General features: G+C 62.5%; 43 protein-coding genes (1 of these 43 running past the window's edge). 19 read left to right on the top strand and 24 right to left on the bottom strand.

All coding sequences use genetic code 11. The features are described 5' to 3' along the window. Both K1X71_03200 and K1X71_03195 read right to left on the bottom strand, forming a co-directional pair. On the bottom strand, positions 1-2,187 hold the 5' portion of the coding sequence (locus K1X71_03200) for an efflux RND transporter permease subunit (protein ID MBX7072131.1). Its footprint begins 1,314 nt before the window's first position; the window shows 2,187 of its 3,501 coding nt (coding positions 1-2,187); its start codon is at positions 2,185-2,187; its stop codon lies beyond the left edge, outside the window. An 84-nt stretch (positions 2,188-2,271) separates the two neighbouring features. After that, a complete protein-coding gene (locus K1X71_03195) occupies positions 2,272-3,600 on the bottom strand; it encodes an efflux RND transporter periplasmic adaptor subunit (GenBank protein ID MBX7072130.1) in 1,329 nt (442 codons plus the stop codon). A 415-nt stretch (positions 3,601-4,015) separates the two neighbouring features. Between K1X71_03195 and K1X71_03190 the strand changes: the two genes are divergently transcribed. Continuing rightward, positions 4,016-6,247 (top strand): peptidase domain-containing ABC transporter, encoded by a 2,232-nt coding sequence (locus K1X71_03190; GenBank protein ID MBX7072129.1) that lies wholly within the window; start codon positions 4,016-4,018, stop codon positions 6,245-6,247. Between the two features lie 25 nt (positions 6,248-6,272). Here the strand turns inward: K1X71_03190 and K1X71_03185 are convergent, their stop codons facing one another. Continuing rightward, positions 6,273-7,418 (bottom strand): FAD:protein FMN transferase, encoded by a 1,146-nt coding sequence (locus K1X71_03185; protein ID MBX7072128.1) that lies wholly within the window; start codon positions 7,416-7,418, stop codon positions 6,273-6,275. Between the two features lie 7 nt (positions 7,419-7,425). After that, complete coding sequence (locus tag K1X71_03180; protein ID MBX7072127.1) at positions 7,426-9,090, bottom strand: FAD-dependent oxidoreductase; 1,665 nt, start codon at positions 9,088-9,090, stop codon at positions 7,426-7,428. 86 nt (positions 9,091-9,176) lie between these two features. Here K1X71_03180 and K1X71_03175 point away from each other — a divergent pair, with 86 nt between their 5' ends. Then, a complete protein-coding gene (locus K1X71_03175) occupies positions 9,177-10,121 on the top strand; it encodes a cytochrome c (GenBank protein ID MBX7072126.1) in 945 nt (314 codons plus the stop codon). A 27-nt stretch (positions 10,122-10,148) separates the two neighbouring features. Here the strand turns inward: K1X71_03175 and K1X71_03170 are convergent, their stop codons facing one another. Further along, positions 10,149-10,733, bottom strand: a complete 585-nt coding sequence (locus K1X71_03170) for a hypothetical protein (protein MBX7072125.1) — start codon at positions 10,731-10,733, stop codon at positions 10,149-10,151. Between the two features lie 560 nt (positions 10,734-11,293). Here K1X71_03170 and K1X71_03165 point away from each other — a divergent pair. Continuing rightward, positions 11,294-12,445 (top strand): response regulator, encoded by a 1,152-nt coding sequence (locus K1X71_03165; GenBank protein ID MBX7072124.1) that lies wholly within the window; start codon positions 11,294-11,296, stop codon positions 12,443-12,445. On the opposite strand, the gene K1X71_03160 is transcribed toward K1X71_03165, so the two are convergent. Then, complete coding sequence (locus K1X71_03160; protein ID MBX7072123.1) at positions 12,442-13,170, bottom strand: GDSL family lipase; 729 nt, start codon at positions 13,168-13,170, stop codon at positions 12,442-12,444. The genes K1X71_03165 and K1X71_03160 overlap by 4 nt on opposite strands. Before the next feature lie 199 nt (positions 13,171-13,369). Here K1X71_03160 and K1X71_03155 point away from each other — a divergent pair, with 199 nt between their 5' ends. Further along, complete coding sequence (locus K1X71_03155) at positions 13,370-14,539, top strand: ATP-dependent 6-phosphofructokinase (GenBank protein MBX7072122.1); 1,170 nt, start codon at positions 13,370-13,372, stop codon at positions 14,537-14,539. Positions 14,540-14,543: 4 nt separating this feature from the next. Here K1X71_03155 and K1X71_03150 read toward each other — a convergent pair whose 3' ends face one another. The 5 genes from K1X71_03150 to K1X71_03130 all read right to left on the bottom strand — a co-directional run bounded on the left by K1X71_03150 (position 14,544) and on the right by K1X71_03130 (position 19,828). Next, the gene (locus K1X71_03150) at positions 14,544-14,780 is read right to left on the bottom strand and encodes a hypothetical protein (GenBank protein MBX7072121.1); all 237 of its coding nucleotides are present in this window, start codon (positions 14,778-14,780) and stop codon (positions 14,544-14,546) included. 4 nt (positions 14,781-14,784) lie between these two features. Then, complete coding sequence (locus K1X71_03145; protein ID MBX7072120.1) at positions 14,785-15,771, bottom strand: FAD binding domain-containing protein; 987 nt, start codon at positions 15,769-15,771, stop codon at positions 14,785-14,787. A 33-nt stretch (positions 15,772-15,804) separates the two neighbouring features. After that, positions 15,805-18,048: a xanthine dehydrogenase family protein molybdopterin-binding subunit gene (locus K1X71_03140; protein MBX7072119.1), complete on the bottom strand. Its 2,244-nt coding sequence runs from the start codon at positions 18,046-18,048 to the stop codon at positions 15,805-15,807. After that, complete coding sequence (locus tag K1X71_03135; protein ID MBX7072118.1) at positions 18,041-18,661, bottom strand: (2Fe-2S)-binding protein; 621 nt, start codon at positions 18,659-18,661, stop codon at positions 18,041-18,043. The genes K1X71_03140 and K1X71_03135 overlap by 8 nt, the downstream gene beginning before the upstream one ends. A gap of 468 nt (positions 18,662-19,129) precedes the next feature. Beyond that, positions 19,130-19,828, bottom strand: coding sequence for a PEP-CTERM sorting domain-containing protein (locus tag K1X71_03130; GenBank protein ID MBX7072117.1), 699 nt, complete (start codon positions 19,826-19,828; stop codon positions 19,130-19,132). Between the two features lie 966 nt (positions 19,829-20,794). Between K1X71_03130 and K1X71_03125 the strand changes: the two genes are divergently transcribed. From K1X71_03125 to K1X71_03115, 3 genes are all read left to right on the top strand, one after another. Further along, on the top strand, positions 20,795-22,843 hold the full coding sequence (locus K1X71_03125) for a tetratricopeptide repeat protein (GenBank protein MBX7072116.1): 2,049 nt from the start codon (positions 20,795-20,797) through the stop codon (positions 22,841-22,843). Between the two features lie 40 nt (positions 22,844-22,883). Then, entirely contained in the window at positions 22,884-24,956 is a 2,073-nt protein-coding gene (locus tag K1X71_03120) for a tetratricopeptide repeat protein (protein MBX7072115.1), read from the top strand. Positions 24,957-25,038: 82 nt separating this feature from the next. Beyond that, complete coding sequence (locus K1X71_03115) at positions 25,039-27,126, top strand: tetratricopeptide repeat protein (protein ID MBX7072114.1); 2,088 nt, start codon at positions 25,039-25,041, stop codon at positions 27,124-27,126. Here K1X71_03115 and K1X71_03110 read toward each other — a convergent pair. The 3 genes from K1X71_03110 to fae all read right to left on the bottom strand — a co-directional run bounded on the left by K1X71_03110 (position 27,107) and on the right by fae (position 29,583). After that, positions 27,107-28,111 (bottom strand): molybdopterin-dependent oxidoreductase, encoded by a 1,005-nt coding sequence (locus K1X71_03110; GenBank protein ID MBX7072113.1) that lies wholly within the window; start codon positions 28,109-28,111, stop codon positions 27,107-27,109. The genes K1X71_03115 and K1X71_03110 overlap by 20 nt on opposite strands. 37 nt (positions 28,112-28,148) lie before the next feature. Next, positions 28,149-29,015: a bifunctional NADP-dependent methylenetetrahydromethanopterin dehydrogenase/methylenetetrahydrofolate dehydrogenase gene (locus K1X71_03105; GenBank protein ID MBX7072112.1), complete on the bottom strand. Its 867-nt coding sequence runs from the start codon at positions 29,013-29,015 to the stop codon at positions 28,149-28,151. A gap of 70 nt (positions 29,016-29,085) precedes the next feature. After that, a complete protein-coding gene (gene fae, locus K1X71_03100; GenBank protein ID MBX7072111.1) occupies positions 29,086-29,583 on the bottom strand; it encodes a formaldehyde-activating enzyme in 498 nt (165 codons plus the stop codon). 379 nt (positions 29,584-29,962) lie between these two features. Here fae and K1X71_03095 point away from each other — a divergent pair, with 379 nt between their 5' ends. Next, positions 29,963-30,379, top strand: coding sequence for a CAP domain-containing protein (locus tag K1X71_03095; GenBank protein ID MBX7072110.1), 417 nt, complete (start codon positions 29,963-29,965; stop codon positions 30,377-30,379). 43 nt (positions 30,380-30,422) lie between these two features. After that, positions 30,423-31,754, top strand: a complete 1,332-nt coding sequence (locus tag K1X71_03090; GenBank protein ID MBX7072109.1) for an ATP-grasp domain-containing protein — start codon at positions 30,423-30,425, stop codon at positions 31,752-31,754. On the opposite strand, the gene K1X71_03085 is transcribed toward K1X71_03090, so the two are convergent. From K1X71_03085 to K1X71_03075, 3 genes are all read right to left on the bottom strand, one after another. Next, entirely contained in the window at positions 31,738-32,349 is a 612-nt protein-coding gene (locus tag K1X71_03085) for a DUF1080 domain-containing protein (protein MBX7072108.1), read from the bottom strand. The genes K1X71_03090 and K1X71_03085 overlap by 17 nt on opposite strands. Positions 32,350-32,439: 90 nt before the next feature. Then, the gene (locus tag K1X71_03080) at positions 32,440-33,243 is read right to left on the bottom strand and encodes a 1-acyl-sn-glycerol-3-phosphate acyltransferase (protein ID MBX7072107.1); all 804 of its coding nucleotides are present in this window, start codon (positions 33,241-33,243) and stop codon (positions 32,440-32,442) included. Between the two features lie 250 nt (positions 33,244-33,493). Next, entirely contained in the window at positions 33,494-34,606 is a 1,113-nt protein-coding gene (locus K1X71_03075; protein MBX7072106.1) for an aminopeptidase, read from the bottom strand. A gap of 106 nt (positions 34,607-34,712) precedes the next feature. Between K1X71_03075 and K1X71_03070 the strand changes: the two genes are divergently transcribed. Further along, positions 34,713-35,738, top strand: coding sequence for a Rieske 2Fe-2S domain-containing protein (locus K1X71_03070; protein MBX7072105.1), 1,026 nt, complete (start codon positions 34,713-34,715; stop codon positions 35,736-35,738). A gap of 21 nt (positions 35,739-35,759) precedes the next feature. Here K1X71_03070 and K1X71_03065 read toward each other — a convergent pair whose 3' ends face one another. After that, entirely contained in the window at positions 35,760-38,198 is a 2,439-nt protein-coding gene (locus K1X71_03065; GenBank protein ID MBX7072104.1) for a hypothetical protein, read from the bottom strand. Next, entirely contained in the window at positions 38,195-39,118 is a 924-nt protein-coding gene (locus tag K1X71_03060) for an aminotransferase class IV (protein MBX7072103.1), read from the bottom strand. Before K1X71_03060 ends, K1X71_03065 begins: the two co-directional genes overlap by 4 nt. 485 nt (positions 39,119-39,603) lie before the next feature. Here K1X71_03060 and K1X71_03055 point away from each other — a divergent pair, with 485 nt between their 5' ends. The 3 genes from K1X71_03055 (at position 39,604) to K1X71_03045 (ending at position 45,060) form a co-directional block, all read left to right on the top strand. Then, on the top strand, positions 39,604-41,616 hold the full coding sequence (locus tag K1X71_03055) for an efflux RND transporter periplasmic adaptor subunit (GenBank protein ID MBX7072102.1): 2,013 nt from the start codon (positions 39,604-39,606) through the stop codon (positions 41,614-41,616). A 25-nt stretch (positions 41,617-41,641) separates the two neighbouring features. Continuing rightward, positions 41,642-42,751: an HlyD family efflux transporter periplasmic adaptor subunit gene (locus tag K1X71_03050; GenBank protein MBX7072101.1), complete on the top strand. Its 1,110-nt coding sequence runs from the start codon at positions 41,642-41,644 to the stop codon at positions 42,749-42,751. A gap of 74 nt (positions 42,752-42,825) precedes the next feature. Then, positions 42,826-45,060 (top strand): HlyD family efflux transporter periplasmic adaptor subunit, encoded by a 2,235-nt coding sequence (locus K1X71_03045; protein ID MBX7072100.1) that lies wholly within the window; start codon positions 42,826-42,828, stop codon positions 45,058-45,060. 3 nt (positions 45,061-45,063) lie between these two features. On the opposite strand, the gene K1X71_03040 is transcribed toward K1X71_03045, so the two are convergent. Beyond that, entirely contained in the window at positions 45,064-46,788 is a 1,725-nt protein-coding gene (locus tag K1X71_03040; protein ID MBX7072099.1) for an FHA domain-containing protein, read from the bottom strand. A gap of 304 nt (positions 46,789-47,092) precedes the next feature. Between K1X71_03040 and K1X71_03035 the strand changes: the two genes are divergently transcribed. After that, on the top strand, positions 47,093-49,015 hold the full coding sequence (locus tag K1X71_03035; GenBank protein ID MBX7072098.1) for a M20/M25/M40 family metallo-hydrolase: 1,923 nt from the start codon (positions 47,093-47,095) through the stop codon (positions 49,013-49,015). Between the two features lie 17 nt (positions 49,016-49,032). Here K1X71_03035 and K1X71_03030 read toward each other — a convergent pair whose 3' ends face one another. Further along, complete coding sequence (locus K1X71_03030) at positions 49,033-50,892, bottom strand: WD40 repeat domain-containing protein (protein ID MBX7072097.1); 1,860 nt, start codon at positions 50,890-50,892, stop codon at positions 49,033-49,035. A 399-nt stretch (positions 50,893-51,291) separates the two neighbouring features. After that, positions 51,292-51,624 (bottom strand): hypothetical protein, encoded by a 333-nt coding sequence (locus tag K1X71_03025; GenBank protein MBX7072096.1) that lies wholly within the window; start codon positions 51,622-51,624, stop codon positions 51,292-51,294. A 229-nt stretch (positions 51,625-51,853) separates the two neighbouring features. Between K1X71_03025 and K1X71_03020 the strand changes: the two genes are divergently transcribed. Next, a complete protein-coding gene (locus K1X71_03020) occupies positions 51,854-52,285 on the top strand; it encodes a DUF4157 domain-containing protein (GenBank protein MBX7072095.1) in 432 nt (143 codons plus the stop codon). Between the two features lie 208 nt (positions 52,286-52,493). Next, a complete protein-coding gene (locus K1X71_03015; protein MBX7072094.1) occupies positions 52,494-53,654 on the top strand; it encodes a PEP-CTERM sorting domain-containing protein in 1,161 nt (386 codons plus the stop codon). A gap of 86 nt (positions 53,655-53,740) precedes the next feature. Here the strand turns inward: K1X71_03015 and genX are convergent, their stop codons facing one another. Both genX and efp read right to left on the bottom strand, forming a co-directional pair. Continuing rightward, complete coding sequence (gene genX, locus K1X71_03010; GenBank protein MBX7072093.1) at positions 53,741-54,718, bottom strand: EF-P lysine aminoacylase GenX; 978 nt, start codon at positions 54,716-54,718, stop codon at positions 53,741-53,743. A gap of 63 nt (positions 54,719-54,781) precedes the next feature. Next, positions 54,782-55,351 carry an elongation factor P gene (gene efp / locus K1X71_03005; protein MBX7072092.1) on the bottom strand — a complete coding sequence of 190 codons (570 nt, stop codon included), beginning with the start codon at positions 55,349-55,351 and terminating at the stop codon, positions 54,782-54,784. Between the two features lie 167 nt (positions 55,352-55,518). Here efp and epmB point away from each other — a divergent pair, with 167 nt between their 5' ends. The 3 genes from epmB to K1X71_02990 form a co-directional block, all read left to right on the top strand. Next, on the top strand, positions 55,519-56,544 hold the full coding sequence (gene epmB, locus K1X71_03000; protein MBX7072091.1) for an EF-P beta-lysylation protein EpmB: 1,026 nt from the start codon (positions 55,519-55,521) through the stop codon (positions 56,542-56,544). A 22-nt stretch (positions 56,545-56,566) separates the two neighbouring features. Then, complete coding sequence (locus K1X71_02995; GenBank protein MBX7072090.1) at positions 56,567-57,346, top strand: VIT1/CCC1 transporter family protein; 780 nt, start codon at positions 56,567-56,569, stop codon at positions 57,344-57,346. 54 nt (positions 57,347-57,400) lie between these two features. Continuing rightward, positions 57,401-57,671: FAD-dependent oxidoreductase (locus tag K1X71_02990; GenBank protein MBX7072089.1), on the top strand; the 271-nt coding region annotated here is incomplete at its 3' end.

Here is a 57,671-nt window from a genome sequence, read left to right as displayed (position 1 = left end):
CGAGGAGTTGAGCAGGTCGCTCATCTCCGAGATCAACTCCGCCTTCGTGCGCGGACGCTTCGCGCCCCACAGCCAGGCCAAGATTCCACGGCGCTGCCGCACAGCGGGCCAGTCATGCTTCTGCTTGAGCGGCAAAAAGAACTCGCAGTTGTAGAACCCAGTGGGATCGGTGCCGTCGTCGGGCCGACCGGCCTGGGCCAGCGCCGCGTCAATTTCCGGGAATTCGCGCAACATACGCATCGCCCGCTGCGCCTTGTCGGTCACTTCATCCAACGACACATTCACGGGAAACGTGCTGCGCATATAAACATTGCCCTCTTCCAGCTCGGGCATGAACTCGCGTCCCAAATAGGGTAGCGCCAACCCCGTGACGACAATGGCGACGGCGAACACCGAGAGCGTGGTTTTGCGATGAACGAGCACCCACTCGAGTTGCCAGAGGTAAAAATGACGCAGGCCGCGGACAATAATGTTGTCGCCGCCGGGTTGAATCTGCTTGAAAAAGAGGCCGCACAAGACGGGCGACAGTGTGAGCGCGAGCAGTAGCGCGCCGCCGAGCGCAAAGGCGTAGGTGTCGGCCATGGGGCCAAAGATCTGCCCTTCGGGGCCCTTCATCGTGAACAGCGGCAGCAAGGCGAAGACCATGATGATGGTGGCGAACAGCAGGCTGCGCTCCACCTCGCCCGCCGCCAGTCGGATGCGTTGATTCAGATTGAGATCGGGGCGCGTTCCGCTGCGCAAGTAACGGAAGATCGCCTCGACCATGATGACCGACGAATCGACGATGATGCCGAAGTCGACGGCGCCCAACGACAGCAAATTGGCCGACATGCCGCGAAAGTACAGCACCGAAAACGCGAACAGCAAAGCCAGCGGAATGTTCACCGCCACGATCATCGCGCAGCGGACGTTGTTCAGAAATATCAACAGCACCGCCGAGACGAGGACCATCCCCACGACGAGATTTTCATGGACCGTCTCGGTCGTCAGATTGATCAAGTTGGTGCGATCGTAGAACATGTCCAGCTTGACGCCCGGCAGCAGCTTGCCCGAGTCATCGTTCAATTCCTCGAATTTTTGCTTGACGTCCTGCAGCGCCGGCTTCGACTGCTCTCCTTTGCGGAGCAGCACGATGCCTTGAATCGTGTCGTCGTCTTCGTTCCATACTCGTCGCCCGTCCGCGTCGAGCACGGGACGACCTTGAGAGTCCTTTTGCGGCCGCATGACCATCGCCTTGCCCATGCGAGTGTGGTTGCTGACGACGACTCCTTCGGCGCCGACAGATTCCATGGGGCCAAGGTGCCCGCCATCGACGACGTCGCGGACGCGAATCGGCACATTGTTCGTCGCCGCCAGCACAATCTGGCGAATCTCGCTCAGACGTTGGTTTTCTTCCCTGCGCAGCACTTCCGCGGCCTTGGTCGGGCTGCTATCAGGCGGAATCCGCAGCACGGGGTCTTGTCCGCCGCCAATTAATCCCAGCCCGCGCACCGCCTCGGCCGTATGTCCACGAACCATATAGTCGCCGCTGACATTGGCGTTGCTGTTGGCGATCGCGGTCTGCAGTTCTTCGAGCGTGATGCCGTATTGCCGCAGGCGATCGGGATCGGGCTGAACTTCGTAGCGCTTCTGCGAACCGCCAAAACTAACAACGTCGATGATGCGGGGAATGCGGCGAAATTCCTTTTCAAGCACCCAATCTTCCAGGCTCTTGAGGTCGTTGGGCGTGTAGATTGGCCGCCCTAACGCGTTGCGAGGACTGCTGATGGTGTAGCGGAAGATCTCGCCAGTCGGCGAGGTTGGCGCCAGGACCGGCCGCACGCCGTCAGGCAGGTCGATGCTATGCAAACGATTCAGAACTTCGATGCGGGCGCGCGAATTGTCGATGCCGTATTCAAACTGATTCCGCAGGTGAGAAAGGCCAAACAGCGACTTGCTGCGCGTATATTTCAGACCGGGCATTCCGGCCAAGGCGATTTCCAGCGGAATCGTCACCTGCCGCTCGACCTCTTCGGCCGTGGCGCCCGGGTATTGAGCGATGACTTCGACGATCGCGGGAGCCGGGTCGGGATAGGCCTCGACATTAACACTTACAAAAGCGTGCGATCCCACCGCGATGAGCGTGGCCGCCAACAACAGCACGACCAGGTGATTCTCGGTCGCCCAATAAATCAGCTTGCGAATCATCGCAACGAACCTTGAGCTTGCCGGTTCGCCAACGGCGATCCTGGCTGGATGGAAGAAGACGCGGCGCGCCCGAAAACTCGCGCGCTACGGGGCGCGCGCGACGGCGCGCGATTCGGCCTGGGCGCTAGAGCGCAACTCTTCCAGAGCGCTCGCCAGTTCGACATTGCCCTCGGTGATGACCATCTCGCCTGGTTCGAGCCGGCACATCCCGTCCGCTTCTTCCTCGGGCGTAAGCGTGTTGCGCAAATACACCACGTTGGTCGCATGTCGCGCGACCATGACCTTGCGTTCGGTCACCCGATGCCCCGTGCTGTCATCCGCGACAAAGACCCGGCAGTGCGCCCCATCGTCGATGGCGGCATCGACCGGAATGGCGACCTCGCCGGCCGGCGCCGGAAGCTGGATGGTGGCCGTGATGAACTGGGCCACTTTAAGGCGACCGTTGGAATTGTCGACCCAGCCCATGACGATGCCCGTGTGCTGCTTGGGATCGATCACATTGCCAATGACGTCGAAGCGACCTTGAATTGGAGCGCTGCCCGGTTCCGATTTCAGGGCAATCTGCCACACCTTCTGGTCGGCGGGAAGCGCGGCAACAGCCGGAATGTCCTCCTCGTAGATGTTCGCCATCACGGTCAGCTTCGAGAGATCGGCGACCTGGAAGAGGTCGAGCGACGTGTTCACGATGTCGCCGACTGCGATATTCTTTTCGAGAATCACGCCATCGATCGGCGCCCGGACATCGACCTCGGCCCAGGTACGGTCGATCTCCTCGTTGTCTGGAATAGCGTTGTCGCGTATTCGCTGCGCCTCTTGCTTCACACTGTCGATTTCGGCGTCGGTGAGCCGCCAGGAACGGAGAGTTCGTTCGATGCGATCGACCTGGATCACAGCCTTTTCGCAGTTGCGCTCCGCCTCTTGAATCGCTTTCTCCGGAACGATGCCGCCGCCAAGCTTCTTCAGTCGGGCAAGTTGGGCCTGGCCTAACGCCAGTTGCGAAAGCGCGTCGACCAGATCGCTCTTTGCCTCGCCAACCTCCTTGCTCCAGATGACGGCGATAAGTTGTCCCTGCCGCACATGGTCGTTCAGTCGCAGCGGGCGCTCGGCGCCAGCGTCGTTGCATGCGCCAATCTCGACGACTTCGCCGCCGAAGCGAGTGTGAACATGGACAAGGCGAGCGGAGTCGAGCAGCAGCGAACCAGAAAGAACTAAAGGGTCAGGGGCCGGCGCCGGTTCGACCTTGGCCACCCGAATACCAAGTTCGGTGTGAGCCTGCGGTGGGATTTCCAGAGTGTCAGTGGCGCCCGCGGCGAGGCGGACGCGTGGCGGCACAGAGTTGACGTCAGCGGCTGCCGCGACATGGGCAGAATCGCGCTCACGCATCCAGACCAGCGCGGCCACGACAATAGCCACACAAAGTGCCGCCAAGCCGAGCCAGCCCGCGAATTTTCGTACGCCACCAGCCGCCATCGTCTAATCAACCCTTTTCGGCACCGAACTCGAACGGCGCGGCTAATTTGCCAACTCTTACTACGGCCGCTCCTCGTGAAAAGTCTAAGTCGGCCGTCATGCGCCGGGGAAGCGGCATCTCCTTGGGAATCAAGAACTTGCCGATTTGTAATCTCGTTGGTGAACTCGATTTAATCGAATTGCGCTCGCCTCACGCTCGTTTGGCATGGCCTCTCCTACCATCAACTGGCATCCCATGAATCATGGCATTCGCGACGGCCACGTCGCCACCCGCCTGTAACATCTGGCCCGCGATTCTCGCCTAATGAGGCAGAACCCCATTAGGCCATTTGCCATTTGCCAGCGGGAGACCCAGAGCATGTTCCGACGCCCACGATTGGTCCGACAAAACGATCAAAGCGATTGCGGAGCGGCGGCACTGGCGACTTTGGCTTTGCATCATCAGTTGCCCATCGGCCTGGAACAGATGCGCGACCTATCGAGTACCGGCCCGGAAGGCGCGACGCTCTTGGGACTATTGCGCGCCGCCGAGGCGATTGGCTTCTCGGCCAAGGCGGTGCGCTGTCCCGGCTACGATTCGCTGGTTGGCATGCCGCTGCCAGCGGTGGCCCATGTGAGCGACGCTGAGCGCGGCGGGCATTTTGTGGTGCTCTTTGCCGCTGACGCTAAGGGAGTTTTGATTGGCGACCCGGTGGGGTTAATCGAACGGCGCAGCCGCGATGTGTTTGGCCAACAGTGGAGCGGTAACTTGTTGTTGGCGACTCCGGACAATCTGCGGGTTTGTCGCAAACTAAAAACACCGCAAAGCCCGTGGACGCGGTTCCTGGGCCTACTTGCGCCACATTGGCCGATCTTGGTCGAAGTGATTCTGTGCGCCCTGTTAATGACGCTGCTCGCTGTGTCGACCTCGTACTTCATTCAACACCTGGTCGACTCAGTGCTGGTGCGCGGCGAACGTCCGCTGCTCAACGCGCTGGGAATTGGTATGGTGCTGATCGCCGGCTTCCGCGCGTTGTTCAATGTGGTGCGGCAGTACCTGGTGGCGCACGTGGCTCGTAAAATCGATCTGGCCGTGGTGGGAGGCTACGCCCGGCATGTGCTTAAGCTGCCGCTGCGGTTCTTTGAGAATCGGCGCGTGGGGGACATATTCTCGCGGGTGAACGACGCAGCCAAGTTGCGTGAGGCGACCGGCACGACAACCACCACGGCGATTGTCGACACGATTGTGGTCGCAGGCGTGTTGGCGGTGCTATGGTTCTACGACCCGCGGCTGGCAGCCGCCACGTCGCTGGTGGTTCCGTTGTTCGCGCTCACGATGGCGCTTAATCAACGCGCGGCGGAGCAGCGTGTGCAGGCCACCATGGAAGCGGGCGCGCAGTTGTCGTCGCACCTGATCGAAGATTTTTCTGGCATCGAAACCTTCAAGGCGTTCGGCGCCGAGGAGTTGCGGGCCGATCAAGGCGAGGCTCGACTGGTGAGCTACGTGCAGGCGCTGTTCAGCCTGCAAAAGCTCGACATTCGGCTGACATCGCTAGCGACTCTGATCACCGGCGTCGCCGGAATTGCCGTGCTGTGGTACGGCGGGCATCGCGTGCTCGACGGGGCGCTGTCGATTGGTCAGTTGCTGTTCTTCTACACGCTGCTGGCCACGATGCTCGAACCGCTCAATCGGCTGGCCACGGTGAACCTCAAGATTCAAGACGCGCTGGTCGCTGTCGATCGATTGTTTCAGATCTTCGATATCGACGAAGAGCCGCTGGCCGACGACAAAGCGCACTTCGCTGGGCTCGAGCGCGGTATCGAATTGGACGACGTGAGCTTTAGCTACGGCGCGCGGGGCAATGTGCTCAATGGCGTCTCGCTCGCAATACCAGCGGGGCAGACCGTGGCAATCGTGGGTGAAAGCGGGTCCGGCAAGTCGACGCTGCTGAAACTGCTATTTAACTATTACCAACCGACCAGCGGCCACGTTTTGGTCGATGGCGCCGACCTCCGCGACATCGAACTCGGTGCGTACCGTCAACAAATCGGACTCGTCAGCCAAGACCCGTTCGTCTTCAACGGCTCGATCCGGGCGAACATCGCGCTGGGCCGCCCCGAGGCGAGCCTGAGCGAGGTGATCGAAGCCGCGCGAGCGGCTGGGCTAGAAGCCTTCATCAACTCGCTGCCGCAGCGCTACGACACCATGATCGGCGAGCGCGGCGCGAACCTGTCGGGCGGACAACGGCAGCGATTGGCCATTGCGCGGGCGCTGTTGCACCAGCCGTCGGTGCTGGTGTTCGATGAGGCGACCAGCCACCTCGACACCGCGACCGAGCAGATGATTCAGCAGAAGTTGCGGCACGAGTTGGCCGGCCGTACCGTGGTGGTGGTCGCGCACCGCTTGAGCACGATCAAAGACGCCGACCAGATTGTGGTGCTGCACGAGGGGCGAGTGGCAGAGCAGGGAACGCATCGCGAATTAATCGCTCGCGGCGGCCGCTATGCCGAGTTGTGGCGTTCGCAAACTGGCGCGACGACCGACGTGCCGTCTTGCTTGTGCGGCGATCGCTTCGCACGGCTGCACGAAGCGATGGCGAAAAACGCTTGAGCGGATCTGCCCGAACTACGGCGGCCTACGATGGAGTAAGGCCTTCGTCTATCGTGGGTTCGTCGTTCACCAGTTGGAGCTCATCCTCGGTCAGGCCGGCATGCCGCACGCCGGTCGGGCCCGTCGCTTCGCTGCCGCCAACAATCACCACGCCAATTTCTGGATGACGGCGGCAGTAGTCGAGCGCGTCGTCGACCCCCAACACATAGAAAGCCGTGGCCAGCGCGTCGGCCTCGGCGGCGCTGGGCGCAATCGCGGTGGCGGTAAGCACGCCTCCGGCGGGCCAGCCTGTACGCGGGTCGAGAATATGACCGTAGCGCCGTCCTGCATGGCGAAAGAATTGCACCGACGCGCCCGAGGTGCCGACCGCGCGGTCGCGGACTCGCAACTCGGCCAATCGGCGGCCGGGACGCAATGGGTCGGGCAGACCAATCGACCAGCCTTGCGCCCGGTCGGCGCCTTCGCCGCCGTGAGCCAGGATGCTGCTTTGTCCACCATGCAAAAGAAAGTCGCAGATATCCGCCGCGTGGAGGAGTTCGGCTACTCGATCGAGGGCGTGACCCTTGCCGATGGCGCCAAGATTCAATTCAACGCCGGGTCGATTGAAGCGGATGGAACAATCTACGGGATCGAGCGCCAAATAATCGCTGCCGGCGCAGGCCAGCGCTGCGCGTAAGGCGTCTGCTGTGGGGACAGCGCCCTGACGCCGATAAAACCCCCACACTTTGACCAGTGATCCGGCCGCTACGTCGTAGGCGCCACCCGTCGCCTGATGCAAGGCCAAAGCTTGTTGGAGCAACTTGAATAGTCGCTGCTCGACGACGACTTGCTCTTGATGTGCGCGGCGATTGATGTCGCTGATTTCGCTCGTGTCGCGATAAACGGTGAGTTGCGATTCCAACTCGTCCACCAGGTCGAGCGCGGCCAGCGCGTGATCGGCAGCCTCGGGGTACTGGCCGGCATTGACAATGACCTCAAACTCGCAGGCCATGGCGCGACGGCCGAAGCGGAGCAAATAAGGTTGCTCGGCGGAATTGGCAGCTAACGGCCCGTCGGCGCGCGACGACGCGCAATCGGGCGCGAGCCGCTCGGCGACCAGGTCTTGAATGGCGCCGGCGGCGGAGCGCCCCTTGAGAAACTCGCGGCGGTGTGTGGTGCGGCGGCCGGCCATAGGGCCATTATACTGAGGCCGTGCGAGGGGCGCCGGAGACGAACCAGCGGCTGAGATAGGTGTCCAAGTCAGAGACGTTGGTCGCCGCGCCGCGCCAAGCAAGGTAGCCATCGGGTCGGATCAGACAGACCAGCGGCGCTGTTGCGCCATACCGACGATGCGCGGCGCCGTCAGGATCGAAGAAGAACGAATCGCCCGCATGCGGCACGGCGAATTGACCATCCGTGGCGATGCGATGCAGCGACACCGTGGACGAGAACCGCGCCACGAGTCGCTCCAGCGCGTCGCGATCGCCGGGCCCCAGTGGGGCGAGTCCCGCGAACTCAATAAGCGCCAGGTGCGCGCCATGCAGCAGTTGGTGCAGCCGCAACGCGCGGCCATCGGCGGCGACCAACGGACTGTCGGGCGCGCGGTCGCCAGCCTGCGGCGCACTATCTTGGTCGCTTCGACGACAAAACCAACCGCGGCGCGGCGCGTTGGCCAATGGGCCGCCACGGTAGTTCACCGCGAGGTTGCTCACCGTGCGAAAGACGCGCTCGCGAAACGCGGGACGAGGCGCGAGCCGGCCGACAATCGCGTTTCGCAATTTTTGCGCCAGCCAACTGCGCGATGCGACCAAAAGCGTGGCCAGTCGGGTGCCGCGCAACGTGCGCTCGGCAACCGGACGGCGCTCGGCTTCGTAGGTGTTTAGCAGTTCATCTGCCGCCAATCCTTTGGCGACCAGCGCCAGCTTCCACGCCATATTGAATGCGTCTTGGATGCCAGTGTTCATCCCTTGCCCGCCCACGGGGCTGTGAATGTGCGCGGCGTCTCCCGCCAAAAGCACGCGCTGCGAGCGATACGTGTCGACGATGCGGCGGCTGATGAGAAAGCTCGACAGCCAGATCGTCTTGCCAAAAGTGACCGGCGCCTTGGCGCGCTCGGACCACAGTTGTTGAAAGCGTTCCAACGAAACATCCGGCGATTGGTCGAGCGGCGCATGTGGCAAGGGCGCGATCAAGCGATAGACATTGGCGCCTGGCAGCGGCAACACCGGCAGCGGGCCATCGGGGGCGAAAAAGACGTGCGCTTCGTTATGCGGCAGTTCCCAGTCGAGTTCAACATCGGCCAACGCGAACCATTCTGGGAAGCGTTCCCCCACGAAGGAGATGCCGAGACACCTGCGGACGGCGCTATGGGCGCCGTCGCAGCCCACGACCCAATCGTGCGAGCTTTCGCTCGGCAAGGCGTCGTGATAGGCGATGGTGGCGATCGCGCCCCCCGCGCGCGGCCGAAGCGCCGTCAGACCGGTTTGCCACTCCACTTCGACGCCGTGCTGCCTAAGCCGTTCAATGAGCAGTCGCTCGGTTTCGCTCTGCGGAAAGGAAAGGATAAAGGGGTAGCGCGTGTCGAGCGCTGGCGTCTCGATGCGGCCTAGCCAAGCCCCGCCGGCATAGAGGTTCAGAGCGCGAATCGTCTTGCCTTCGCTGACCATTGCCTCGGTCAGGTCCAAGCGCTCCAAGAGTTCCAGCGTGCGGGCCTGCACGCCTAGCGCTCGCGATTCGGCCGTGGGACCCGATTTCTGGTCGATGATACGGACGCAAATTCCTTGTCGCGCCAGTTCGCAGGCCAGCACCAGTCCGGTGGGACCCGCGCCCACAATCAGAACGCTGCAGTCGTTGAGTTGATCCATCAATTCAGTCAACGGTTGGGATGCCGGGCCGGATGTGCGATACTCAAAGAGAAGAATAGATTTTTTCGGCCGACGAGTCTCATTTCGTGACGATTCGACGCGAATTACCGTTTGTGCTGGCGCTATCGATTGCGATCCTGGCCGCCAGCGCCGCCGCGCAGCCCCGGGCGCGTACAAGTCCGTTGCGCAAGCCCAAGCCGCTGGCGCCGCCCCCCAATTTCGAGAGCGATATCGAAGGCGTCTTCTTCGCTGACGCGCTCCAGGAACTCGGCCCGCGGGTTGAAGTCGTGGCGCCGACGCCGGCCGCGACCGACCCCACCACGGCGCCAGCCGGGGCGGCCTGGTCAGATCTGGTTTCCGCCGAGACGCTCGAAGACGAGATCAAATCGCTGGTCTTGCAGGTAGGACAACAAGTGAAGTCGCCAGCGGCGTTTCGCGCTGCAGGGCACGAGCAAGCGCGGCGCGACCTGGCGCTGTTGGCTGCGCTGTTTGGCGTGATTGGCGAATACGACGGCGACGTGCGCTGGCGCGAGTCGGCGCCAAACCTGTCCACGCGGTTCGCGCGGACGGCACGCAATTGCAAGACCGTGTCCGATGGCGCCTATCGCGACGCGCAGGCCAGAGCGCGCGAACTGGGAGAGTTGGTGCGGGCCGGAAAGGTCGACGTCGAACCCGAGACCAATACCGAAGATTGGCAATCGGCGGCCGATCGAGCGGCGCTGATGGAACGCTTCGAGCAGGCATTGCAGAAGCGACTGCCGGCAATCGTGGCCAGCAAGGCGGAGTTGAGCCGAGGCAAGGCGCGCGTGCGGCACGAGGCCGAGATCGTGGCGCTATTGGCGCGCGCGATTCAATCGTCAGGGTACGAATTCGCCGACGACCAGGGGTATCTGAAACATGCGAAAGACCTGGAGCGGGCCGCTTTGCAACTCAAAGAGGCCGCCGACCAAGCCGACCTGTCAAGCGCGCAATCCGCCATTCAAGCCATGACCAAAAGCTGCGAGTCTTGCCACGCCGGCTTTCGTGGCTAGTGACGCTCTCTAAACGACATCCGTCTGCTATCGCGTGGCGCGGGCGGGCTTCTTCTGCGCGGAGCCATTGCGTCCAGCATGCGCCTGGGCGGCGACGGGAGGTTTAAGCTGGATGATCTCCGCCAGGCCCGCTTCGGCCAGTTCGCGACCGCTCACATAACGGCCCGGGCTGATCCATTTCTGCATTTCGGCGCTGGCGATGCCAAACAAGTCGGCTAGCAGTTGGTCCATTTCATTTTCGAGCGTGCCAAAGTGCCGCGCCCATTCGGCGGCCTCCGCCAAGCGCACATGCTCTTCGCTCTGCCACTTCATCGGGTGGAACAAAAGCACGCTGTATGGGGTGACCAGGCGGCGGACACAGGCGGCAAAGGGCCAAAGCGCGGCCGAGGAGCATTCGCCGGTGACAATGCCGGTTGCCCGCAAGCCGCGCAAGCGAATCAACGTCATCAGCGAAATGGCGCAGTAGGGGCTGCCGCCAGGCGAGTCGAAATACAAGGTGCATTCGCCGCCAGGGGGGACATCGAGCAGCTTTTCGGTCAGTTCCCCCTCGTTGTCGGTGAGATCCCCGACCAGCGCGATCTCCAGCGGCCCCTCTTCCTGCTCTCGACCCATTGCGTGAACCCTTGTGAGTGACCCGGTGGCTTGAGAATGTTACGGGCCTGCCCTGGCGACTGCCGAGTCTAACCTAGGTATAGCTTGCGCTTACGTCGATAACAAGCGAAGCCGATCGACCGCCACGACAAAATGGGAAACCATCACCGTCGTCGGAAAAAGCGGACGCCAACTGCGCATTTGTTCGGCGCCAGCGATCCTGCGGATCGCGCCGGCGCGCTGCTTTGGCGCGATTATCACGTCGCCAATTCCGGTTTGCATCGCGCGGGCGCGAATTCGCGCTCGCCCCGCCGCAGGGGGAGGCAGCCAATTCACCGCAAGTTGGCCCGGCTTTACGACCTATGTTTCGAGTGTGCGGCGCCAATCCGCCCGGATCGATCACGCGCCGCGCTCGCTCTCATGCGCGCTCTCGTCGCCAGCATCGACGCGGCGGCAAAGGAGCCCGGCGATGAGGCATCGATTGCCAACTCATTGGGGGCGCAATGGCGGCTGAACAACGAACCTCTTGGGGCGTTAACGTGAACAGCGCGAGCGCAACATTGCAAACTGCGGATTCACTCGTGATTGCGGCGGATCAACCCGCGGCACAGCAGCGGCAACGCATCCTGTTTGTCGACGACGATCGCGCCGTGCTTGATTCGCTGTCGCGCATGCTGCGCGACCATCAGCGGCAATGGGACATGGAATTCACGCACGACCCGTTCGATGCCTGGGAGCGTGTCGGCGCCGAACGCTTCGACCTGGTGGTTTGCGACCTCAACATGCCCGGCATGTCGGGCTTGGAACTGCTCGAACACATACGCTGTGACGAGCGGACCGGCGACTTGCAGGTGATTATCTTAGCGGGGCAGGCCGATCGCCAGCTCAAGCGCGATGCGCTCGATTCGGGGGCGACCGACCTGTTGAGCAAACCGATTGAGCTCGAGGATTTGTTGGCGCGCATTCGCAGCGTGCTGCGGCTCAAGGCCTGCACGGACGCATTGCAACAGAGCAACGCCGCGCTGGAGTCGATGGTTTCTCGGCGCACAGAGCAACTGCACGAATCGCGCGTGTCGATCGTATGGCGGTTGGCCAAGGCGGCCGAATACCGCGACGAGGACACCGGCAACCACGTGATCCGCGTAGGCTGCTACTCTCAGCTAATGGCCGAAGCCCTCGGCCTGAACGCCGAGTTGGTCGAGAATCTGTTTCTCGCCGCGCCGCTGCACGACATTGGCAAAATCGGCATCCCGGACTCGATCTTGTTGAAGCCGGGTCCGCTCTCTCCCGAAGAATGGGAGATCATGAAACAGCATTGTCTGATTGGCAAGCGAATCTTGGAAGACGACGCCAAAAGCTCGGCCACGCTGCGCGCGTGGAACCGGCGCGGGTCGATAGGCTGGCTGGGCGAAGACTCCAACCCGGTGCTCAAACTGGCGGCATCAATCGCTTGGTCGCACCATGAAAAGTGGGACGGCAGCGGCTATCCGCTCGGTTTGGCCGGCGAGACAATTCCGCTCGCCTCGCGCATCGTGGCGCTGGCCGACGTCTTCGACGCGCTCACCTCCACGCGCCCCTACAAGGCCGCCATGGGAGAAGACGAAGCAATCCACATTATCCGCGATCAGGCCGGCAAGCACTTCGATCCGTACGTACACAGCGCGTTCGAAAAGTCGCTGCCAAAAATTCGCGAGGTTCGCGGCGCGCTGTCCGATGAATCGGCGCTGGCTTAGCCGCCTTCCTTCTCGCCTAGCATCTCAGCCACGACTGGCTCGATCGTCTCGGCCCAGATGGCATAGCCTTGTGGGCTCAAGTGCAAAAAGTCCGGCATGATCTCTTTGGAGATCGAGCCATCGGCGGCCAGGAACTTGGGGCCAATGTCCAGGTAGCGCACTTGCTTGTCGTCCGCGACGGCGCTGGCCAGTTGACTGGCCTGGGCCAGCTTGTCACGAGTGGGATTGGGGGTTTCGCCGCGCGGAAAGATCGCCAGCAGCAGGATCTTGGTTTCGGGGAGCTTTTCGCGCAGCTTGGCAATGATGGCCTTGATGCCGTCGGCGATTTCCTCGGCGGAATTGGCCGACGCGTTATTGGTGCCGATCATCAGCACCGCCAGCTTGGGCTGGATGCCGTCGAGGTTGCCGTTCTCGATGCGCCATAAGACGTGTTGCGTCTGATCGCCGCCGATGCCGAAATTGGCGGCCTTGCGCGGTGTGTAATGTTTTTGCCACACTTCGTTATCGTTCCAACCTTGAGTGATCGAGTCGCCAAGAAACAAAAGCTCCACGTCGCCTTGCTTGGCGCGCTCGTTGAACTTCTTGTACAGGTCTTGCCACCAGCCATCAGGCCGCGGCGCCGGGGTGATTGCCGCATGTTTGGGCGTCTCGTCGGCGGCCAAGGGCGCTGCGACGATCAGGGACCACACGAACGCCAAAACCAACATCGAAGGCTGCCTACGCATGACTGGTTCTCAATGACGATGGGGAGGACGCTACGACTGACCTAACTAACATAAACTGCCGAATCGACGCGAAACAGCGGTCACCAGCCGCAATCGGGCTTGGTTTTCCAGATTGACCTAGATTTGGCCTGTGGCATTTCGCGGCCGGGCAACGCGCCTGGCGCTTGCAAACGAACCTCGAAACGGCCAGTTCCCCAATATGCAAACTTCCCAGCGGCGAGTCGCCATCCTGACCAGCGGCGGAGACTGTCCCGGCCTCAACGCCGTAATTCGTGGAGTCGCGAAAAGCGCCCACCAACTCGGCTACGATTGCATTGGCTTCCTGCGCGGCTATGAGGGGCTGATCGATCCGGTCAGCTACATCGCGCTCAACCACCGCAATACCACCGGCATCTTGCATCAAGGCGGCACCATCCTCGGCTCAACCAACCGTGGCCGCTTTGCCGCCACCAGCGGAGTCGACCAGCACAACGCGATTGCCGGCGATCTGTTGTCCGCGGTGAAAGTCACCGTGGAACAACTCGGCCTGGCGGGACTCATCTGCATTGGCGGCGATGGCTCGCTGGCCATCGCGCAACAGTTTCACGAATACGGCATCCCCGTGGTGGGCGTGCCCAAGACGATTGACAACGATTTGGCCAGCACCGCCTACACATTTGGTTTCGACAGCGCGGTGGCTTGTGCCACCGACGCCTTGGATCGCCTGCACACCACCGCCGCCAGCCACGAGCGCGTGATGGTGCTGGAGGTCATGGGGCGACACGCGGGTTGGATCGCGTTGCATGCGGGCATTGCCGGCGGTGGCGATGTGATCCTGATTCCCGAAGTCTCTTGGAACTTTGAACACGTGTGCCACAAAATCTTGGAACGTGACCGCGAAGGGAAGCGGTTCACGCTGGTGGTGGTGGCCGAAGGGGCGCGATTGCCGGGTGGCTCGTTGGTCGCGCGCGAGGCCGCGCCCGGCGCCGGTCAAGCGCGACTCGGTGGCATTGGCCATACCGTGGCGGCCGAGATCGAACGACGGCTACAGCGCGAGTGTCGCTGTGTGATCTTGGGGCACCTGCAGCGCGGCGGAGCGCCCACGACGTTCGACCGCGTGCTCGCCACGCAATTCGGCGCCCACGCCATGCGGTTGGTGCATCACGAGAAGTTTGGCGAGATGATTTCGTTTCACCCGCCGCACATCGACAGCGTGCCGATCTGCGACGCGATCGGCACGCTATCGACGGTTGATCCCCATGGCGCCGCGGTGCAAGCCGCGCGGGCGCTAGGAATTTGCTTTGGCGACCGCCTCACAGACGAAAGCCCATTTCATGTCGCCATGCCGCAATCGGCAGCGAACGAATCGCCAAACCTATGCGGCGTGTGACGGATTAAATAATCCGCTCGAAACAAGTGCGACCGTCGACGCACAGCCCGCGCTCCACCATTTCAGAATCGGGGCCGAGCACTTTTTGCGTCATATTGCACCAGCAATAGCCATCGCCCATGCCGTCTTCTTCACGTGTGGGGGCTAACTTGCCCGTAACGTACATGCCCTTGGAGCGCAAGTGCATGCACGCGGGACCTTGGGCGATGAGCAAATCGTCTGAGCACTTGGTGTAAGCCATCGTCTTAGAACCCTCCGGAATCGAGACCCGCTGCCAACAGAATCGCGCGCTGTACGCTCGCCGCGGCGAGCCGTACTTTGTAGGCGTTCATGGAGAGCGGCGTGGCGCCTGCCACGGCGGCCTCGCCGGCCGCTTGGGCCGTCCGCTCATCGACCGGATTGCCGATCAGCGCGCGGGCGGCCTCGCTCGAAACCCAAGGTGTCGGCGCGACCTGACCGAGCACAATCCGCGCCTCGCGGACAATGCCCGCATCGAGGCGTAAAGCCGTGGCGGCCGCGCACAGAGGATAATCAGGCCCCACCCCCTGGCGCACCTCATAGGTGGCGCTGGCCAGGCCGTCGGCGGGGAGCACGATGTGCGTGAGCAGTTGATTGGGCGCTAGCACAGTCTCGCGTTCGCGCTCGTCGCGCGGCGTGCGGTACAAATGCTCCAGCGGAAAGAGTAGTTCATCCTCGGCGCCTGGCCCCACCACGCGCACATGCGCGCCCAGCGCGATCAAGGCAGGGGCCAGTCGCGAGCCATGCACGAATTTGGCGGGACCGGCGTTGCCGAAGATGGCATGATGGCGATTGTCGCCTTGCTCGACCAACTGGCCGCGCTGCGCCAACAAGCCTTCGCCATTGCGGAAGAACCAGCAGCGCGGACGCTGGCAAAGCTCGCCGCCAAGGGTTCCTTGCGCCTGAAGCTGCATGCTGTTGATGCCGGCAATGGCCTGCTTCACCGCGGGAAAGTTGTCAAGCTGCGGCGAATCGAGCATGGTGTCCATCGTGGTGGCGGCCCCGATCCGTACCCCTTGCGAATCGGCGTCGATGCCCGTCAGTCCTTCGACATCGCCAATAAAGACGACCCGCTTGGGCCGCAGCACCATCTTCTTGAGCAGCGGCACCAGGTCGCTGCCGCCGGCCAGGATTTCAGTTTCGCCGGGCTGGCTAGACAGCAATGCGCACACCTGCTCTTCGAAGCGGGGCGCTGCGTACTCGAACGCTTTCATCGGCTCGGTCCCTTTGCTGGCTTCTCGGTTTCGTTAGCTGCTAGCGCCGCTGGTCCATTTTGCCGGCACGGCGCCATTTCCGCCGAGCGCCTCAAGCACGCGAATCGGGGTAATCGGCAGCACCGGCACGCGCACGCCTATGGCATTGGCCACGGCGTTGGAGATCGCCGCGCCCGGACTGATCACCGGCGGTTCGCCCAGGCCGATCACGCCTCGCTCATATTCGCTGGCGGGCTCGTAAAACTCCACGACGATTTCGCCAATGTCGCCCAACCGCGGCAAGTGATAATGGCCGAGATCGGCATTGATGAACGCGCCGGTGGCCGGATCCATGATTCGCTCTTCGAACAGCGAGAAGGCGATGCCCATGATCGCCGCTCCATAAACCTGACTGGCGGCGCATTGGCGGTTGATGATCAGGCCAATATCTTGCACGGCGACGAACTTCTTCATACGCACCACGCCAGTCGCTTTATCGACGGCGACATGCGCCATTTGCACGCCCGCCACGCCCGAACTGGAAAGCGGCGACTTCTCTCTGCCGGGGTTGTACTTTCCCTGCACCTCCAGCGGTTGCATGCCGAGCAAGGCGCAGGCCTGTTTCCACGTCATGCCGGCGTCGGGCTTGTCGGCCACGAACACCCGCCCTTCTTTGGCCACCATCTTCTCGGCCTGTTCCGCGCCGACGCCGAGTTTCTCGGCCACCTTGGCGGCGATTTGCCGCAGCGCGTCTTGCGATGCCCGCCGGCTCGACTCCGAGACGCCGGCAATGGTGGTGCTGCCCCCCGAGGGGCCGCTCTGCGGATACTTGGAACTGCCGATTTCAACTTTCACATCCGACAGCGGCAGGCCGAGCGTTTCGGCGACTACGATGCCGATGGCGGTGCGAGTGCCAGTGCCCAGGTCTTGGCTGCCGAGTTGAATGCCCACCGCGCCATCGGGATGGATCTTGAGCAGGCAATTCGAGGCGTGGCCAGCGCCGCCCCAGGTGTGGATTGCCATGCCAAGGCCTTCGACTATCGACCCCTTGGCCTCCCCCTTGCCATGCGGATGCCACTTGGCCTTCCAGTCCATCAACTTAGCCGCGATCTCCATCTCGGCGCGATACACGTCGGCCTTCTTGTTGGAGGCGCTATCCAAATTGCGCAAGAAAACATCGTAGCTGTCGATGCCGAGCTTGGCGGCCAGATCGTCATACGCCGTCTGCGATAGGGCGCAGGCCTGTGGATGATTCGGTGCGCGCCACGCGCGGCTAGGCCCGGTATTGGTGCTCACGCGCACCGCTCGGCTGCGCCGATTGGGGGGCGTGAGGACGTACGGCACCACCTTCTCGTCGACGCCGCCGCCACCGATGCCGCTCGTTCCCCACTGAACCGAATCCCACACCTTGACCACGCCTTGCTTGTCGGCGCCTAGCTTCACGCGCACAAATCCCGATGGCCGGTTGCCGGCAATGCGCTGGTCGGTCTCGCGGTCGAGCATTAACTTAACGGGGCGCCCGGTCTCCTTCGCAATCTGCGCGCAGATCACACCCCACTCGTCCGCCGCGAACTTGCTGCCGAAGCCGCCGCCGATGAAATCGCAATGCACGGTGACATCGCTAGCGGGCAACTTGAGCGGCCCCGCAATCTGGCCGGCCGTGCCCGACACGTTCTGCGTCGAGAGGTGGGAGGTCAGCTTGTCTCCTTGCCACTCGCATGTGGAGCCGTGCGTTTCCAGGCAGCAATGCGTGATCGAATGAATGCCGTAGTAGCCTTCCACAACCACGTCGGCGGCTTCCAGTTGTCGCTTGACCTCCGCCTCGACAAACGCGTCTTCGTCCTCGTCCTCCGGCGCGTCGTTTTCCAGTTCGACGGTGGCGCCCGCCTTGCCGGTGCGATCGGCCGCCTCGGCCGCCTCCAAAAACTGCTCGGTAACAAAATGCGGCAGCACTTCGTATTCGACCGCGATCGCGTCCAGTCCTTCAGCCGCCGCGCCTTCGGTCTCGGCCGCCACGCAGGCCAACAGATAACCCTGCCACTTGATCTCTTCCTTGGGCTTGGCCAGCAGTTGCACGCTGACCACGCCCGGCACGCTCTTGGCCGCCGCGGCGTCGATCGACTTGATCTTGCAATGCGCGTGCGGGCAGGCGAGCACGCGCGCAAAGAGCATCTTCGGCAGCACGATGTCGTAGGAGTATTTGGCGGCGCCGGTGGCCTTCTCCACGCCGTCGACGCGATCAACCTCTTTGCCGATGAGCGTGGTCGTGCCTTGTTTGGGCCAACTGTACTCAGCCACGCGCGCCTCCCTTCACTACTTCGATGGCGGCCATGATCACATTCGCATACGTGCCGCAGCGGCAAATGTTGCCGTTCAGCCCAGCGCGAATCTCGTCTTCGGTCGCCTGCGGATGCTTGTTCAAAAACGCTCGCACCGCCATCACAAAGCCGGGCGTGCAAAAACCGCATTGCATGCCGTCGTTGTGAACGAATGCGGCCGGCACAGGATCGAGCTTGGCGCCCCCCAGGCTCTCGACAGTTTGGATTGGCTTGCCGACGCACGTCAGCGCCAAGGTGGTCGAGGCCGAGACTGGCTTGCCAGCCACAAATACCGTGCTGCCGCCGCTCGTGCCATCTCCGGAAATGGGCTTGGCGCCGGTGAGATTGAGTTGATATCGAAGGACTTCGAGCAGCGTCATCCGCGGTTCGACCAAGACCGCATGATCAGCGCCGTTGACGTTGAGCGTGATCTTTGACATGCCCGGGCCAACGACGGCGGCACCCGTTTCATCCGCCGCTAGTCCTTGGCCCGTGGCCAGCGCCGTGGCGGCGGCAGCGGCCCCAGAACCGCGTAAAAAATCGCGGCGGTGAAATCCGCCACGCGATGGATTCGACCTGGTGGGTTGCGTCATGCCGTGGTGAACCTCCGGTTGTCGACGTCGGTAGCGGCGCGAATCGGTCGCCGGCGCGGCATGGGCAGGGCATCGCACAACGAAAGGTGCTTAGGTCTGTGCGAGGCATGCTAGCGGCGCGAGGCAACGCCCAGGATTGTAGCGATGGCTGGCGCGCTTTCAACTAAATCGCTGGCGCGCCGCTAGAGAATTGCGACTAGGCATCAAGTTCGACATCGAGATGCCGAGGTGTGAAGAGAAATTTCGAGACGCCGTCTGGCGCGCGCAGTAGCCGCTGTGCGCCGCTTCTACGATCCAAATCGTCGTGCCGACAAATCCGCGCTTTTCCGGCACATTGCCTGATGCGATTCATCCACGAACGGCGCCGTTCGAACGCGATTATAAAAACACAAAGGGCCGGCAACCTTGCGGCGGCCGACCCTTTGCTGTTTCGAAGTTCAACCGCCACGGGAGGCGGCTGATGGGTCACTACTTGCGACGGAACCGACGGACGGCCGGCAGGCCGAGACCGACGAGGCCGATGGCGAGCAAGGCAACGCTGCCCGGCTCAGGAACGATCTTCGTGCCGTTGAAATTCAAGGCAGCGGTGACCGTCACGTTGATGCCGCTCAAATTCGTGATGATCGTGACCGGAATACCGATGGCGACGTTATAGCCACCCAGAATCGGGGTCTCGTTGATGTTCGCCGGGAAACCGGTCGGAACAGTCACGTTGATCGGGCTTGAAGACAAATTCACGGTGGTGCTGACCAAGCCGCTGGTGATCAGCGAACCACTGTTCAGGCTGAGGGTCAAACCGGCGAGATCAATCGTCCCGGGGTTGACGCCATTGGTGGCGAACGGACCACCAGGATTGATAACGCCGCTGACGCCGGTCAGGCTCGCGGTAATAAACACACCGGGCCAAGTGCCATCATTGGCAGCCACGGCGCCACCGAGCGAGGTGACACTAAGGGCCGGGGGGGCGCTGCCAGTTTGATCGACCGTCGAGTTGATGTTGCCCGACGCGAAGGTGATGGGACCAAGGTTCCCCAGGGCGCCAAGGGAGACATTGATAAAGCTGGTCGCGGTATCCATGACAAGATTCACGGGAAACGAGGCCGCGAACGCGGAGTTTGCGGAGAGCAGCGCTACGGCCGCTACCGCACTGACAAGAGCCTTCTTCATGAGCATTCTCCAATGCCAAAACAAGAACAAGCAGGGAATAGACTAAAAAAATGTACTGACCCCCTGGCGAGTCCGCTATGCGTCTCGCCAGTCAACTAAGGACAGATGCAGTCAAGCAGAGCTGGAGGAGACACCTCCTTTTCGGATGAGGTCCACAACCCCCGTTCATTTCGAGCATTTCAGGGATACAACAGCCACCGCTGTTGCCGGCCCAAAAAAGAAATGCTCGGCACTTGGAGTCGCAGATTATTCGACTACGAATGGTGTGTCAACAAAATTCCTCAAGCTTTTTATGTTTTTTCGCGCCAATGCCGACCGAAACCGCTCACAAGAGGGGGTAATGACCGCGCCAAGAGGGGTGGCACGCATAAGTCAGAAACGCCGATTTTGGGCGAATTGGCGGAAATACGATATACAGAGATCGGCAATCCCCCCCCTTGGCAAGTCGCTCCTGTGGCGGAGCAGCCAGCTACTCCGTGACTCCTTGAGCCACGATGTATGGGATGCAAGTTGGCAATTTTGCAGAACGGCGCTTATTTGTCTTTGTTTTTCGAGCCACGTTCACGGTGTCGGCGTCCGAACATCGTGTCCAACTTCCTCAGCCGTGTGCTGGCCGACTGCCGGTCGACATTAGGTCTATAAATAAAAATTGGCCTATGAAATTGAAGGCGAAGTCCGTGGGAATGCGTGGAGCCGCCGCTGGTGCGCCGCTCAGCGGCTGCTTGGCGCGAATCACCGTGCGTGATTAGATACGAGGGTCACGCTGCGTTTGGGTCCCGACGAGTTGCGCTTGTCAATCTGCTCCGATCAAACTGCCGCGCTGCACATCTCTGCCACTTGTCTTTCTTGCCTTTTCTCGAAATCGTCACCCGCATGACTAACACCAAGCGCCGGGCAAAGCCAAGCGCGACGGCGGCTACGTCCGCTCCAGTTCCATTCTGTCGATCCACCAGCGACGAGCGGCCTGTGGCGGCGACCACCAAGTTGGCGATATGCAGCGGACTGGCGCTGGTCATCGCGCTGGTGTTTGGTCGTGTGATTTGGGAGCAATATGGATTTGTCGATTACGACGATGGGTTGTACGTGGTGTACAACCCCATGGTGCTGTCAGGGTTGACTTGGCAGGGAGTGCGATGGGCCTTTAATCCAACAACACAAGTTGCCGCCAACTATCATCCGGTCACGCTCTTGTCGCACATGCTCGATTGCCAGATGTATGGGTTAGCGCGTCCGTGGGGGCATCATCTCAGTAGCCTGCTGTGGCATGCCGCCGCCGCCTGCATGTTGTTCTTGGCACTGTTGAGGATGACCAGTCGGGTGTGGCCATGCGCGCTAGTCGCCGCGCTGTTTGCCTGGCATCCCTTGCACGTCGAGAGCGTGGCCTGGGTGTCGGAACGCAAGGACGTGATGAGCGCCTTTTTTTGGTTCCTCGCCATGTGGTGTTACGTGGGCTATGTGCGCGGGTCGCGCCTGCAATATTGGGGTGTCGCCATCAGCATGGCGCTGGGGCTATTGTCGAAGCCGATGGTGGTGACGCTCCCGTTTGTGTTGCTGTTGCTCGATTTTTGGCCACTCGGGCGTATCTCGCCATACGACTGGCGTTCGCCCGACTGGCGGCGTGCGGCCGGGGCGCTGATTTGGGAAAAGCTGCCGCTGTTCGCCATGGTGGCGTGCAGTATCGGCCTGACGCTGTACGCGCAATCGACCGGGGGAGCGGTGGTAGCGATCGACGCGATGCCCCTGGTGGTCCGAATCGTCAATGCGCTGCATTCCTACAACATGTATTTGGCCAAGACATTTTGGCCCACCGGCCTCGCCGCTCAACAATCGATGGGCGCGCGGACACTCACCATCGAAACCGCGGTGCTTGGCTGCTTGGGCTTTGCAATCGTCACTTACTTGGCCATTTCCTGGGGCCGTGCTCGCCCCTACTTGCCTGTTGGCTGGTTTTGGTATGTCGGCACGCTGGTGCCGGTGATCGGCCTGGTGCAGGTGGGAGAGCAGTCAATGGCCGACCGCTATACCTACATTCCACTGGTCGGCATCTTCATCGCCATCGCCTTTTGGCTGGTTGACGCGGTGCGCGACTCCGCGAGGCAGCGCCTTGGGGCGGCGGTCGCCACCTGCGCGATTTTGGCGATCTTGGCGGGTATGGCCGCGCGACAGGTCGGCTATTGGAGTGACACCATCACCTTATTCGGTCACTCTGTGGCGGTGAATCCAAAGAACGGCATGGCGCAATTTGGCTTGGCCGTGGGGTATTGGAAGCAAGGGGATCGAGAACGGGCATGGGAAGCGTTGCAAGAGGGGTCCGCCGTCGAAACCGATTTCGGCATGGCGTGGCTCTTGATCGGCGCGCTGGCGATGGAACGCGGCGACCTGCCAGCAGCGAGCAAAGCCTTTGGGCAGTCAACGACGCTGCGCTACCATGAACCGGAGTCGCTAGCCTTTTTGGGTTGGACGCGCGCCCGGCAAGGAAAACGCGCGGAATCGCAGCGCGCGATCGCCCAAGCTTTGGAACTGGGGCCCAGCAATTTTGTGGTGCTGGTCGTGAGCGGCATCGTCGCCCTCGAAGCTGGTAGCTCGAATGAGGCGATGGCCTATTTTCGTCAGGCGCAGGAACTTAATCCGGGCAACGCGCCGCTGCTGATGATGATGGCGCGCTTGTCGGCGACCGGTCCCGATCCGAACTACCGCTTTCCCTCGCAAGCGGTGCAAATCGCGGAATTTGTCTGCCAAAAGGCGCCGCCGGGTAGCGTGCGTCCCTATTGGCTCGACACGCTCGCCGCCGCGTACGCGGCGGTGGGCCGTTACGACGAAGCCGTGCAAACCGCCGAGCGGGCGTTGACGCTGGCCGAAAAAAAGAACCGTGTCGAATTGGCCAAAGTCATCGGCGAACATTTGGCGTCGTTCCGACGGCAGGAAGCGTTGTCCGAGCCCCCCGCCTCCATTCGTGCGGACGACATTTTTGATCGCGAACTGCTCTTGTTCGCCGAGGCGCCAGGATTGGACTGAGCAAACGCCGCCCATGGGTCAGACGCAACCGACGAAAGCGATGCAACGAGCCGCGCGCGACGCTGCGCGCCACGCGCATGGGCGTTTCACGTTGCTGGCAGTGGCCGGCGCGCTGGCATTGGTCACAGCCCTGACGTTTGGTCGCATGGTCTGGGACCGACACGACTTTGTGCTGTACGACGATCCGCACTACGTCACCCACAATCCGCTCGTCTCCGAGGGATGGTCATGGCACAACGTTGCCAAGGCGTTCTCACCCGCATATCCGGTGGTGGGCAACTATCATCCGATCACGGTGCTCTCGCACATGCTCGATGCCGAGTTATACGGCGTTGACGAGGCATGGGGACATCACCTGACCAACCTCGTTTTCCACATCATCAACGCGATGTTGCTGCTGGTGGTGCTCGAGCGGATGACCGGAAATCTATGGCCCAGCGCGCTGGCGGCGGCGCTATTCGCATGGCACCCACTGCATGTGGAGTCGGTCGCTTGGGTCGCCGAACGCAAGGACGTGCTGAGCACTTTTTTTTGGTTTCTGGCGATTGGGTTTTACACGTTCTACGCCCGCGGCTCGCGCTGGTGGTATCTGGGGGTGCTGATCTGCGCGATGCTGGGCCTCTTGTCCAAGCCCATGGTGGTGACGCTTCCGTTCACGCTGCTGCTTTTGGATTATTGGCCACTCGATCGAATCACTTTTTTGGCGCCGTACGACTCGGCTTGGCGTCGATCGCTAGGGCGACTGATCCTGGAGAAGGTTCCGCTTCTGGCCGCCTCGTTGGCGTCGATTGCCCTGACGCTCAACGCGCAAGCGCTGTCGGGCGCCGTCGTGACCACTAGCCGACTGCCGCTGTATGCGCGCGTCATGAACGCGGTCCACTCCTACAATCAGTACCTCACCAAGACGGTTTGGCCGACGGGCCTGGTCAACCCTTACGAATTCAGCGGCCGCGCGCTGACGCCGATCTCGCTGGTGCTGGGTAGCGTCGGCATCGGCGTGGTGACCTATCTGGTGATTCGCTGGGGGCGGCGATTCCCTTATCTCCCGGTGGGCTGGTTTTGGTATCTCGGCACGCTGGTGCCGGTGATCGGTCTGGTGCAGGTCGGCATACAGGCCATGGCCGATCGCTACACTTATGTGCCGCTGGTGGGACTGTCCATCATCGCGGCCTGGGGTTTGCGCGATTTTCTCGCCGGCAGCGAATCACGAACTCAGACCCGTCTGTGGCTGGGTCTGGTGGGCGCGTGGCTCGTGGCGCTGGCGGCGCTCACCTGTGTCCAAGTGGGTCATTGGCGTAATACAATCACGCTCTTTCGTCACACTTGGCGAGTGGAACCGAACAACTTCACCGCCGCCTACGCGCTGGCCACCGGCTACTTTTCCGATGGTGATCTGCCGCACGCGCTGGAGGCGGTCAGCGCGGCGCTGCGACTCGATCCCAATCATGGGATGGCTTGGCAGTGTAAAGGGCGCGTGCTATTGGCGCAGCACCGCTGGGCCGACGCGATTGAACCGCTGTCGCGCTCATTGCAGTTAGGCTATGCTCCCCACGAAACGCTCACCGACATCGGCATTGCCCAATCGCGACTCGGTCAGGCCACCGACGCCCGCCAAAACCTGCAAGCCGCGCTGAAGCACAATCCCGAGGAGTTTCGCGCGCTCGTCTGGCTGGGTGTATTAGCTAAAGATGCTGGCGACGTACCAGGGGCGATCGACTTTTTCCAGCGCGCGCACGCGCTGCGCCCCACGGAGCCGAGCGTGAACATCATGCTGGCGCGAATCGATCTGGCGGACGCCGACAGCGATCGCGCCCAGGCTGCTCGCAATAAGATCGAGGCGGCTATCGGACGTACCAAGGAGCCGCGACCCTATTGGTTCGACACCCTGGCAATGGCGCAGGCTGCAACCGGAGATTCCACTGCGGCAATTGCCTCGGCCGAGCGCGCGCTGGCCTTGGCTCAAAAGGAGAAGGAACTCGATACCGCGAGCGCGATTCAAGCCCATTTAGCGGCCTTTCGCCGCAGCGAACAGGTGAGAGAAGAACTTACCGCCATTCCAGCGCTTGCCATCTTCGATTTGTTCGATGATTGGCTAGACACAACGCGCAAGTAGCTTGACTCGCCGCTCAGGCGGACTGCTCCGGCGGGCGCGCTTGGGTTACAGTGGAAACATCCTCCACCACTCAGCACGCCGCATGCACCAGAACCCACAACTTACGGGAACGGCAGCGCGAAGCGCTTCGCGCCCTCACGGCCATCATAACGCCCTCTGGGGGACAATCATTTGCCTTGCGCTGGTCGCGCTCACTTGCGGCCTGTATGGGCGCACGTTCTGGGATAACCACGAGTTCATCCAATACGACGATCACCTTTACCTGTTTCGCAATCCGGAGGTGCAGCAGGGTTTGACCTGGAGCAATTTGGTCACGGCGTTTTCGCCCACTTATGTCGTGGCCGCCAACTGGCACCCGTTGACGATGCTTTCGCACATGCTCGATTACGAGCTGTTTGGCGGCGTGGCGCCGTGGCACCATTTGGTTTCGGTGATCTGGCATGGCCTCGACACGCTCTTGTTGTTTTGGTTATTGCAGCGGATCACCAGTTCGATCTGGGCGAGCGCTCTGGTGGCGGCGCTCTTTTGCTGCCATCCGCTGCATGTCGAGTCGGTGGCCTGGGCTTCCGAACGCAAGGATGTGCTGAGCACCTTCTTCTGGCTGGCGACCATGCATGCCTATGTAAGCTATGTGCGCAGCCCGGCGCGCCGGCAATCGCATCGCTGGTACTTGGCCGCGTGCGTGCTGCTGACGCTGGGCTTGTTGTCCAAACCGATGGTGGTGACGCTGCCCTTTGTGCTGTTGCTGTTGGATTATTGGCCGCTAGCGCGCTTCGAGGTCGATGCGCTGCTTGCGCCAGACTTTTGGCGGCGAGTTCGCCATTTGTGCTGGGAAAAGATCCCGTTCTTCGCGCTCATTGGGCTGTTCGCGGTCATCACGCTGCTGGCGCAAGGTTCGCAAGAGGCGGTGGCGCGGCTAGACTTGCTGCCGCTCGACGCCCGAGTGGTGAACGTGCTCATGTCGTACAATGCCTACATCGCCAAAACGATCTGGCCGGTAGGGCTGGCGGTGCCATATCCGATCGACGCGCGGCCGCTCACCTTTTTCCAAGCCTTCATGGGGGGCGTGGGACTGGTGCTGGTCACCAGCGTCATCGTGGCGCTGCGGCAACGCTACCCCTATTGGCTGGTGGGCTGGCTCTGGTATCTCGGCACTTTGATCCCGGTAATCGGCCTGGTGCAGGTGGGCAGCCAATCGATGGCCGATCGCTACAGCTACATTCCACTGATCGGCATCTTCATTGGCGTGGCCTACAGTCTGCGCGACGTGGCGCGGCGGTTCCCGCGCTTGACGCCGGCGCTGGCGGCGGGATGCGTCGCTTGGCTGGCTTGGCTGTCGGTGCTCACCTATTGGCAGGTGGGCTACTGGAAGGACACGATCACGCTTTTTTCGCACTCGATCGAGGTCACGCGGCGCAACTACCCCGCCTACGTCGGGCGCGCCACTGGCTGGATGCTGGTAGCAACGCCCGGCAAGGAAAATGTGGAGCACGCGCTGCACAACCTGACCATGGCGCTCAAGTTTGCGCCAAACAACGGTCTGGCACGTCATAATCGCGGATTGCTCTTGCGCGGCGAAGGAGAACCCAAGCTCGCCATTCACGACTTTTTGACCGCCGCCGAAGAAGGGCACGAAACCGCCAAAATGTATTGGGAGGTGGGCCGCACCTACATCAAACTCGACGACTTCGACAAAGCCCGCGAGTACTTGTTAAAGGCGCGGCGGCTCAGTCCGGAGAACTACGACTTTGTGGGCACCTTGGCCTTGATGGAACTGCGCCAAGGCAATGTGCGCGAGGCGGTGAAGAACATCCAATTGGCGCTCAAGCACAATCCGCTCGATGCCTATCTCTCGGTGGTGCTCAGTCGCGTGTATTCGCTCAACCCCGAGCCCGACCTGCGCAACGGCCCCGAGGCGGTGCGACTGGCAAAATTCGCGGTCGAGAACACGCACAGCCGCAACGCCTTGGCGCTCGACACGCTGGCCGCCGCCTACGCGGAAGTGGGAGACTTTGATCAGGCGCGACACTTTGCCCGCAAGGCGATGGAACGAGCGCGCTTTGACAAGGACGAGGAGTTTGCACACGAAATCGAGCAGCACTACGAGAGTTATCTCGCCGACCGGACCTACCGAGAGAGCCCGCGCGACATCAATCTGGAACGGTCCTAGCGCGCACCAATGCTTGTTGTGTCGGCGCCAGGTCGTCGAGCGCGCCGTGGCCAAAGCGCGTCGTGCGATCGAGCCGCGCAGGCCGGTCCTCGTCGCCGAAACTGGCGCCCAGGAGCGAAGCGCCCGCCAAGTTACAGCCCGTGAGATCGGCGCTGGCGAAATCGACCCCTTCGAGTTGCGAGTTGGCGAATGTCGCGCCCCGCAATTGGGCATCCACGAAGCGTGAGCCCGAAAGGTTCGCGCCCGTGAAGTCGGCCCCGGCAAGATCACAACCGCTAAAGTCGGCGTTTCGCAAGATCGCTTGTCGAGCCGCCAGTCCGGGCAGCGCCAGTCCCGCGGCGGACAAACCCAACAATTCGCGACCCGAGACATCGCGGGTCGAGAGCAGCCGCGCGGCGTCTTGTCGCGTGAGCAAGGAGGCGATGAAGCGCTCTTCGCGCCAGGGGTCGGCCACGTTGTGATAGCCGGCCTCGGCCTCCCAATAGCCCAGGCGATCTTCGCTCAATAGCTCGATCCGGGCGAGCCACTTCAAGCTCTTGTAGAAGTAGCGTCCCGGCGCGATCGTGCGAACCGGTCCGCCATGTTCGGCGGCAATCGGCCTGTCTTCGTGCTGCATGGCCAATAGCGTGCCCAGCGCAAGCGCCTGCGCCAAAGGGAGCGATGTGCTATGCCGTCGCTCGGTGCGCGCCACGAACGACACGAATCGCGCCTCGGGCAGCGCCCCGCAGCGATCGAGCACGTCGGCTAGCGGCACTCCGCCAAACCGCATTGCCCGCTTCGACCAGCGGGTGACGCAGTGAATGTCGGTCACCAGGTCTTGCCACGGCAGCGCCGCCAATTGAGCCAGGGTGAAAGTCTGTGGCCGCTCCACCAGCCCAGCGACGTCCACAGTCCACTGCCCGTCGGCATCGACCGACGAGCGCTCTCCCACCACCGGCCATTTGCTGATTGCGGCGAGCTGTTGGTGAGGAGGTAGAGGAAACACGGCAGATCGCCTTGAGACACGGCGAGCGCGGCGCCGCTTATTCCAGTTCGCGGCCGATGGCGAAAATCTCCTCGGCGTCGAGCACCAGGTTGTTGGCGTCGAAGAGCGCTTGTACAGCCCGCTTGTGAATCTTCATTTTCGTGCGGCCGATGCCAATAGCGCCGTAAGCGACCACGCCGTCGCGCGTTTTGGCGTAGTCGGTCGACTCGATGCCCGCCAGTCCCACCGGCGGAACAGCATTCAAGTCGATGGCGACTTCCAGCGACTTCGCCAGGGCGCGATCGGCCGCGCCAAGCAGTTCAGCGCCGGCGGCGCCGGCGGCGATCACCAACAGCGCGCCGCCGCGCGCCGCCAGTGCGGCAGCGCTATTGCTCGCGGCGACTGCGGCAAGTCGGGCGCCGGGAATCGCGGTGGTTAACTGATCGACGACCACTTGAGCGCGAGCGACATCGCGCGAACCAACACGAACCTGCGTGCCCTCGCGAGCCAACAAGCGCGCCACGCGCTGGCCGACCGGACCCGTCCCCCCCAGCACCAGCGCGCTGGTCGAAGCGAGATCAACATGCCTGCCGGCGGCAAGCACGGCGGCGGCGGCCGTGGTGTTGGCGCCATTCGAGTCGATCATCGCCGAGACCCGCATGGGGCCGAAAAACGCGCGGCGAATCTCGGCCAATAGCGTCTCGCCAGCCGCGACGTTCGAGCCCCCGATGAAGATTGCAGTGTGCCGCAGATCCTCGGGTCCGCGCGTGAAGATGGCGCCAAACACCTGGTCGCGGACATTGTCGGCTGTCACGCCCGATCGGGCAAAGAGATGGTCGACGCCGGCGTCGACCGCCACCACGCCGTCGAAGACGCTGGCCAGTGGATCGGTGTCGAGTTGAACCAGAATCTTCGGCTTGCCCATCGTTGCCGCCAGGTACAAATGCGCCGGCCGAGGACTTACCCTCGGCCGGCAGCGTGGCCAACTTCGAGCACTAAAATCCCTTGAACGGATGATCGGCCTTGTCCTTGCCGGCGATCATCTCGTCAACCGTCGGCTTGCCGCGCATCGCGTTGCTAATGGCGTCCTTGGTGGCCTGGTAGTTGTACTGGTAAATCTTCTTGTTGTCCTCGGCGCCTGGGTGAATGAACACGCCGCAGACAATCACCAAGTCTTCAGCCTTGTCCTTGGGAATGACGTTGTCCGCCACCGAGTCGGCCACCGCCTTGGCGACCGCTGCCTGCGCTGGGCCGAACATTTGCACCGCCTGACGCATGCCTTTGATGGTGACTTTGGTGATCATGACCGTAGACGGTTTGACCGCCAGATTCGGGGTAAGCACCGCCAGCAGATTGGAGTGCCCTTCGCTCTGACGAGCCAGCGCGTTGGCGAACGCCACGCCGACCGGCCCCTCCTTGTTGCCAATCAAGAGATCGATATGGGCGATCTCGTTGCCGTCGCCAACCAGTGCTTCTCCAACGTACATCGACATAGTGCTTCTCCCGTGCGTGAAGGCTGCAATCCGCCTATGATCATCGAAGTGAATCGGCCCGCGAGCCGCGCTTTGCGCTCAACTAGGGGCGGCCACCGACGATATCAAACACCGGCACAAATTCAAGCGGTTCAAAGGGTTACTCGCATCAGGCGCTGAATCAATAACCGCCGGCCCCTTGCGGCAATCGCCTGGTCGGTTATGTTAGCCGACCTGCCCGTAAACTCTCTGTATTTTATGCAGAGCCCCACCTGTGGTGAGCGACGGAACCGCTCGCCGGGCAACCAACCCCATCGTCGGCTACCTCACACGGACGCAGCCTACGAACGCCCCCCGTTGGTTCCTAATTTCTTTCCCTGCTTGCAATTGAGGAGGTCCCATGCTTGCAAGTCTTGTGCTAGCCAGCGTGCTAGCCAACGCTCCCGATGCCAAATCGGCCACTCCGGCGCCCGCCGCGCCGGCTCTTCACTCGGTGGAACAAGGATTGATCGACAAGACTAATGCGGTTCGCGCGCGGCATGGTCTGCGCCCGCTGCGAATCGACTGGCATTTGCTGCGCTCGGCGCGCCGGCACGCCGCCTGGATGACACGTTCACACAATCTGCAGCACACTTCAGCCCCCGTGGCGGAGAACATCGCCATGGGTCAGCAGTCGACTGGCGAGGCGGTGCAGTCTTGGATGAATTCGCCAGGGCATCGTGCCAACATGCTCAACGCCAGTTACAGTCGCGTGGGCGCCGCGGCGTATACGGCGTCGAATGGCTCGGTCTACTGGTGCATCCAGTTCCTGCAATAACGGCCAATTGGCGAATTTCAGCAAACGGGCGATAATTCGCCCCATGCCCGATTCGATTCTGATCCTGGGAGCCAGCGCCCGCGCGGCGGCCATCTCGGCCCGTCGCGCGGGCTTTGTTGTTTATGCGGCCGACTTATTCGAAGATCTCGACCTAGCTGCCATTGCCGAGGCAACCTGCGTCGAAGACTATCCGGCGGGACTGGTTGCCGCCGCCCGCCGCTTTCCCTCCTGCGGCTGGCTCTACACGGGCGGATTGGAAAATCGCCCGGCGATCGTCGATCGCATCGCAGGCGAACGTCCGCTCCTGGGCAACCGCGGCGTCGTGCTGAAAAGGGTTCGCGACCCGTTTCAAGTTCGCCGGGCTCTGACGAACGCAGGCCTACGGTATCCGGAGACGTGCAGCGACCCACGCGACGCGCCGTCCAATGGTGAATGGTTGTGCAAGGCATTTGCGTCGAGCGGTGGAAACCAGGTGCATCGATGGCGCGGCTGGCCACCTCAACCCGCCGGCGGTCACTCGGTCTCGTCGCCGTCACACGCGGGCGAGGGGAACTATTATCAAAGGTGGATCGACGGCCAAAACGCTTCGGCTGTCTACTTGGCTGCAGGAGGCACGGCCCGTCTGCTCGGAGTCACGCGCCAACTCGTGGGAGCAAACTGGTGTTGCGTGGGGGCCGCAGCGGTCGACAGGCCAGATTGGTCCGGGACGCCATTTCGCTATTGCGGATCGATCGGCCCCTTGCCAATCGACGATGCGCTGCGTGACCAATTCACGCGGATCGGCCATTGCTTGGCCGCGGAGTTCGATTTAATCGGCCTGTTTGGGGTCGATGCCATCATTCGCGCTGGCGAGGTTTGGCCCGTCGAGGTGAACCCCCGCTATTCGGCGTCGGCCGAAGTGCTGGAGCGCGCGCAAGGTGTGTCGATGATCGGCGCGCATGTCGCGGCCTGTGTGGAGGGTTGCGTGAATGCCCCCTCACCCGGCCTGCGGCCACCCTCTCCCCCTGCCGCGCGGGGGCGAGGGGGATTCGAAAGCACACAACCGAAGACAGTGGCGCACTGCCCGGAAGAGGTGCAAGCGGGTTATGGCAACCGACCAGCAGACGGTCGTGCCTCGGAGTCGAGCGGCAAGGCCATTGCCTTTGCCGCGCAAGGCTTCACCGTCACCCACGCGTTGGTCGAGCGATTGCTGGCGATGAACGACGATCCTTGGCAGCCTCAGGTGGCCGACGTGCCACACGCTGGAAGCGTCATCCAAGCGGGCTGGCCCGTGACAACGCTGCTTGCCGACGGAGACACTGCGGCCTCAGTCGAAGTCAAACTGCGCGAGCGCATGCAAGCGCTCGGGCGACTCGTCGCTACGGCAACTCTTTGATTTCTACGTCTTTGAACTGCACGCGCATCTTGGGGCCCACGTGCAGTTGCAAGGCGATGACGCCCGACTTCGCGCCCACGTCGCTCTTTTCGGTGTAGTCGACGGTGGTGTAACCGTTGAGCACCTGGGTAATGTGCGGACCGTCGGCCGTGATGACGTATTCATTCCAGTCGTCGGCCTTGATGTGCGGCTTGACCGCCTCGGGCTGAACGTTGACAAGAATCCCGCGCCCGCCTTCCTCGTAGAGAATGCCCATGAATTGGTTGTCTGCGATGTCGGCCTGGTAGCCCTGCACGACATGCTCGGGCAGCGACTTGCTGCGGAACTGCGCGCCGGAGTTGCCGTTTCGCATCTTGAACTTGAGCTTCAAGACAAAGTTGTCGTAGTTCTTTTCGGTAGCCAGAAAGGTGTTCTTGGTGATCTGTTTGTTGTCGGTCGTGCCGACAATGGCGCCATCTGCGACGCTCCAAAGCTGCGCGTCTCCCTGCCAGCCGGCGAGCGACTCGCCATCGAACAGCGGCACAAAGCCTTCGTCGGCGGCGACGAGCGTGGCGGAGAACTCAAGCAGCGCGACAAAAGCCAATACACGATACATCAACATCGGAAGTCTCCGGCGACAATGGTGCAAGCGGATGAAGCGGCATTGTAAGCGGCCGGCGCCATGGCCCGCCACTTGGCCACGCCGTTATTCGGCCACGGCGGCGACCGGTTTCTCTTCGTGCCCCGGTTTGTAGAAACGACCCGCCAACTCTGGCACAAAGTCCTTTACGCCCGCTAGTTTGGCCATCTCGGTGAGAAAGATCTTGGTCAACTCTTCAAGCACCGGCTTGTCGGGCTCTTGGTCGTAAAAACGCGAGATGTCGATCGGCTCGCCGATCACCAGCGTCACCTTGGCCGGCATCACGAATTGCCCCCACTCGGTGCCGTTGTATGGTGAGCCATGTAAATAACACGGCAGCACGGGCACTCGCGCACGCAGCGCAATCATGGCCACGCCCGGACGGCCGGGCAGCAGCACGGCGTCGGTGTCGTTGATGCGTCCCTCGGGGAAGAGTCCCACCAGTTCGCCGTTTTCGGCATAGCGAATGGCGGCCTTGGTCGCGGCCGTGTCCGTGCCTGCTCGGTTGACTGGGATCACGCCAAATAAGTCGAAGACCCACTTCATCGCCGGATGCAGGCTGTACTCGCGCGCCACCATCCAGTGCGCCATCTTGGGGTTCACCAATTGAATGAACGCCGGATCGAGCGGGCTCTTATGGTTGCAAATGATGACCGCGCCGCCGCGCAGCGCCTCCGTAGGCCAGCGTCCCACCACCCGCGTGCGCCAGACGATTCGGCAGTAAAACAGGTTGATGATGTAGATCGGAAAGATCGCCCAGCGATACTCAGTGCGGCGCCGATAATGGGTCGCGAAGGCCGCGATCAGCGCGATCGCCAGCGCGGCCAGAATGGCCCAGGAAAACGCGATCGTGGCGGGGACGGAGAGCATGCGGCGATTCGTAGCGGATCGAAGGGGAAAGTGCGGCTGGTCGCCGACCGGCGCGGCTCACGCGCCAGCCATTACAGAAGGCGGCCCAGCGCAGGCGGGATACGCAAAGTTTAACACATGGCGAGCCGCCCGTTGAACAATTCGGCAGGCCGCGCGATCGCTACGCATCGCACCAGGCAAAGTTGAATTGAGCCACCATGGCTCATTTCAACCGATCGCTGTATTTACGTCGCCGCCGGCGGCAGAATCGTCACAGTCCGCGATTCAGGCCGTGCAGGTCGGCGGGGACAAAACGCCCGTCCTGGCGAACCAGCTCGTCGTCGAAGTAAATCTGCCCGCCGCCGTACTCCGGGGTTTGAATGAGCACCAGATCCCAGTGGACGCGGCTACGGTTGCCGTTGTCGCATTCGTCGTAGGCGTTGCCGGGGGTGAGGTGGATCGAGCCGCCGATCTTTTCGTCGAACAACGTGTCCAGCATGGGGCGCCGCACGCGGTTGTTGCAGCCGATTGACCACTCGCCGATGTAGCGCGCGCCTTCGTCGGAATCAAGAATTTGATTCAGCTTCTCCGGCTCGTTGGCGGTGGCCCGCACGATCTTGCCCGCGCGAAACTCAAACTCGATGTCGCTGAACACCGTGCCTTGATAGCGCGACTCGGTGTTGTACCGAATTACGCCGTTGACGCTGTCGCGGACTGGCGCTGTGAACACCTCGCCATCGGGGATGTTGCGCTGGCCATAGCAGGGGCGCACATCGATGTCTTCAATCGAAAAGGTCAAATCGGTCCCTGGCGAGACGATCCGCACCCGCTTGGCGGCCAGCATGCGCCGCACGAGCGGCTCTTGATCGCGGGCCATCTGCTCGTAGTCGGCTGTGCAAACGTCGAAGTAAAAATCTTCAAACGCGCTGGTGCTCATGCCGGCTGACTGGGCCATGCTGTCGGTGGGGTAGCGCAGCACCACCCACTTGGTCTTGGGCACGCGCACTTCGCTGTGGACCGGTTGCCACCAATGTTGCTGGTACAGGTCCATCTTGGCCAGCGGCACATCGGCGAACTGGTTGCTGTTGGCCGCGCCGCGAATGCCGATATAGGCGTCCATCTGCTCCATGCGCTGGCGCTCGTGCTGGCCAGCCAGCGCGATGCTCTCGGCCGTGCCGGCGCGATACAGACTGCGCAACACTTCGTTGCACTTGAGCGTCACCACCGGCAGCGCGCCCCGCTCGGCTGCCAATTCGATCAGCCGGCATACCAGCGCCGGCTGTGGCAAATCGATCGCCTCGATCAACAACTTCTCGCCGCGGGCAAGCTGGCAGCTATGGTCGATCAGGATTTCAGCCAGTCGATCGATGCGGGGGTCTTGCATGGCGCGATGCTCGGCGGCGGGCGATTTCAAACAGAACCATTCGTGGGATAAGATAACACACATCGCCTCCGCGCGTTCGCGCATCCCACTCGATGAGACACTCCCTATGGCGGTCTGGGATCATTGGCATCCGGTGCTCGACGTGTCGCGACTGGCGCAGCGCCCGGTCGGCGTGATGCTCGCTGGGCGGGAGATCGTCGTTTTTCGCAGCGCCGGCGGCGCGATTGGCGCCTTCGACGACTGCTGCCCACACCGCCGCATGCGGCTGAGCCTGGGGAGCGTCAGCGAGGGGAAACTGGTCTGTCAATACCACGGCTGGTCGTTTGATTGTCATGGCGCGGGCGAAAGCCCCGGCACGCCCAAACTGCGGGCGCAGGCTCGCGCCTACGAGACCCAAGTGCGACATGGCTGGGTATGGCTACGCGCGGCGGGCGCCAGCACCGAGTTTCCTCAACTCGATGGCGCCGGCTACCGCTTTGTCGGCGCGCTGCGGCACGAGATGCAAGCGCCGCTGGAGATCGTGCTCGACAATTTCACCGAAGTGGAACACACCCCCACCACGCACGCGCTGTTGGGTTACGAAATGACGCGGATGGCCGAGGTCGAAACCCGCGTCGACAGCACTAGCGACAGTGTGCGCGTCTACAACAGCGGCCCGCAGAAGAAGATTTCACCCGCGATCGAGTTTTTGTTCGGCATCCGCACGGGCGATCTGTTTGTGGATGATTGGACAACGCGCTTTTCGCCGGTGTACACCTGCTACGACCAATACTGGCAAGACGCCAAGACCGGCGCGGCAAAAGGGGCGCGCTGGCGCAACTATGTGTTCTTCAACCCGATCACGCCTGAGCGAACCGAGTTGGCGACGTTCGCCTTCATTCAGCCGTCGCCTGCGGGCGGTTGGCGCAATTGGTTCCTTTTTGATCCCGCGCTCAAGTGGCTCGTCGGTCGCGAGATCGCGTTCGACAAGCAAATGGTCGAAAGCCTGGCCGACAAGCGCCCCGATATCGACGGGATGAAACTCAGCCGCTTCGACAAGGTGCTGGGCATGCACCGCTCGCGGATCGAAACCATCTATCGGGGTAACGCTGACGCGCCAGCATCAGAAATCCACGCGTCGGCGGTGGTGTAAGCTTTCAAAGAACTTGAAGATTCATGCACTGATTGTCGAGGTAGGAGTCGTTCGCCCCCTGCCTCGCCACGTGAGCGCCACCGCCGCGCACCATACCACGAGCGCGCCGAGTCCGGCGGCCGAGGCGCGCAGGCCGCGATAGAAGCTGGCGGGCTCATAGCGGTAGACGATCTTCCCCTCGCCGGCTGGCGCCACCACGCCGCGCAGCGCGTGGTTGACGCGTAGCACCGTGGTCTCGCGGCCATCGACCCAGGCCCGCCAGCCCGCATCCCAACAGTCGGATAGCACCACCAGCCCCTCGGTCTGCATGGAATAGCGAAGGGTCAACTCGTTGGGGGTTTCCTGCACGATCTCGGCGCTGCCTTGGGCTGGTGCTAACAGCTTCAAGGGCGTCTCAACCAGCGCGACGGCGCGCGGATCGAAGTTGGGGTCGGCCAGCGCGTTCAGACGCGCGTCGCGATCAATAGCGACCTTGGTCGCGGTTGGCACATAAGCGCGCGGCAGGCAGTTGGCGCATTCCATCACGTGGTAGTCTTCGTCATGGTTTTCGTAGATCGGCACGCGGTCGTCGGAAGGCCGGCCACGCGCGACGATATACCGCAGATTGAGCATGTCGAGCACGGGCGACGCCTGCGGCCGCAACATGAACAGGGCGGCATACGGCGCGGCTTTTTGAGGATGCTGCCGGGCAAAGCAATCCAACAGGTCGACATACAGCTTGGGATCAACACCGTCGTAGCCCCGTATGTCCGAAAGTCGCCACTGCATCAAAATGTCGGGCGCCACGCACGAGTAGCCGCAGACGCGCCCCGGACCGCGGCTTTGCATTGCGTCGATGAACCCCAACTTGGGGTAGTAGAGCGCGGGATCGCACTGCGGATTGATGCCAATCGCGTTCCACAACAACTCGGCAATGGCAAAGATCCCGATTGTGACGACATGTCGTGTTTGCAGTTTCACACCTCCCCACAACATCCACCACAGACATAGGGCAACAACCGCCAGGAAGATGACACCCAGCCAGGCGCGAATGAACCAGCCAAACACCGGCGAACCTTCGGCTTCGACGACCATGGTGGGCGGCGCGAACAAGAATCGCACGGTGAGCAAAATCAACACCAACAGCGCGGCGGTGGGAATCGTCCACTGCCAGCGCGGACGCGGGGGCGCCGTGAGCAGGCAATCGAGCCCCAGCACGGCTAGCACGACGAACGACCAGCCCGTGAGAAAAACGAGCCGGTTGTTGCGTAGCATGTTCAACGGAAATTGTTCATAAAGCTGATTCAGCAGCGGCACATTCAATGTCTGCCCGGCCGCGAAGAGCGCCAGCGCCAGCCAGAACCAAGCCTGACGCCGCCAGCGCGGATGGGCCAGCGCCAAAGGCGCGAGCAAAAGCGTGGCGATCAGCCCCGCATAGCCCGACGCGGCGCTCTCCAATCGATTGACGTTGGCGATGAGAAAACGACTGTTGACTCGCTCCGAGCCCCAATAATCCGGCGCCACCAATTGCGGCAGCGCCATCCATCCCAAGGGAGGGGTCTCACGGTGCCCCACCAAACGTGAATCGATGCGCACGCTTTGGGTCATGTATTCGGCCGTGGGCAAAGTTTGTGCGGCCGAAGCCACTATGCCCACAACCCATCCGGCCGCCATCACGAGCATCGCCCCTAGCGCTCCAAGCGACCAAAATCGCCCGCTGTGATTGGCAACCAGCAGCCATACGGCGTACAGCCCGCAGCCGATCATCGTTTGCGCGGCGGTGGCAGCATGCCCGCTGACCAAGAGCAGCAATGTGGTCGCGGCCAACAACGGACCGCCCCAACCGGTGGGGCGGCGCACCGTGAGATACACCGCCAACATCGACCAAGGCAACCAAGCAATCACCTGGCTGATGGGATAGCCCTGCCACTGAACCATGAAACCAGTGAGCGGAAACGCCCACGCGCCGAAAGCGGCGGCCCAAAAGCGCACCGACAGCGTGCGGCGCAAGAAGAGATACACGCCCACGCCGGCAATGATCGATTTGATGAGCTGCGTCCAGGCGATGATCAGCGTGCCAGGAAAGAGATAGTCGAGCACGCGAAACGGCGAGAACAGCGCGCTCTGATTGGCCGCCAGAAACGGCGCCCCGCAGTAGATATAGGGGTTCCACAAAGGCAATCGGCCAGAGCGTACCTCCGACACGGCGAACCGCCGCCATGGCTCAAGCACGATAGCGACATCGATCAAGGTCATGTTCGACGGATAGTAGGGTTGCCACTCGAGTGGAACCGGCAGATAGGTTGCTGTCAGCTTCAAGTTGTCCAGCGGCAACAGCACCTTGAGGCCCAACAACGACTGCCCATAGAGCAAAATCTGCGGCAGCGCCAGCCCCGCCAGCAAGATCAGCACGCGCCAGCGGCGGCGCGGATCACAGTCGTCGCACGGCGTTGCGGCTGGAATATCGATGGTGTCCGTCATTGCGATGGCAACTCGTCGCGGAACTTACTGGCCTGGCTGGCGATATCGAGTCCGACGAACTCAGCAAACGCCGCCAGCACGCGCCGGTAGATCGGGCCCGGGCGGCCCGCGCCAATCGCGGCGTCGTTGAGGCCGACCACCGGCAACACGCAGGTTGGCGTGCTCGTGAGCAGCACCTCTTGAGCGCTGGCCAACTCGTCCAGCCGAATCGGCCGCTCCCGCCACGCAATGCCAAGGTCCGCCGCCAGTTCGCGCGCCACCTGACGGGTGATGCCAGGCAGGATGTCGGCCGTTGGGGGCGACACCAACGCGCCGTCGCCAAAGCTGGCCAGAATGTTGGCAGTGGCGGTTTCCAGCACGTTGCCGGCTGGGTCAGTCAACAGCGCGCGGGCGCCCGGTTCGATGGCCGCGGCCTCACGATCGGCCAAGTAATAATGCATCCGGCTACGGCACTTGAGTTCGCGCGGCCAACAGTCGGCCGCTATTTGCTGGACTCTGGTGGTCACCAACCGCTCGCCGGTTTCGTAGCGATCAGCCCAGTTGGCAAACGCCAAGGGGTAAGTGTGGAGTATCACCGTCGGTCCCGAGGTGACCGGCGCGAAACTGCCATACGAGCCCGGAGTGATGAGTATTGCTAGCCCGAGGTCGCCGCCGGACGGAAGCAATGGCCAGTTCCGGGCGATGATTTCGTCCGCGACCGCTGCGATCTCGCTTGGTTTCATTGCCGACGCCAGACCCACCACGGCCAGCGATCTGGCAAGTCGGTTGAGATGGGCATCCCGGCGAAACAGTCTCCCGCCAAAGGTCCGCAGTTGCTCGCTGACCGTCGCGCCAAGTACGAATCCCGCGTCCCACAGCGGAACGGCGGCGTCGCGCTGCGGTGTCCAGCGTCCATTGATGTAGGCGACCGGCTCGGGCATCAGCGAATGGTCCTCAAAGGCTGGGGCGCCATGGAATCTCCTTAGCCGGACAAACCTTGCTGCGAAGTGTGCGTAAATTGGGAAAGGGCCGGGTGAGGCTCGCCAGGGTCGTTGGCACAAAACTCCGGCGCCTGACAAACCCAAGCAGCGTAATCACCTGCGGTCATCCCAGCACGTATTTCGCTCGTTGTAAAGAATCGAGTTCGACTGCCGCAAGGACTCTGGCCGATAGTGACTTTGACGGATGGGCGGACTTTGTCGCGCCAGCATGGCTACCAAGGCGCCCGGCCGCCCGTATAGTTGAAATGGGTTATCTAATCAGTGCCGCGGACTCGTGGACCGCGCAATCGATACCTTGGGGAGGTCGCATCCGAAGCGAAAACTCATCGCTGGTGGACGCGACTACCAATACCGAATAGCTTGACACTCGGGCCGTTGGCCGCAGGCCGCCGGCCCGGCATCGCGGCCAGGCGAACAATGAGCGCATGAGCACCGAAGCGGTCGATCCAAAGCTGATCGAGCAGACGCGGCAACAGATCCGCGGCCTGGTTGAGGAGATTTCGCGCCTGACCAAGGCCGGTTTGGAGCCGTTGGCGTTCCACACCGAGTTCTTGAATCGCGTGGTGCAAGCGCTGGCGGCGCATGGCGGCGCGGTGTGGACCACTAGCGATGGCCGCGGCCTGGAACTGGTATATCAAATCAACTTGCAGAGCACGGGTCTCTTGGGCGACCAAGCCGCGCAAGCGCGGCACGGCCGCGTGCTCCATCAGGTGCTGCGCGGCGAGGGAATGATCGTCGCTCCTCACTCCGGCGCGGGAGATGATCGCGAGGCGGGCAACCCCACCGACTTTCTCTTGGTGCTGGCGCCGCTCAAGGCCGATCAAGAGACGCGGGGCGTGGTCGAAATCTTTCAGCGTCCCGGCGCGCCCTTGGGCACGCAGCGCGGCTATCTGCGCTTCCTGACCGAGATGTGCGATCTGGCCGGCGATTTTCTGAAAACACGCCAGCTTCGCCAGTTCACCGATCGCCAAGCCCTGTGGGGCCAGCTTGAAACGTTTGCCCGCATGGTCCATTCCAGCCTCGACTCGGGCGAAACGGCGTTCACCATCGCCAACGAGGCGCGGCGGTTGATCGAGTGCGATCGCGTGAGCGTTGCGATTCGCCGCGGACGCAAATGCGTGGTGCAAGCGATCAGCGGTCAAGACACCTTTGACAAACGCTCGAACACCGTGACGCTGCTCAATCGCTTGTCGACCGCCGTGGTGCGGACGGGCGAGCCCATGTGGTACACGGGGGACACCAGCGACATGCCGCCACAGGTCGAAGAGGCGGTGCAGGCGTATGTCGACGACTCGCACTCCAAGACCGTGGCGGTGCTGCCGCTCGCGCGAACGCCGGATGATGCCGACGAAGATCGGCAGGGGCGCGTCGAGCCCATCGGCGCCTTGATCGTCGAACAGATCGAGAACGCCCGTCCGCGCGACGGCATGCAGCAGCGGATCGACGTGGTCGCGCTGCACAGCGCCACGGCGCTTTCCAACGCGCTGGACCATAGCGATCTCTTCTTAATGCCGGTCTGGCGGGCGCTGGGCAAGGCCAAGTGGATCGTATCGGCGCGCACCTTGCCAAAAACAATGGCCATCGCGCTGGTCGTGGGCTGCCTGCTGGCGGCGGCGTTCCTCGTGCCTGCCGATTTTGAGCTGGAGGGTAAAGGTACGCTGCTGCCCGTAAATCGCCGCGACGTCTTTGCCGGCGAAGAAGGGACCGTAATCAAGCTGCCCGTCGAGCACGGCGCCACCGTCGAGCAAGACCAGGTGGTGGCCGAACTACGCAACTCGGCTCTGAGCGTGAACCTGAAAAAGGTGACTGGCGACATTCAAACCTCGGAACAGAAGGTCAAGTCGCTCAAGACGCTGCTCTTGACCGGCAACCTGACCCGTGAGCAAAAAACGCAGTTCGCGGGCGACTTGAGCGCCGAGGAAGAGAACCTGAAGAGCCTGCGCCAGCAGTTGGCGATTCTCGATGAGCAGATGGAAGAGCTCAAGGTGCACAGCCCGATCACCGGACAGGTAATCACTTGGGACTTGCGCAAACGCCTCGAAGGCCGGCATATCAATCGCGGCCAGGTGATGATGCAGGTGGCCGATCCCAGCGGCGAGTGGGAACTGGAAGTGCAGATGCCCGAGGACCGCATGGGGCACATCGCCAGCGCGCGGCGTCAGTTGGGCGACCCCTTGCAGGTGGCCTACATCCTGGCGACCGACCCCGACACCACGCGCCAAGGCACGGTGACCGAAGTCCACAAAAGCGCCGAGATCCGCGACGAGAATCAAAATACCGTATTGCTGCGGGTGGCGATCAACAAACACGAGTTGGAAGATCTGCGCCCCGGCGCCACGGTGACGGCGCGCGTGTATTGTGGGCGCCGCGCGATCGGCTATGTCTGGTTTCATGATCTGATCGATTGGGTCAACGCCAAGATCTTGTTCCGCCTTTAAGAGCTAGTGCTGCCGGAGGATCGTCATGTCAAAAACGTTGTTCGTTTCGCTCTCGGCGGCGTGCCTGTTGGCGGTGTTGGCGCACGGCCAGGATGCGGCGCAACCGGCGCCGGCCAGCACGGCCACGCTCAGCAACTGCCTGGTCACCGTGAAGGACGAGGCCAAGGTGCCGGCGCAAGAGGCGGGTCAATTGCTGGCGGTCATCGCCAAAGAAGGGGACGAAGTAAAGAAGGGGGCATTGCTGGCGCAGATCGACGATCGCCAGGCGCTGAGCGACAAGAAGCTGGCCGAGGTCGAAGCAGAAGCGGCAACCATCGAAGCCAGCAGCGACGCCGAGGAGCGCGTCGCCAAGATGTCGGTCGGCGTGACGAAGGCCGCCTACGATCAGATTTACGAGGCGAACAAGATGGTGGCTGGCGCCAAATCGCAGGCCGAACTCCGGATGAAGCAGTTCGAGTGGAAACGCGCTGAAGAGCAGGAGTACCAGGCCACCGTGAATCGCAAACTGGCCTATGCCAAGGCCAAGGGCGCGAGCGAAAAAGTCAGCGCCACGGACATCGCCATTCAGCGCCGCCAGATCACCGCGCCGGTCGATGGCCGAGTCGTGGAGATGATGGTCCACGAGGGAGAGTGGGTCAATCCCGGCGATCCGGTGCTGCACATCATCCGGCTCGATCGGCTGCGCGTGGTCGCCTTTGTCGACGCGCAACAATACACGGCCGCCGATCTGCACGCGCGGCCCGTGCAACTCCACGTGCAACTGGCGGGCGGACGCCCCGCCACATTCGAGGGGCGCATCACCTTCGTCAATCCGAGCATCGAGCCGGGCGCCAACAAGTTTCGCGTGTATGCCGAAGTGGTCAATCAGAAACAAGACAACGAGTGGGTATTGCAGCCCGGGCTCGAAGGAACGCTGGTGCTCGATCTGACGCAGCGACTCGAACAAGCCGAAGCAATGCTTGCGCCGCCACCCGCCACCGGACCAAAGCTCAGCACGGCCGAAGAGCCCCCCGCGCCGCCGCAGCCCAAACGACTCAGTCCGCGTGAGGAGCCGCCGGCCACGGCCGCCCCCGTGAAAGTCAGCACGCGCCAGGCCAATCCGGCTGCGCCGCGCGCCGTGCGACAAAAACGCTAATCGTCGACCACGCGACCACCGCCTGACTGGCGCTCGACAGGCCCAACGGGATCGACCCAGTGACACACCGCTAGATGGCCACGCTCGATGAATCCCTGGTGTCCAGTTCCGCGCGGCGGCTCAACCTGCGCCGCCGGCCCGATCTTGCCGCGCGCCTGCACCGCTATCAAGGGCGCAGCTACTGGGTGGTCAAGGAGCCAGTCGGGCTCAACTACTTTCGCTTTCAGGAGCAGGAGTTCGCCATCCTGCAAATGCTGGACGGCAGTCTGTCGCTCGATCAGATCAAGGAAGAATTTGAAAAGCAGTTCCCGCCCGAAAAGATCACAGTCGAGGAACTGCAACACTTCATCGGCACACTGCATCGCAGCGGCCTCTTGGTGGCCGACGTGGCGGGCCAGGGGCATCAGCTCAAAAAGCGCCGCGACGAGCGCCGCCGCAAAGAGCTCTTCGCCGCGCTGACCAACATCCTGTCGATTCGCTTCAAGGGAATCGATCCCGATCGCTTTCTGACGCGCACGCTGCCGCTGGTCCGCTGGATGTTCAGCCCGGTGGCGGTGACGCTCAGCCTCTTGTTGGGGCTGTCGGCGTTGGCGCCGGTGGCGGTGGAGTTCGACGTCTTTCGGGCCAAACTGCCGACGTTTCACGACTTCTTCACGCCGGCGAACGCCATCTGGCTGGGCGTCGCGCTGGCGGTGACCAAGGTGCTGCACGAATTTGGTCACGGCTATTCGTGCAAATACTTTGGCGGCGAGTGCCACGAACTCGGGGCGATGATCCTCGTCCTCACCCCATGTCTGTACTGCAATGTGTCCGACTCCTGGATGCTGCCCAACAAGTGGCATCGCGCCATCATCGGCGCGGCGGGGATGTACGTCGAGGTGATCATCGCCTCGATCTGCACCTTTGTCTGGTGGTTCACCGAGCCGGGGTTGCTGCACAACTTGGCGCTGAGCACCATGTTTGTGTGCTCAGTGAGCACGCTGCTCTTCAATGGCAACCCGCTCTTGCGCTACGACGGTTATTACATCCTGTCGGACATCGCCGAGATTCCCAATCTGCGGCAAAAGGCCAGCGACATTCTCAACCGCAAGCTGGGCGAGTGGTGCCTGGGCCTGGAGCCGCCCTACGATCCCTTTTTGCCGCAGCGCAATCAGTGGATGTTCGCGGTGTACAGCGTGGCCGCCGCCGTCTATCGCTGGGTGGTGGTGTTCTCGATCTTGTGGTTTCTCTACAAGATGTGGGAACCGTATCGCCTGGAAATCATCGGCCAAATGATCGCGCTGGCCTCGGTGTACGGACTGGTGGCGATGCCGCTCTGGAAGCTCGGCAAATTCTTCTATGTTCCTGGGAGGCTCGACAAAGTGAAGAAGCCTCGGTTCTACGGCTCGCTGGCGGTGGTGGGGCTGCTGCTGGCGGTGGTCTTGTTCTTGCCGTTGCCGTATCGCATCTACTGCCCGCTGGAGGTGCAGCCGTATCGCGCCGCGTCGGTGTATGTCGAAGTGCCGGGGCAGCTCGAAGAGCGCTGGGTGTCGCGCGGCGATCGCGTCGAGGCGGGCGCCCCCTTGGCGCGGCTCAAAAACAGCGAGGCACGGCTGACGGTCGCCACGCTTGTCGGACAGGAGCAGCAGTACCTGAAGCAGGCCGCGGCCCTGCGCGACCGCGCCATCGACGATCCCTCGGCGCTATTGCGCGAGAACGAAGTGCAAGAGAGCCTCAAGTCGGTGCGCAAGCAACTCATCGAAAAACGCGAAGAGGTGGAACGGCTCGAACTGGTGGCGCCGGTGGCCGGCACAATCCTGCCGCCGCCCGAAGTCGCCGAGCCCGCCGCCGACGCCGACGAACTGCCGAGTTGGTCGGGCACGCCGTTGGACCGCTCGAATCTGGGCTGCACGCTGGAAGTGGGAACCATGTTCTGCCAGATCGGCGACCCCGCGCGGATGCAGGCGGTGCTGGTGATCGACCAAGCCGACACTGGTTTCGTCAAACGGGGGCAGCGCGTGCAGATGGTGCTCGACGCGCGGCCGGGCGAGTTCTTGGACGGTCAGGTCGAGGAGATCGCGAACACCAAGTTGCGGCAAACGTCCAAAGGCATGTCGAACAAATTCGGCGGCGAGGTGGCCACCGAAACCAACGCCCAGGGAGAAGAGGAGCCAATCAGCCCCTCGTATCAGGTGCGCGTGCTGCTCAACGATCCCGATGCCCTCTTGTTCAATGGCCTTCGCGGTCGGGCGAAGATTTACGCCGGCCGGCAAACGCTGGGCCAGCAGGCGTGGCGCTACCTGGCTCAGACGTTCAACTTCAAGTTGTAGTCGTCAAGGTCGCGTAAATGCGGTTGTGCCTAGCGAGGCGTCGTCGGCCTCAGCGGGCGCCGGCGCCGATGGGAACTCGAGCGTGAAGACGCTCCCCGCGCCAAGCTGGCTCTCGACCCCAATGCGTCCGCCGTGCTCCTTGAGGATCTTGGCGCTAACCGGCAACCCCAGCCCGGTGCCGCGCCCCCCTTTGTGCGAAACGAAGAGCGCGAAGATCTTTTCGATGTCTTCGGCCGCGATCCCGGTGCCGTTGTCGCGAACGACGATCCGCGCCGTCTGCTCGGCGGGCGACCAACTTGTTTGCACCTCGACGCGCCCCGCCGGCGCGTCCTCTCTCTCGCCGTGGTCACAGGCGTCGATCGCGTTGGTCACCACGTTCAGGATCGCGCGGTGCAACCCCTCGCGGTCAAAGTGCAGCGTGGGCAGGTCGCTGCCCGGGCGGTAGACCAACTCAACGCCAAAATCGCCGGCGCGTCCCTGCATCAACTCAATCACGTCGCGGGTCACCTCATTCAGATCGGCGGGCCCCAGTTCGGGCTCGCGCTCCTTGCTGAAGGTGAGCATGTCCATCATCAGGGTCGAAATCTTGCCTTGATTGCGCTCGACGATGCCCCAACCTTTTTGGATCAGCGTTTCGTTATGGTCCGCCAGCCCAGTCTCAATGAGGTAACTGCCGCCGCGAATGCCTTGCAGCACGTTCTTGATGTGGTGCGACAGCATGGCGATGGTTTGGCCAATCGCGGCCAAGCGCTCGGCCTGCACCATGGCAGAGTAGTAGCGCGTGTCTTCCACCGCTAGCGCCGCCTGATGCGCGATGGCGATCATCAACTTGAGGTGATCGTCGCCAAACCGATTGGCGGGCCGGCCGCCGCTGCGCAGCGCCTGGTCGGGCGGGGTGGAGGTGTCGATGTAGATGATGCCCACCACGTCGTAGCGGCCCCGCATCGGCACGCAGATCGCTTCGCGAATCCCTAGTTGCACAATGCTCTGCGCCGGGTCCCAGCGGTTGTCCTCGCGGGCGTTGCTGGTGAGCACCCCTTCGCTATGCTCCAGCACATAGTCGAGTATCGTTTGGCTGATGGTCAGTTTGTCCTCGGCGCTGCCATTGTGGCGATCGCGGCGCACCTTCGGCGCCAGCTTCTCCGTGGCCGGGTCGATCAGCATGATGCAGCCGCGGTCGCACTCCACCCAGTCAAAGATGAGCTGCATGATGCGGCTGAGCAACTCGTCGATGTCCAGTGTATGGCTCACCGCCAGCGCGGTGCGGTACATAATCTGCAGGTTGCCACGCGCTCGTGCCAGCCAGGGGCTCTCGCCGGCGCGAGTGTCGAAAATCTGGCTCCCTTCTTCCTGTGTCATCGAGCGGACAATGCGCGAACTGTCCCCCGACTGGCGCCCTCCCACAATGTCGATGCTCCCGGCGGCGTCAAATGGCTCGTTGGTGGTGGCGGTAAAAAGCAGCAGCGACCCGCCGAGTTGAATCTGATCTCCCGTCTCCAGCCGATGCTGCTGCACGCGGTGGCCGTTGACGAAGGTGCCGTTGGAGCTCGACAGGTCGGCCAGCATCAGGCCGTCGGCGCTGCGGCGCAGTTCGGCGTGCCGGCGCGACACTTCGGTGTCGTGCAGTTGCACTCCGTTCGAGGCGTCGCGACCGATCGAAACGACCGCGTCTTCGAGCTCGAAGCGAAGCCCTTGATCGTTGCCGCGAATGACAAATAGGCTCGGCACGCGTCCACTCCCGCTTGCCGGGCGCGCGGCGCATTGACTCGCCAGTCGCTGTCGCTCGCCCCCGCGACCAAAACGCGGGCGGCAAGGCCGCTTTCGCCAGGAGCGTTTCGATTTTACGACCGCGGTGACGCGCTTGGTAGAGTCCAGGCAGCCGCCCTGGCCATTCCGGCAGCGCTCGGCAATATCGGCCAGCGGTAATTTCGGTAAACTTTACTTAGCTGCCGTGCTGGCGCGTAAGATCATAAGATCACCTGTTCGGCGGCGCGCAGAACTCATTTCGTTGCACCCTACGGGAATCTCAACAGTGACCCTGCACAAGATCACCTTGCGATCGATGCTTTCCCTCTCTGTACTGGTCGCGGCGATTCTGACGGCATCCGCTGTTTGCGCCGCGGAACGGCATGCCGCCGCCGAGGCGCGATTGTCCAGCGCCGTGCAATTGCTGGCCGCCGACGAGCTAGAGGGGCGCGGTGTGGGACTGGCCGGCCTCGATCGCGCTGCCGACTACATCGCTGCTCAGTTTCGCGAGATTGGCCTCAAGATCGATCTCTACAACGGCACGCCGTTCCAAAAGTTCGAGTTGAACGTCGGCGCCCGGCTGGGCGAGGTCAACCACTTGGCGCTAGTGGGCCCCGCAGGCCAACGCGTGAACCTGGACCTGCGCGACCAGTTCATCCCGCTCCCGCTCGGTGGTTCGGGCGAGTTCGATCTGCCGCTGGTCTTTGCCGGCTACGGCATCACCGCCAAGGACGAAGGCTACGACGACTATGCCGACCTCGATGTGCGCGGCAAGGCGGTGATCGTGTTGCGCCATGAGCCGCAGCAAGACGATCCCGACAGCGCTTTTGAGGGGAAGAAGACGTCGCAATTCGCTCCACTATCGCGCAAGATCTCCAACGCCTACGAGCATGGCGCCGCCGCGGTGCTGTTTTGCTCCACCGAGCACGGCGTGCTCAAGCAACTGGCCTCCGACCGCCGCAAGCAAAAAGAGGGGGAGGCGCCCAGCGAAGCCGAACAACTGGCGCGGGCCGATGCGCTGCTCAAATTCGATCGTGTTTCGGGAGAGGAGGATGGACGCGACTTCCCGGTGCTGCACCTGCAACGTGCGCCAATCGACGCCGCGCTCGAAGCGGCCCTCAAGACCAATCTGGCCACTCTGGAAAAACAGATTGATCACGACTTCAAGCCGCGCACGCAAGAGCTGGCCGGCTGGCGCGCGCAGGGGCAGGTGACCGTGGTGCGAGAAAAAGCGACCGTCAAGAATGTGCTCGGCGTGCTCGAAGGCGAAGGCCCGTTGGCCAACGAGACGATTGTGGTCGGCGCCCATTACGACCATCTGGGACGCGGCGGCGCCGGTTCATTAGCGCCCGGCAGCGACGATATCCACAACGGCGCCGACGACAACGCCTCGGGCGCCGCGGCGCTGATCGAAGTCGCGCGCCGCCTGGCCGAGCGCGAAGGCAAGTTGCCCCGCCGCGTGCTGTTTATCGCCTTCACCGGCGAAGAGCGCGGACTGCTCGGCAGCGCCTACTACGTCAAGCATCCATTGTTCCCGCTGGCCGACACCATCGCCATGCTCAATATGGACATGGTGGGCAGGCTTCGCGACGACAAGCTCATTGTCTACGGCACCGGCACTTCCGATGCGTTGGTCAAACTGCTCGACGCGACCAATGCGCAGTTTCAATTCAAACTCAGCAAACAACCCGCCGGCTTTGGCCCCAGCGACCAGACGTCGTTCTACGCCAAGCAGATTCCGGTGCTGCATTACTTCACCGGCATCCATTCCGATTATCATCGCCCCAGCGACGACACCGAGAAGCTGAACATCGAAGGGATGTCGCGCATCGCTGATATGGTGGTCGAAACTACCGTCCTGCTCGCCGAAGCCAAAGAACGACCCGACTACAAATCCACCGGCGCCGGACATGGACAACTCGGTGGCGGCGGTGGGGATGGCGATCGTCCCTATTTTGGCAGCATCCCCGAGTTCGGCGTGGCCGATCCGGGTTATGCCATCAGCGGCGTCACCAAGGGCAGTCCCGCGGAAAAGGGGGGATTGTTGGCCGGCGACATCATCATTCAAGTCGGCGATAGCAAGATCGGCAGCCTGGAAGACTTCGACAGCGCGCTGCGCAAGCACAAAGGGGGAGAAAAAGTGCCGGTGGTGGTCCGCCGCGCTGGCAAAGAGGTGACGCTCGAGGTCACGCTCGGAGAACCCAGATAAAGCCCTGCCAGACCGCGTCAACGCAACTTGTTGGCGGTGACTGGCTCCAAGAAGCAGCGGCGCAACTCTTCGATCACCGGATCGCCCTTCGCCAAATCGCGGGCGAAGTCGGTCAGCTCGTTGAGATTGAGGTTCCAAACTCGAGCCAGGTGGTCGTCGCCGCCGGTGACAAGCCAATGGTTGTCGGCGCTAATGGCGATTGCTTGCAGCGGGCCGTCGTGACCGTGCAGCACTATCGGACGCATCTCGTCTGATGGGGCGGAGAGGTCCCACAGCCGCGCCGTCTTGTCCAGGCTGGCTGTCGCCAGTCGCCGGCTATCGGGCGTGATGGCCACTGCCTGAATCGACGCCTCGTGCCCTACCAGCGTGAACGTCCGCAAGTTGGGGTCGGGCAAGGTCAGATCCCACAGCCGCGCCGTCTTGTCTTCGCCAGCGGTGACTAGCCAATGGCTGTCGGGGCTGACCGCCAAGGCGCGAATCCAACCGCGATGCCCATGCAGTTCGACCGCTGCCTCCGCCGGGTTGGGCGCCGTCAAATCCCAAACCCGCGCGACGCTGTCGAGACTGGCCGTAATCGCCCAGTGCAGATCGGGCGAAAATGTCACGGTCTGCACCGATTCGCCATGGCCAGTCAGCGCAATGCTGGTCAGCGAGGGATCGTCGGCGGTCAGATCCCACAGCCGCGCCGTTCGATCGGCGCTGCCGGTGAGCAGCATGCGACTGTCGGAGCTGATCGCCAATGAAAGGACCACCTGATCGTGTCCGGTCAGAAGGCGACCGTTGGCGGCGGGGTCATCCGAAGTCAAGTCCCAAAGATGCACTTCGTTGTCTTTGCGACCTAACCCGCCGCTGGCCGTGACCAGCCAACGGCTATCGGGGCTGATCGCCACCGCGGTGACACGGCCGTTATGCCCACGGAGGATCGTGGGAGTGGCGGTGGGATCCTTGCTCTTAAGGTTCCACACCCGCGCGGTTCCATCGTAGCTGCCAGTGACCAGCCAGCTATTGTCGTGGCTGATGCAGATCGAACTAATGCGCCCTTCGTGGCCTGTTAGCACCAAGGGGGCAGCGGCGGTGTATTTGGCCGACAGGTCCCACAGCCGAGCGGTATTGTCGTGGCTGCCCGTGACCAGCAATCGGCTATCGGCGCTGATGGCCACCGCCGAAATGCAATCGGTGTGCCCGCCCAAACCGTTGCTGTCGAGGGTCGAAAGCGCGTCGCGCAACGTCTGCTCGGCCTGGGCGGCCGGCGGTTGTCCGCCCACGAGAGCGACCGTCACGGCCTCGCTGGCCAACAGCGCGCTGCGTTTGGGCGACTCGGTCAAAAGCTCTTGCGACGATCTGGCCAGTCGATCGGCCAGCGCCAGTCGTACTCGCTGCTCCGCTTCGTCACGTTCGCCAATAGCCTGTTGCCGCGCTTGATCGGCCACCCGATTAGCGTCGCGCAGTTGACGCACCTCGGCGATGAGTTGGCCCACCACCAGGAACGAACCAATCGAAAGCCCCGTCAGCAGCACCAGGGAGACGGCCACCAGGCCGGTCACGCGCGAAAACCTCGCGCCGCGGCGCTGCGGACTGGGAGTAATCGCGGCCGCGGCGGTCACGGTGGCAACCACCGTCGCTGGCCCGATCCAATCATCGACGCGCGACGACTGCGCTTGCGCCTCGACGGTCGGCGAGCGTTTAGGTTCTAAATGTGCGGGAGAAATGGGGCGAGCTTCGCGGCCGAACACCAGATGACACGAGGGGCAAACCAGCGATTTGCCAGGCGCGTCGGCGTTGTGCTCGACGGCAGTCTGGCACAGCGGACACAAATTCCGCGGCGGCGCAACACTTTGGCGTTCGCGATGACTGTGTGAGTTCGCTGTATGCTTCATGGCCGTGGTCGACGTCGTGGTTGCCGTCTTCGCGGTGTTGAGTTGACTTAGCGCTGCGGACACGCCTGACCCGTCCGCCTCGACTGCCCCCGTACGGCCGGCCTACTCCTCAAGAGGGAATCGGCTAGTCTTGCATGGAAATCATTGAAAATTGGTCACGATCAAGAAACTCCACCAAGTTTGCCCTGTTTGAACTGCTGAGTTGGTCGATTGGCGCCAATGCGTTTCGTCGCCAGCGCGCTAGATCTGGCCATTTCCCATGGCGCGGACCATTCAACGAGCGATGCCACTAAGTTCCTCGCCATTTCAACGCCCGGCATGGCCGCCGAAAACGGCGTTGAATCGCCGTGCGGCGACAGTCAAACAGCGTTCGCCGCGACGGGTGGCTTCCTCAGCCGACTACGCCGCATGCGAGTTGGTCTTCATGTCGTTGAGGCTGCGCTTGAATTGCAGCGCCTCGAGCAACTCGACCAGCGTGAGCGTCTTGTTTTCCAGTTCCAGCGGAATCTCGCTGCTGGGATCGCACACGATGTCGACGGCGCCGTTGTCATCCATCAGCTCGTCGAACTCGCGCAGCAAACCGTCGCGAATCGCTTGCCGCACCAGATGTCCGCGAGTTGCGCACACCTCCCTGGCGCGGTCCCCCAGCTTGTCGCTGGCCCGCTTGGCCAGGCCCGACAAGTACTCGCTGGGGATTTCGATCAGTCGCGGCACATATACTTTGACTTGCATGGCGTCCCCCACGGACATTTCGAAAAGGGGTGATGGTCATGCCGGCGGCGGCGAAACGACAATCATCGCGCGTCGGCCGGCAAGCGGACCCTGCCCCCGCGCAGGCGCTGAAATTCAGCGCTGGGGCGCGGTTCGGCCCGTGCATAATCCTTGTATCGGCGACAGCCTGCGCCGATTTTGACGTTTTTCCGAGTTTTCTCGGTTCCGCCAATTGCCTACCCCCAAGTCAATGACCAAAACCATCTACCTCTGCGGCCGAACACTCATCTACCTCTGGGCCAGTCCCTGGTCGGCCGTGGGCCTAATCGTGGGCCTGGCTGGTCTGGCGACCGGTGGGGGCTGCCGCCGCCGAGGCCCCATCCTGGAGTTCTGGGGTGGCTGGGTAACAGGCGGACTGGCCAAAGTACCCGGTGTGGCCGGCGCGTCGGCCATGACGCTTGGGCATGTGGTGCTGGGATTGGATCAGGCAACCCTGGATGGGGCTCGCCAGCACGAACTGGTTCATGTACGCCAGTATGAGCGCTGGGGCCCCCTGTTCGTCCCCGCCTATCTCACGTGTTCGCTGGTGCTTTGGACGCAAGGCCGGGCGGGCTATTGGGATAACCCGTTCGAGTGCGAGGCATATCAGACAGCGACCGGGCCAGATTCTGGTCTCGTATGACAGGCTTACGCGCCCTTGAAAGAACGGGGGCGACCTCGCCGGGATGATGAAAATTCGCAAATTTTAGAATTTTCTCTTTACAAAGCTCCGTGAGGATTACTACCCTAGCTGAACGTGCCAAAAACCCGGGCAGAAAGGGTTTCTGCGCCAAGGTCGACAACATTTGGCTCGTGGTCGATTTCGACCCAGGAAGTAAAAGGAGTCGCTAGTGAGTTGGACAACTTGTTTCTGCCTTGCGTCAGTACGACGCAAGACACCGCTACTGGCAGGCGGTGTCGCTATTCTCTTGGCTGCGTTCACCGCAGTCCCAGTCTTCGCCGACGCTGATGGAAGCGTGGGGCAAGACTTTTTCAACCTCTCCGCGGGCACGGTCAACGAAGGTGATTCAATCACCGCCTCGGCCCAGTTCAATGTCAGCCCGGCCAGCGAGTCTGGCTTTGCCGGCACGACCACACGGACTTTCAATGGCAACACGTTGAACGTGTCTGCTCCCGGCAGCGTGCAAGGTGGTTCGTCTCCCAGCGCGGGGGGCGGTAGCGCCACGCAGGGCTTCACCACCGGTCCGCTCACCTACACTCAGAACGGCACCTATAACGTCTCCTACAATCAGAGCCTCTCGTGGCATTGGCAGGAGAACGCCTCGTACGGCACCGGCAATCCGAGTGGCGATTCGAGCGGTGCCGTCGCCGACTTGCGCACTCTGACCGTGCTCAACGTCGCTCCCACCGCAACCAGCTTGGTGCTCTCCAGCACGACCATCAACGAAGGTCAATCGATTGCGGCACAGGTGCTGGCGACTGATCCCGGCGCCGACACCGTCAACTTCTTTGTGAATGGCAACGGCGCCGGCCTCGACGGCAACACCACCCCTGGTTCGACTCGCGCGTCGAATCTCGTTGGCCTTGGCCCGTACTATCAAACCGGACCGACTCCGCAAGTCTATGCGGTGACTGGTCAGGCGCAGGATAGTGACGGCGCGCTTTCGAACTTGCTGACGCAAAGCCTGACCGTGCTCAATTTGCCGCCGGTAATCGCCAGCATCAACTTCAATTCGTTTGTGCAAGGCCCGAGCGGCGCCACTGTGTCGTTTATCGGCAGCGCCAGCGACCCCGGCTTGGACACCCTGTCTTTTGCTTGGGACCTGGACAACGACGGATTCTTCGACAACGACTCGAGTAATCCGACCTCCCCGCTGTACTACACCCCGGGTCACTACAAGGTGAACCTGCTGGTGTCGGACGGCGACGGCGGCACGGCGACACAGAGCTTCGAGTTCGACATCATCCCCGAGCCTGCTTCGGTGGTGATGCTTGGTCTCGGCTGCCTGCTAGCTGCAGCCATGTTCCGGCGTCGCAAGAACCGGAGCTAGCCACTAGCGTCTGGCTTGCCAGACAGACTCCTTGATTTCGACAGGGCCGCCCCTTGCCAGTAGGGGCGGCCCTTTTTCGTTGCCCATCAGGCAATATCGATCGGAAACGGCATCACTTCCTGTACCGTCCGCGCGCCCAACGCGATCATCAGCGCCCGGTCAAGTCCAAGCGCCACGCCGACCGACGGCGGCAGGCCGCCGCGCATCGCGGCCAGCAACCGGCTTTCGACCGGCAACGCCCCCTTTCCATCGCGCCGGCGCTGCTCGTTCGCGGCCTGACTGCGCCGCGCCAACTCGTCGGCGTCGAGCAGTTCGTGGTAGCCATTGGCAAGCTCTATCCCTTGCGCATACAACTCAAACCGCTCGGCGACGATCACGCCGTCTGCCTCAACGCGAGTTTGCGCTAGCGCCGCCTGGCTACCCGGATAGTCAAAGACGATCGTCGGCCCGCGTTCAGCGAGTTTCGGCTCGACCAGTTCGACCAACAGCCAATCGAGCCAGCCGTCACGATCCTCCGCGTCGAGACTGCCGGGTGGCGCACTGCCGCGCTGCCGAACCAAAGCGACAAAATCATCCAACGTGGCGCGCAGTGGGTCGATGCCTGCATGCGCGATGAACATCTCGCGGTAACTGATGCGCTCGGTGGCGCCGCCGCCGAGCAGTTCCCCGGCCAACTCCGCCAGTAGGTCCATGCCTTGGCGATAGCTCGCTCCCGGTTGGTACCATTCGAGCATGGTGAACTCGGGATTGTGCCGGCGTCCCTTCTCCCCACCACGAAACACGCGGCAAAGCTGATAGATCGGTCCCGAGCCAGCGGCCAAGAGCCGCTTCATGTGGAACTCGGGCGAAGTTTGCAGCCACAACTGGCGGCCGATGGCAGGCCGCCGAGGATCGTCGGGCACAGTCACCGCAAGGGGGTCGAGATGCCGATCCACCACCACGTCGGCCGACAACGCCGGCGTGTCGACTTCCAGAAAACCACGTGTGTCGAAAAACCGTCGCACGCGTGCGAACATTTCAGCGCGGGCGCGCAGCGCGGCCCAACTAGCGCTCGGTGCGAACATCACGGTTTCTGGAGCGTGAGCTTCGATGGCGTTCACCCCCAAGAAACGGGGCGGGTAAGCGCGTCACTCCTTGACGCGTTCCAGATACTCGCCGGTGCGGGTGTCGATCTTGATCGATTCGTCCTGCTCAACAAAGGCGGGCACAATAAACTCGGCGCCGGTCTCCACCTTCACCGGTTTCGAAAGGTTGGTGGCGGTGTTGCCGCGCACGGCCGGCTCGGCGTAGGTGACTTTGAGCACCACGTGATTGGGCGGTGTGATGGTGATCGGGTTGTTGTTGTAGAGCACCATGCGGCACTCCATCGACTCCTTGAGAAACTTCCAGGCGTCGTCCAACTGATCTTTGGTCAGCTCGTATTGCTCATACGTCTTGCTGTCCATAAAGACATATTTGTCGAGCTGCTGGTAAAGAAACTGCGCTTCGATCTCCTCGACATCGGCCGCCTCGATCGAGTCGCCGCTCTTGAGCGTGCGGTCGATGACCGTGCCGCGAATCAGATTACGGATGCGCAGCTTGTAAAGCGCCTGCCCTTTGCCCGGCTTCACAAAATTGCACTCGACAATCAAATAGGGGTCGCCATCCAGTTTGACTTTGAGGCCTTTTTTCAGATCGCTGGTGTTGTACGTCGGCACGATTCTATTCCTGCGAAAACTATGAAAATCGAAGGTTAAGAGCGGATGGCGTTAACAGGGCGCCCGCCGCTATGCTAGCCAAGTACGCTGGTCGCTTGGCGGTAAAGTGGCAAGGCGTGGGGCCAGTGTCCAGCCACTTGATGGGCGTGCGGGGCGATGGTGGGAAAATGGTGATTCTAGCTTCTCAAGGCCATCTTGTCCCAGGGCCACGTGCCCCCAGATTGTGGCAAATCGCGCTTCGCGACGCCATTCGCACCATCGACAGCCTGTGCGCCGAACTCGAACTCGATCCGGCCCTGCTCGGCTATGGCGCCGCCGCCGCACGGCGGTTTCCGCTGTTGGTTCCCCGTCCCTTTATTAACCGTATGCGCCGGGGAGACCCCCACGACCCTTTGCTGCGGCAAGTCCTGCCAGCCGCCGACGAAGATCGCCCGCAGCCCGATTTCCTGGCCGACCCGGTCGCCGACCAGGCCGCAGTCATCTCACCCGGTCTGTTGCATAAGTACGAGGGGCGCGCGCTGGTGGTCGCCACCGGTGCCTGCGCCATCCATTGCCGCTACTGCTTTCGGCAGAACTTCGACTACGCCGGCCTGCCGAGCGCCAGCGAGTTGCCAGACCGCGTCGCCGAGGCGGTCGCCGTAGATCCAGAGATCAGCGAGGTGATCCTCAGTGGCGGCGATCCGTTGACCCTCGCCGACGACCGGCTGGCCGATCTGGCCGAGCGGTTGGCCGAGTTGCCCCAGTTGCGGCGCCTGCGTGTCCATAGCCGCCTGCCGATCGTGTTGCCCCAGCGGGTTGAAGGTGAGCTGATCGCCTGGCTCACTGGCACGCGATTGACGCCCATCATGGTCGTGCATGCCAACCATCCGGCGGAGATCGATGCGGATGTCGCCGCCGCGCTAGCGCGGCTGATCGACGCCGGCGTGCCCGTGCTCAACCAGGCGGTGCTGCTGCGCGGCGTCAACGACGATGCCGGCGTGCTGGCCGAGCTTTGCGAGCGGCTGATCGATTTGCGCGTCATGCCGTACTACTTGCATCAGCTCGACCGTGTGGCTGGCGCCGCCCGATTCGAAGTGCCGCCAGACGAAGCGCGGGCCATCGTCCGGGCGTTGCGCGCGCGGCTGCCCGGCTATGCCGTGCCGCGCCTCGTGCAAGAGCTGCCCGGCGCGACGTCGAAGCTGCCACTCGCGTAAGTCTTGCCCGGGGAAAGCCATCATGCGTCGATCGATGTTGAGCAGGCTTCTGGGGTCGCGACGGCGCTCCGAGTTGGAAGAACTGCATACCCCCAGCGCCATCGCCGAACGGCTGTCCGCCGCCACCGAGCATAGCTACCTGCGCGACCTGGTCTATGGCGCCGTCGATGGCACCGTGACCACCTTCGCCGTTGTCTCCGGCGCCGCCGGCGCCAACCTTGCGGGCACGGTGGCCATCATCCTGGGCGCCGCCAACCTGTTGGCCGACGGCTTCAGCATGGCGGCCGGCAACTACCTGAGCACGCGCGCCGATCTGCACGTGCTGGAGCGCGCGCGGCGGATCGAAGAAATGCACATCGAGCATGTGCCCGAAGGGGAGCGCGAGGAGATCCGCCAGATCTTTCGCGCGAAGGGATTCGAAGGGCCGCTGTTGGAGCGCGTGGTCGATGTCATCACCGACGATCCGCGGCGCTGGGTCGACACCATGCTGACCGAAGAGATGGGCCTGCAACTCGAGCGCCCTTCGCCGGTGCGCGCGGCGCTCACCACGTTCGCCTCGTTCCTGGTGGCGGGCGCCGTGCCGCTGGCCCCGTTCGTGCTGATGACACCTTCGGAACAATCCACCTTTGTCGTTAGCTCGCTGTTGACCGGGCTGACGTTCTTCTTGATCGGCGCGTTCAAGGGGTTTGTGGTCAATCGACCGTGGCTCTTGTCAGGGCTGGAAACGCTGGGCGTGGGGGGCGCCGCGGCGGGCCTGTCGTACGTGGTGGGGTCGCTCTTGCGCGGGCTGGGCGGCGGTTGACGCGCGCCGAAACTCGCCAACCGGACTTGCGCCGGTCAGACGCTTGCGGATAAGATGCGCCAAGGCGCTGCGGCCCCAAGCTTCGTTTCCCTGCGCCGGCCGCGAGCGCGCAATTCGCCCCACCTCCTCACCAGCGATGGTCCCGCCATGCCAAATCCCGAATCCGCCCCCTTTGATTTCGATGTGCTGGTGATCGGCGCCGGCCCGGCCGGCCAGCGCGCGGCGATCGCCGCCGCCAAGCTCGAAAAACGCGTGGGCATTATCGATCGGCGCATGTGCATGGGCGGGGTCTGCGTCAACACCGGCACCATCCCCTCCAAGACGC

The organism is Pirellulales bacterium, assembly GCA_019694455.1.
Lineage (GTDB): Bacteria > Planctomycetota > Planctomycetia > Pirellulales > JAEUIK01 > JAIBBY01.
Note: the sequence above shows the minus strand (reverse complement) of the source record. Positions and strands in the feature narration are given on the sequence as shown.

Excerpts from the sequence above, each read along its gene's own strand:
- K1X71_03190 (MBX7072129.1), top strand. The coding sequence starts at position 4,016 with ATGTTCCGACGCCCACGATTGGTCCGACAAAACGATCAAAGCGATTGC.
- K1X71_03185 (MBX7072128.1), bottom strand. The coding sequence starts at position 7,418 with ATGGCCGGCCGCCGCACCACACACCGCCGCGAGTTTCTCAAGGGGCGC.
- K1X71_03180 (MBX7072127.1), bottom strand. The coding sequence starts at position 9,090 with ATGGATCAACTCAACGACTGCAGCGTTCTGATTGTGGGCGCGGGTCCC.
- K1X71_03170 (MBX7072125.1), bottom strand. The coding sequence starts at position 10,733 with ATGGGTCGAGAGCAGGAAGAGGGGCCGCTGGAGATCGCGCTGGTCGGG.
- K1X71_03160 (MBX7072123.1), bottom strand. The coding sequence starts at position 13,170 with ATGCGTAGGCAGCCTTCGATGTTGGTTTTGGCGTTCGTGTGGTCCCTG.
- K1X71_03155 (MBX7072122.1), top strand. The coding sequence starts at position 13,370 with ATGCAAACTTCCCAGCGGCGAGTCGCCATCCTGACCAGCGGCGGAGAC.
- K1X71_03150 (MBX7072121.1), bottom strand. The coding sequence starts at position 14,780 with ATGGCTTACACCAAGTGCTCAGACGATTTGCTCATCGCCCAAGGTCCC.
- K1X71_03145 (MBX7072120.1), bottom strand. The coding sequence starts at position 15,771 with ATGAAAGCGTTCGAGTACGCAGCGCCCCGCTTCGAAGAGCAGGTGTGC.
- K1X71_03135 (MBX7072118.1), bottom strand. The coding sequence starts at position 18,661 with ATGACGCAACCCACCAGGTCGAATCCATCGCGTGGCGGATTTCACCGC.
- K1X71_03130 (MBX7072117.1), bottom strand. The coding sequence starts at position 19,828 with ATGAAGAAGGCTCTTGTCAGTGCGGTAGCGGCCGTAGCGCTGCTCTCC.
- K1X71_03120 (MBX7072115.1), top strand. The coding sequence starts at position 22,884 with ATGCAACGAGCCGCGCGCGACGCTGCGCGCCACGCGCATGGGCGTTTC.
- K1X71_03115 (MBX7072114.1), top strand. The coding sequence starts at position 25,039 with ATGCACCAGAACCCACAACTTACGGGAACGGCAGCGCGAAGCGCTTCG.
- K1X71_03105 (MBX7072112.1), bottom strand. The coding sequence starts at position 29,015 with ATGGGCAAGCCGAAGATTCTGGTTCAACTCGACACCGATCCACTGGCC.
- fae (MBX7072111.1), bottom strand. The coding sequence starts at position 29,583 with ATGTCGATGTACGTTGGAGAAGCACTGGTTGGCGACGGCAACGAGATC.
- K1X71_03095 (MBX7072110.1), top strand. The coding sequence starts at position 29,963 with ATGCTTGCAAGTCTTGTGCTAGCCAGCGTGCTAGCCAACGCTCCCGAT.
- K1X71_03090 (MBX7072109.1), top strand. The coding sequence starts at position 30,423 with ATGCCCGATTCGATTCTGATCCTGGGAGCCAGCGCCCGCGCGGCGGCC.
- K1X71_03085 (MBX7072108.1), bottom strand. The coding sequence starts at position 32,349 with ATGTATCGTGTATTGGCTTTTGTCGCGCTGCTTGAGTTCTCCGCCACG.
- K1X71_03080 (MBX7072107.1), bottom strand. The coding sequence starts at position 33,243 with ATGCTCTCCGTCCCCGCCACGATCGCGTTTTCCTGGGCCATTCTGGCC.
- K1X71_03075 (MBX7072106.1), bottom strand. The coding sequence starts at position 34,606 with ATGCAAGACCCCCGCATCGATCGACTGGCTGAAATCCTGATCGACCAT.
- K1X71_03070 (MBX7072105.1), top strand. The coding sequence starts at position 34,713 with ATGGCGGTCTGGGATCATTGGCATCCGGTGCTCGACGTGTCGCGACTG.
- K1X71_03065 (MBX7072104.1), bottom strand. The coding sequence starts at position 38,198 with ATGACGGACACCATCGATATTCCAGCCGCAACGCCGTGCGACGACTGT.
- K1X71_03060 (MBX7072103.1), bottom strand. The coding sequence starts at position 39,118 with ATGCCCGAGCCGGTCGCCTACATCAATGGACGCTGGACACCGCAGCGC.
- K1X71_03055 (MBX7072102.1), top strand. The coding sequence starts at position 39,604 with ATGAGCACCGAAGCGGTCGATCCAAAGCTGATCGAGCAGACGCGGCAA.
- K1X71_03050 (MBX7072101.1), top strand. The coding sequence starts at position 41,642 with ATGTCAAAAACGTTGTTCGTTTCGCTCTCGGCGGCGTGCCTGTTGGCG.
- K1X71_03045 (MBX7072100.1), top strand. The coding sequence starts at position 42,826 with ATGGCCACGCTCGATGAATCCCTGGTGTCCAGTTCCGCGCGGCGGCTC.
- K1X71_03030 (MBX7072097.1), bottom strand. The coding sequence starts at position 50,892 with ATGAAGCATACAGCGAACTCACACAGTCATCGCGAACGCCAAAGTGTT.
- K1X71_03025 (MBX7072096.1), bottom strand. The coding sequence starts at position 51,624 with ATGCAAGTCAAAGTATATGTGCCGCGACTGATCGAAATCCCCAGCGAG.
- K1X71_03020 (MBX7072095.1), top strand. The coding sequence starts at position 51,854 with ATGACCAAAACCATCTACCTCTGCGGCCGAACACTCATCTACCTCTGG.
- genX (MBX7072093.1), bottom strand. The coding sequence starts at position 54,718 with ATGTTCGCACCGAGCGCTAGTTGGGCCGCGCTGCGCGCCCGCGCTGAA.
- epmB (MBX7072091.1), top strand. The coding sequence starts at position 55,519 with ATGGTGATTCTAGCTTCTCAAGGCCATCTTGTCCCAGGGCCACGTGCC.
- K1X71_02995 (MBX7072090.1), top strand. The coding sequence starts at position 56,567 with ATGCGTCGATCGATGTTGAGCAGGCTTCTGGGGTCGCGACGGCGCTCC.